Genomic DNA, 44,380 nt, shown 5'->3' on the forward strand with positions numbered 1-44,380 from the left:
GCGGTCGGCCTCGCCCCACTTCAGGGTGCGCAGCACGACACCGTCGTCACGGAACAGGCTCATGCGCTCCATTCTCCCGTACGCCGTCCTCTCCGCGGCCCTCAGGGCCGAACCCCGTGGGGTACCGGGCCCCGAGGTCCGCCGCCGGGCCGACGCGGGGCGCGCCGGGGGGAACGCTCGTACAGTGGAATCAGCCGGTTCCCCCGCCGCAGCGCCCGCCCCCTGGGCCCGCCTGCCGCCCCGGAGCCGACCGACACCCCTTCACCCCCGAGCAACGCCCATCCGGCGCTGATCCATCACGAAGGGCAGTGACATGCAACTCGCTTACGACTATCCCCTGCTGGGAGCCATGTGGACGATCCTCTGGATCTCCCTGTGGGTGCTCTGGTTCTTCCTGCTCTTCCGGATCATCGGCGACATCTTCCGGGACGACACGCTCAGCGGCGGGATGAAGACCGTCTGGCTCCTCTTCGTCATCCTGCTCCCCTTCCTCGGGGTCTTCGTCTACGTCGTCGCCCGCGGCCGCGGCATGGGCAAGCGTGAACAGAAGCACGCCGAGGAGCAGAAGCACGCCCTCGACGAGTACATCCGCAGCACCGCCGGTGGCCCGAGCGAGGTGGAGCAGCTCGCGAAGCTGTCCGAGATCCGCGCCCGCGGCGACATCTCGGACGCGGAGTTCAACCGCGCGAAGGAGAAGATCCTCCACTGAGGAGGCACACCGCCCGCCCCGGAGAGCGCCGGCTCACGCTTCCAGGCGCTCTTCGAGGCGCACGGTGACCGAGTCCCCCGCCTCCTTGCCGATCGCCTTTCGCACATCCGCCTTCACCGGCAGCTTGTGCGTGCCGTTCCCCAGCGCCATGAAGGAGCTGCGGAACGGATGTCCGTCGATCGTGCCGCGGACCTTCACCAGGCCCCGGGTGCCGAAGTACTCCACCGACTCCGGCCACACGAGATAGGTCCAGCCGCCCTTGCTCGGGCTCTTCACCAGGGTGGCGGTGAACTGCTTGTTCATGACGGCGCCCTCACAGTCCTGTCGTCGGCTACAGCAGGATGGACCGCCGCGGCGGCCGGAACTCATCGCAGCCGGCGGCCCTGCCGCTTGTCCCGGGAGTGGCCGGGCCGCAGCCGCGTCATCTCGGCGTCCTTGCCGATCGCCCGGGCCAGCACCACACCGAGGATGATGAGGGCGACCCCGAACCACGACGCCGACGCGTCGAAGACCAGGGCGAGGATGCCCATCGGGATGAGCAGGCCGGCCAGCGGGGTCAGCAGATGACGGACCGGCGGCGGGTGCCCGTCGGACCGGCGGCTGCGGACGACCTGCGGGTACCACTCGGTGAAGCTCACCGCCACGACGATCGCCGCGATCTGGATGACCCAGCCCGTCCAGAGGTTGTTCGGGTTGTGCAGCACCAGATCACCGAAGCCGCCCGCGATGGCCGCCACCAGGAAGGCGAGACCCCACGCGCCGGTGATCACCTGGTTGGCATGGCGGAACTCGGGCGAGTCCCAGTACTCCTTGCCGACGCGCTCGCGTGCGTACTGAAGGGTGAAGGGCATCCCGGCGGCCATGGAGCCGAACGCGATGACCACCAGCGCGAGGTTGGACAGCTCACCCGCGTAGGTCTCCAGCCAGTTCAGCGTGCCCTCGGAGGCCACGGCTCCGATCACGGCCAGCGCGGCGAAGAAGACGATGTCCGCCACTTCCAGCAGCTTGACCGACCTGCCACGGTGGAGCACCCGCCCGAGCACCACGAGCAGCAGCACCACCGCGAGGGCGAGGCCCACGGCCAGCTCGAACCGCCCGGGGCCGACCAGCACCGAGAAGATGATCCACGGGGACATGCCGACGACGGGGTTCTCCAGGGCGGCATCCAGCCGGCCACCGGGTGCCGAGCCTGCGGCAGCGTTCATGGGCGCGCCCCTTCGCCGGGCCGGTCTGCCCCGGCGCTCCTGTCCCGCTGTGGCCGGTTTCGGCGGCCGGCGGGGTTCCTGGTACCAGCGTGCAGCGGGATCCCGGTCGCTGCGACGTGAGGGCGTCCGGTTAGGGTGTCCTTACCTAGGCCGTGCCAGGCTTCAGGTCATAGATCAGGCTTATGGGCTCATAGGCATGTGACGGGTACCGCGGCAGCAGCGTCGTTGCCAGGGTGAACAGGCGAGACATCCCTGCCATCCCACGCCCGCACCGCTGTCCCGCCCCGTGGACCACGCTCGAAGGGAACATTCCATGCCCCGCCCTCTGCGGATCGCGATCGTCGGTGCCGGCCCGGCCGGAATCTACGCCGCCGACGCCCTGCTGAAGTCCGAGGCCGCGGTCGAGCCCGGCGTCTCCATCGACCTCTTCGAGCGGATGCCCGCGCCGTTCGGGCTGATCCGCTACGGCGTCGCGCCCGACCACCCGCGCATCAAGGGCATCATCACCGCCCTGCACCAGGTGCTCGACAAGCCGCAGATACGCCTCTTCGGCAACGTCGACTACCCGAGTGACATCGGCCTGGACGATCTGCACGAGTTCTACGACGCGGTGATCTTCTCCACCGGCGCCGAGGCGGACCGGGCGCTGGACATCCCGGGCATCGAGCTGGACGGCTCGTACGGCGCGGCCGACTTCGTCTCCTGGTACGACGGCCACCCGGAGGTGCCGCGCGAGTGGCCGCTGGAGGCCGAGAAGGTGGCCGTGCTCGGCGTCGGCAACGTGGCGCTGGACGTGGCCCGCATCCTGGCGAAGACCGCGGACGAGCTCCTGCCGACGGAGATCCCGCCGAACGTGCACGCCGGGCTCGCCGCCAACAAGGCCCTCGAGGTGCACGTCTTCGGCCGGCGCGGTCCCGCACAGGCCAAGTTCAGCCCGATGGAGCTGCGCGAGCTCGACCACTCGCCGAACATCGAGGTCATCGTCGACCCCGAGGACATCGACTACGACGAGGGCTCGATCGCCACCCGCCGTGCCAACAAGCAGGCCGACATGGTGGCGAAGACGCTGGAGAACTGGGCGATCCGCGATGTCGGCGACCGCCCCCACAAGCTGTTCCTGCACTTCTTCGAGTCGCCCGTCGAGGTCGTCGGCGAGGACGGCAAGGTCGTCGGCCTGCGGACCGAGCGCACGCAGCTCGACGGCACGGGCAACGTCACCGGCACGGGCGCCGTGCGCACCTGGGACATCCAGTCCGTGTACCGCGCGGTCGGCTATCTCTCCGAGGAACTGCCCAAGCTGCCCTTCGACTTCCTCACCGGCACGGTCCCCCACGAGGGCGGCCGCGTGATCGAGGCCGGCGAGCACCTCCGGTCGACGTATGTGACCGGCTGGATCAAGCGCGGCCCGGTCGGCCTCATCGGCCACACCAAGGGCGACGCGAACGAGACGGTCGCCAACCTCCTGGACGACCATGCGGGCGGCCGGCTGCTCACGCCCGTCGCGCCGGGCCCGGAGGCCGTCGTGGCGTTCCTGGAGGACCGCGGCGTCCGCTACACCACCTGGGACGGCTGGTACCGGCTGGACGAGGCCGAGCGGGCGCTGGGCGAGGCCGAGGGCCGCGAGCGCGTGAAGATCGTCGAGCGCGACGAGATGCTGAGGGCGAGCGGCGCCTGAGCGTCCGGCTCCTCATCCGCCGCCCGGGACCACCAGTCCCGACTCGTAGGCCACGATGACGAGTTGGGCACGGTCACGGGCGGCGAGCTTGCCCATGATCCGGCTGACGTGCGTCTTCGCCGTGAGCGGTGAGAGACCGAGCACCTCGCCGATCTCGCTGTTGTTCAGTCCTCGCGCGACGAGCGCGAGGACCTGGCGCTCCCGGTCGGTCAGATCCTCGGGCCCGCCGGCCGGCGGGGCCTGGGGGGCACTCAGCACCCGGGCGATCAGCCGGGAGGTGGGCCCCGGGGAGAGCAGCGCCTCCCCCGCCGCGACGGTCCTGATCGCGGCCAGCAGTTCCGCCGGCTTGGTGTCCTTCACCAGGAAGCCGGACGCGCCCGCGCGCAGTGCCTCGACGATGTGGTCGTCGGTGTCGTACGTCGTCAGCACGAGCACCTTCACCCCGGCGAGATCGTCGTCGGCGGCGATGAGCCGGGTGGCCTCGATGCCGTCGAGTTCGGGCATCCGGATGTCCATGACGACGACGTCCGCCCGTTCGGTGCGGGCGAGTTCGACCGCTTCGGCGCCGTTGCGCGCCTGCGCGACGACCTCCATGTCACGCGCCGACTCGACGAGCATCGCGAACGAGGCGCGCACGAGCGCCTGGTCGTCCGCGAGCAGCACACGGATCACGCTCATGCGGAGACCTCCGACTGCCGGAGCGGCAGGACCGCCGCCACTTCGAACCCGCCGCCGTCCCGCGGGCCTGCCGACAGTGTGCCGCCGACGCTGCGTGCCCGCTCGCGCATGCCGATGATTCCGTAGCCCGCGCCGTCCGCGGCCGTGGTCACGGGCCCGGCACCGCCTCCGTCGCCGTCGCCGTCGTCGGTGACGGTGACCGTCAACTCCCCTCCCCGGTCCAGGACCGTCACCGAGATGCCCGTGCCCGGGCCGCCGTGGCGTACGGCGTTGGTGAGCGACTCCTGCACGATCCGGTACGCGGCCGCCTGCACGGCCGACGGCAACGGCCCGTCGCCCGTGCGCAGGGTCAGCCGCGCCTCTGCGGCCCGTACGAGGTCGGGCAGGGCCGCGAGATCGGGCAGCGGGCCGTCCCAGTCCGGCCCGTCGGCCCTGAGCACCTCCAGCGTGGTGCGCAGTTCGCCGCGTGCCGTGCGGCAGGTCTCCGCGATGTCGTCGAGGGCTTTGGCGATCGCGGCCCGGTCGAGCCGGTCGGGATCGACGGTCAGGACGTGGGAGGCGACGGAGGTCTGGACGCCGATGAGCGTGATGGAGTGCGCGAGCAGGTCGTGCAGATCACGGGCGATGCGCAGCCGCTCCTCGGCGACCCGGCGGGCGGCCTCCTCCTCGCGGGTGCGTTCGGCGTGTTCGGCGCGGCGGACGACCGAGGCGACGTAGCGGCGGTAGACGCGCACGTCCACACCGAAGACGAGCACGGCGAAGATCCAGCCGGAGGTGCGCAGGGCCTCCAGTCCCTCGTCGGCGCCGACGCCGAACATCACCGTGAGAGTGAGCCCGATGACGCCGAGGCCGACGAGGAGGGTGACGCGCGGACGGGCGGTGGCCGCCAGCGTGTAGAGGGCGATCAGCGAGGCCGGGAGCGGTGCCGCATGGGTGTTGTCCATCGCGTGGTACGGAGCCACGCACAGCAGCACGAGGGCGAGGACGAGGCCGGGGTGCTCGCGTCGCCAGGCGAGCGGGACGACCGCCCCGCCCAGGAGCAGCCAGGCCAGCGCGTCCGGGTCGCGCCCGTCCTTCACGACCAGACCGAGAAGGAGGGCGAGGGCGGCGACGGCCACGGTGAGGACGGCGTCGTTGCGTCGGCGGTTCGGCGCGGTCAGGGGGTCACGGCTGACGGCCGTCAGCACCCGCTCGCCGAGCCTCGGGTGGGGCCGGGTGCTGGGCGGGCTGGTCACGGGTGGCGGGGACACGGCATCCATCCTGCGTGATGGTCGGAGAGTGGTGAGGGTGCGGGGTGCCCGCGTCCGGGCACCCCGCGTCCGGTCAGCCGCGACCGGCCGGTTCGGGCACGCTCTTCGGCGCGCGAACCGGATCCTCCGGGGACCGGGACAGCGCGCCCGGCCACCAGACCTTTCGCTTCAGCAGCACACTGGCGCTGGTGACGAGGTAGGTCCGGACCACGAAGGTGTCCAGCAGTACCCCGACCGCGATCACGAAGCCCAGTTCCACGAGTTGGACCATCGGCATGCTGGTCAGCACCGCGAAGGTCGCCGCGAGGACGAGCCCCGCCGAGGCGATCACCCCGCCCGTCGTGCGCAGCGCGGTGAGAGCGGCCGCCACCGGTTCGGCGCCGGCCAGCGACTCCTCGCGCATCCGGTGCATCAGGAAGATCCCGTAGTCGACCCCGAGCGCGACGAGGAAGACGAAGGACAGCAGCGGCAGGCCCGGGTCGGTGCCTTCGAGGCCGAGCGGTTCGAAGAGCAGCCCGCCGATGCCGAGGGCCGCTCCCCACACGGCGACGACCGCCACGACGAGCAGCAGCGGGGCGACCAGGCTGCGGAGCAGGGCGACGAGGATCAGCAGGACCGAGAGCAGCACCAGCGGGACCACGATGGTGGTGTCGCGGGCGTTGGTGTCCTCCAGGTCGATCTGCTGGGCGCTGGGGCCGCCGACGTAGGAGCCTTCGAGCGCGTCCCGGAGTGCCGTGATGGTGGCCGTCTCCCCCGGCGACTGAGGTGCGTCCTTCGCGACGACGGAGAGCTCCGTCCAGCCCCCGCCGCTGCGGCCGCGTTCGGCGCTCAGCACGCCCTCGGTGCCACGGGCCTCGGCCAGCGCCGCGTCCGCGCCGTCCGTCGGCGCGATCACGGCGATCGGCTGGGTGCCCGTGCCGGGGAACGCCTCGCCCAGCGTGCCCATCGCGGCGACCGCCTCCGGCGTGCTGGTGAACGAGTCCTCCTGCTTGAGATCCCCGGGCAGCGCGAACGAGCCGAGCGCGAGCGCCCCCAGCACCACGGCTCCGCTCACCAGCACACCGACCGGCCGCCTCCCCGCCGTACTGCCCATGGCCGCGAACAGGGAGCGGCGGGCCCTGGGTTCGCTGCCGTACGCCGGGATCAGCGGCCAGAAGACCCGGCGCCCCAGCAGCACGAGGATCGCGGGCAGCAGGGTCGTCATGGCGAGCAGGGCGCACAGCACTCCGACCGCCGCCGTGGGGCCCATGCCCCGGCTGCTGTTGAGGTCGGCCGCGAGCAGACAGAGCATGCCGGCCGCCACGGTCCCCGAGGACGCGACGATCGCGGGTCCGCAGCCGCGCAGCGCCGTGGTCATGGCGTCGTACGGGCGCGGGGTGCGGCGCAGTTCCTCCCGGTAGCGGGAGACGATCAGCAGCGCGTAGTCGGTGCCCGCGCCGAAGACCAGGATCGTCATCACACCGGAGCTCTGCCCGGAGACGGTGACGTCGAAGGCCTGGTTGAGGCCGTAGGTCACCGCCAGCGAGAGGACGTCGGCGACACCGGCGACGACCAGCGGCACCATCCACAGCAGCGGGCTGCGGTAGATGAGGATCAGCAGGATCGCGACGACGGCGACGGTGGTGTAGAGCAGCGGGCCGTCGAGGGAGTTGTAGACCTCGGAGGCGTCGGTGGCGAGCGCACCGGGCCCGCCGACCTCGGCGCTCAGTCCCTCCCCGCCGTCGACGGTGGCCCGGACGTCCCGGACGAAGGCGTCCCTGGCCTCCTCGTCCTGCCCCGGCTCGGTGCTGGAGACGGGGTACATCAGCGTCGTGCCGTCCTCGGAGGGCACGAGCTGCGGCTGCGCGGTCAGCCGGTGCCCGGCGGCGACCTCCCCGACCTGGCGGGCGGCGGACGCCCGGTCGGCGGCGGTGAGTCCGCCGTCGCGGTGGTAGACGAGCACGAGGTCGGTGGACTCTCCGCCGGGCAGACGGTCCTGGATCCGGGCGACCTGGGTCGAGTCGGCGTTGTTCGGCAGGTAGTCGACGGCACGGTCGCGCTGCACGTCCGCGAGCTTCCCGGCGAACGCTCCGGCGACGACGAGAACGACGAGCCACAGCCCGAGCACGGCCCAGGGCAGGGCGCGTCGTCGTCGGGTCGGCGGCGGTGCGGGCGGTGACAGCTCGGTGGTCGGTACGGGCCCCATGGGTGCTCCCCTTCGTCACGGGTGTCCGGTGGTCGGATCGGATCACCAGACTCCCGCCGCGAAGGGCGCGATACGTCGCGCGGCAGGGCGAGATGGGGAGTACTGCGACGGGTGGCGCGGAGGGCGGATTACTCCCCGGGGAGTACGCGCTCGGGCATGCCCCCGCGCTGGAGGCCGTGATCTGGTGCCGTTTCCGGCAAGCCTGCCGGGAGCGGCACTAGAACGGGGTGCGTGCGGTGGCGAGCAGTCGTGCCGTGTCGTCCGCGCACAGTTGCAGCGCGGCGCCCACCGTCGTGAGGACCTCGCGCTCCGCCGGGGTGTAGGGCCCGTCCGCGAGGGCGATGCGCGCGCCCTGGAGCAGGATCGACTCCCGTCCGGCGGCGGCCAGGTGCGGGGCGAGCGGTTCGAGGGCCTCGTGCAGCTCGATGGCGAGCGCCGCGCCGTAGGGCCCGGTGTCGGTGACGAACCGACCGGTGTCCGCGGCGAGCGCCTCGATCAGTCCGGTGAGCTGGTCCTCGGTGCAGTCGTCGAGGCCGGCCGCGCGCACGGTGGCGACGGCGGTCTCGCGCACCGGCCGGGAGGAGGTGCCGCCGGAGGCGAGGACGGCGAGCGTGACGGTGTGGACGGCGTCCCGGAGCATCGCGGAGAAACGCGCGGTGGTGGGGTGGTCGAGGGCGTCCATGCCGTAGTGCCCGTGGCAGGCGGCGCACTCGACGACGGGGCCCGCGGAGCCGCGGGACAGCAGCGGGACACCGAGCAGGGTGAACCGCCGACGGCCCGTGCGGCGCCGGTAGTTGCGGTCGCCTCCGCAGCCGGGACAGAAGAACTCGCCGTCGCCGACGGTGTTCCACGAAGTGTGAATGCCGCAGACCATCACTTTTCGGCCGAATACCCCACGGTCTGCCCGCACCTCACACCTCCGTAACCGTCCGGCAACATTGCCGCGTTGACGTGATGTTAGCCACACCGGTGTTGTGCCGTCAGCACCCCGGCGGCAGTACGCCAGGACATGGCCGATTTCCCCGCCCTTCACCACGGCGTACGACGGCGCGTACCGGACGCACCGCGCCCCCGGCCGTCCGTGACGGGAGGCCGGGGGCGCGGTGGAAAGTGAACCCGCTCAGCGAGCCGCGCGGTTGACGGCCGAGACGACCGCCTTCAGCGAGGCGCGCGTGGTGTTGGCGTCGATGCCGATGCCCCACAGCACCTTGCCGTCGATCGCGCACTCGATGTACGAGGCGGCCTGTGCGGACGCGCCCTCGCTCATCGTGTGCTCGGTGTAGTCCAGCAGCCGGGCGTCCACGCCCACCGCGTTCAGCGCGTCGAAGAACGCGGAGATCGGACCGTTGCCCGAACCGGTCAGCACGGTCTCGGTACCGTCCACGACCGCCTCGACGGTCAGGGTGTCGATCCCGTCGGTGTCGGTGGTGGTCTGACCGGACCGCAGCTGGATACGGCCCCAGCGAGCCGCGCCGTCCGCCGGGTTCGGCAGGTACTCGTCCTGGAAGACCGTCCAGATGTCCTTCGGGGTGACCTCGCCGCCCTCGGTGTCCGTCTTCGCCTGGATGATCTTCGAGAACTCGATCTGCATCCGGCGCGGCAGGTCCAGCTTGTGGTCGTTCTTCAGGACGTAGGCGATACCGCCCTTGCCGGACTGCGAGTTGACCCTGATGACCGCCTCGTAGGAACGGCCGACGTCCTTGGGGTCGATGGGCAGGTACGGCACGGCCCACTCGATCTCGTCGACGGACCTGCCCTGGGCGGCCGCGTCGGCCTCCCGCGCGTCGAAGCCCTTCTTGATGGCGTCCTGGTGGGAGCCGGAGAAGGCGGTGTAGACGAGGTCGCCCGCGTAGGGGTGGCGCGGGTGGATCTCCATCTGGTTGCAGTACTCGCTGGTCCGACGGATCTCGTCGATCTGCGAGAAGTCGATCTGCGGGTCGACGCCCTGCGAGAACAGGTTCATGCCCAGCGTCACCAGGTCGACGTTGCCGGTGCGCTCGCCCTGGCCGAACAGGCAGCCCTCGATCCGGTCCGCGCCGGCCATGATCGCCAGCTCGGCTGCGGCGACGGCGGTGCCGCGGTCGTTGTGCGGGTGCACGGACAGGCAGACGTGCTCGCGCCGGGTGAGGTTGCGCGACATCCACTCGAAGCGGTCGGCGTGCGTGGAGGGGGTCGAACGCTCGACCGTGGCGGGCAGGTTGAGGATGATCTCGCGGCCGGCCTCGGGCTGCCAGACGTCGCAGACGGCCTCACAGACCTCCAGCGCGAAGTCCAGCTCCGTGTCGGTGAAGATCTCCGGGCTGTACTGGTAGCCGAAGGTCGTCTCCGGGCCCAGGATCTTCTCGGCGTACTCCATCACCAGGCGGGTGCCGTCCACCGCGATCTGCTTGATGTCGTCCTTGGACCCGCGGAAGACGACCCGGCGGAAGGTGGGCGCGGTGGCGTTGTACAGGTGCACGGTCGCGCGGTGGGCGCCCTTCACGGACTCCACGGTGCGCTCGATCAGGTCCTCGCGCGCCTGCGTCAGGACGGAGATCGTCACGTCCTCGGGGACCGCGCCCTCTTCGATGATGGACCGCACGAACGCGAAGTCCGTCTCGCCGGAGGAGGGGAAACCGACCTCGATCTCCTTGTAGCCCATGCGTACCAGCAGGTCGAACATCTCCCGCTTACGAGCGGGCGACATGGGGTCGATCAGGGCCTGGTTGCCGTCGCGCAGATCGGTCGACAGCCAGCGCGGCGCCTTGGTGATCCGGTTCTCGGGCCAGGTGCGGTCGGGGATGTCCACGGCCTCGTACCGGCCGTACTTGTGGATCGGCATCCCGGACGGCTTCTGGGTGTGGGTCGCGTTGGTGACGGGCGTGGGGCGACCGACAGAAGTGTCAGACATGTGCGTGGGGCTCCTCGGTCCTCAAGGATCTGGCACCTCCCACGCCCGGAGGGCGGTGGGGGCGGGCCGACGGGGCGAAGCAGCACCAGATCCCGCGGGGAGGGGGTCGGCCTACGACTACAGGCCCTCGCCGCGGCAGCTAAGAAGGAGCAGCCCGAAACGCATGATGAGAGGCAGCCTAACCGAGTGGGGCGGGGACGGCGGTGCTGTCCCAGTATGCGGGACGACTCGTCGGTAACGGCCAAACGGTGATCCATCACTCCATTTCACTCATCATGGTGGCAACTAGTGACAAGCGCGTAACTCAGTGCCACATTGCCAGACATGGCTGACATCCATCCCGTCTTCTGCACGATCGTGCCGCCCCACGTCCTCGACAAGCTCGCCCGGGCGGATGACCCGGCGCTCGCCGGCCCCGCCCGCCGCACCCTGGAGGCGGACGCCGCACAGCGCACGCGCCGACGGCTGACCACCGTCATCGGCGCCGCCACCGCGCTCCCGGCGGCCGGGGCGCCCGCCGACCGCCCGCAACGCACCATCCACGACTGCGGCCACGGCACGGTGCTGCCGGGCGAGAAGGTACGCGGCGAGGGCGACGAGCCCGGCAGGGACGCGACCGTGAACCGCGTCTACGCGGGCCTCGGCGCCACGTTCGAGCTGCTGCTCTCCGCGTACGGGCGCAACTCCCTCGACGGCGAGGGACTGCCGCTGAGCGCGAGCGTCCACTACGACGAGAACTACGGGAACGCGTTCTGGGACGGCGAGCAGATGGTGTTCGGCGACGGGGACGGCGAGATCTTCCTCGACTTCTCGCTGCCGGTCGACGTGATCGCCCACGAGCTGGCGCACGGCCTGACCCAGTACACGGCGAACCTGAGCTACTTCGGCCAGCCCGGCGCGCTGAACGAGTCGATGTCGGACGTGATGGGCTCGCTGGTCAAGCAGTACACGCTCGACCAGACCGCGGACCAGGCGGACTGGCTGATCGGCGCGGGCCTCCTGGCCCCGCGGGTCACGGGCGTGGCCCTGCGCTCCATGAAGGAGCCGGGCACGGCGTACGACGACGACGTCCTGGGCAAGGACCCGCAGCCGGCGACGATGGACCAGTACGTCCGCACGGGCCGGGACAACGGCGGAGTGCACATCAACTCCGGCATCCCGAACCACGCGTTCTGCCTGCTGGCCACGCAGCTCGGCGGCAAGGCGTGGGAACGGGCGGGACAGATCTGGTTCGACACCCTGACGGGCGGCGCGCTGACGGTGGACGCGGACTTCGCGTCGTTCGCGCGGGCGACGGTGTCGGCGGCGACGGCGCGATTCGGTGAGGGGGAGGAACGGGACGCGCTGCTGAAGGCATGGTCGCAGGTGGGGGTCCCGACGACGACGCCCCGGGAGGTCTGACCTCCCGACCCACGAAATCAAGCCCCGCCGGCGATTGAGGCGCGGGGCCCGGGGCAGAGCCCCGCAACGAGCCCGCGCGTCGCAGGCCCCTGCGGCCCGGACCGTCCCGCACGCCCTACGGGCATGTCCTCAATCGCCGGACGGGCTGGAAGCGCGGCCCATTGAGGCGCGGGGTCGCAGGGGCTAGAACAGGACCCATGCGTATCCACGTCCACCGCACCGGCGGCTTCGCCGGGATCGAGCGCGTCGCCGAAGTCGACACCACCGGCCTGCCCGACGCCTCCACCTGGCACGACCTCGCCGAACAGGCCCTCGCCGGTGGCCGGACCGGCTTCCCCGGCGAGGTGGCCGACGGGTTCAGTTACCGCATCACCGTCGACGGTCGGCGCACCGTCCAGTGCGCCGACCCCCGGCTGTCCGAGGCCCAGCGCACGCTGATCTCACGCGTGCTCAAGGAAGGCGCCTGACCGGCTCAGAACCCCAGCTTGCGCAGTTGCTTGGGATCCCGCTGCCAGTCCTTCGCGACCTTGACGTGCAGGTCCAGGAAGACCGGCGTACCCAGCAGCGCCTCGATGTGCTTGCGGGACTTCGTGCCGACTTCCTTCAGGCGCTTGCCCTTCGGGCCGATGATGATGCCCTTCTGGCTGGGGCGCTCGATGTAGACGTTGGCGTGGATGTCGAGCAGCGGCTTGTCCGCCGGGCGGTCCTCGCGCGGCAGCATCTCCTCGACCACCACCGCGATCGAGTGCGGCAGCTCGTCCCGTACGCCTTCCAGCGCGGCCTCCCGGATCAGCTCCGCGACCATGACCTGCTCGGGCTCGTCGGTGAGGTCGCCCTCGGGATACAGCGGCGGGCCCTCGGGGAGCAGCGGGGTGAGCAGGTCGGCCACGAGCTGGACCTGCTTGCCGCCGACCGCCGAGACGGGGACGATCTCCGCCCACTCCATGCCCAGCTCCTTGCCGAGCTGGTCGATCGCGATCAGCTGCTCGGCGAGGGTCTTGGAGTCGACGAGGTCGGTCTTGGTGACGATCGCGACCTTCGGCGTCTTCTTGATCCCGGCCAGTTCCTTGGCGATGAACCGGTCGCCGGGGCCGAGCTTCTGGTCGGCGGGCAGGCAGAAGCCGATGACGTCGACCTCGGCCCAGGTGGTGCGGACGACGTCGTTGAGCCGCTCGCCCAGCAGGGTCCTCGGCTTGTGGAGGCCGGGGGTGTCCACCAGGATCAGCTGCGCGTCGGGCCGGTGCACGATGCCGCGCACGGTGTGCCGGGTCGTCTGCGGCCGGCTGGAGGTGATGGCCACCTTCTGGCCGACCAGAGCGTTCGTCAGGGTGGACTTGCCCGCGTTGGGACGGCCGACGAAGCAGGCGAAGCCGGCCCGATGGGGGGCCTCGGAGGACTGGGTAGGAACGCTCATGGCGCCCATTGTCCCTGATGTCAGGCGCCCCTGGGCACGCGCGCCCGACCGTGCCTGACTCTGGCCCATACGCCCGTGCCCGCGACGGCCGCGACGAGCACCACCGCGACGAGCCACGGGAGCGCGAAGAAGGTGACACCCGCGGACTCCCGGACGTCCCGCGCACTGGCCGTCAGCCGCACCTCGCCCCACTCCAGCCGGGGTGCGCCCGCCCACCGTTCGGTGAGCCGGATCTTCTGGCGCGGCAGGAGTTCGGAGGGGACTTTGGTCAGCTTCCGGCTGAGCAGGTCGCGTCCGAAGAGACCTTCCGCCTTGAGGGCGACCCGGGGGTTGAGGGTGACGTTGCCGCGGTTGTGGAGGGTGTACGAGATCACGGCGTTGCTCTCGCCGGCGCCGGGCACCAGCGACTGGTCGTGGCTGAGCCGGACGTCCTCGACGGACAGGGCGGGCACGGTCGGGCCGTGCACCCGCAGGTAGACGCGGGCGCCGACGGCCTGCCGGATGCCGACGGCGACCGAGCCCGTGGAGGGGCTGATCCGCTCGTCGAGTGCGACCAGCGCGCCGGGATGGTCGCCGGGCTCGGCGGTCTCCGGGACGGTGACGGTGTACGGCACGGTGACCGAGCCGCGGGCGGGGACGGTGACGCGGTCGTGTTCGGGCCTGGCCCAGGCGCCGACGCCGCGCTGCTTCTCGTTCGGCGCGCGTACGGCGAAGCCGCCGTCCCGCGCGGTGTTGTAGGCGTCCGCCGCGTACAGCCGGAAGGTGAGCGGGGCGGCGCTCTTGTTGGTGACGGTGACACGATCGGTGAGGGTGGTGCCGGGTTCGGCGGAGAGATAGAAGTACGGCCGCGCGCCCAGCTGCGACGAGGCGGGATAGACGGACCAGTTGCCGTTGTCCGCGGCGCGGGCCACCGGAGCGGGGCCGAACAGCAGCAGGGCCAGCAGGGGCAGGCCGAGCAGCGGCAGAACGGCGTACAGCTTGCGCATGAGCTCATCCCCCAGGGACGAGGCGGGCCGACCGGGTGCGCGCCCGGCCCGCCGTTCTTTTCGCCGGCTCAGGTGAGCGTGAGCGTCAGCACGCCGGAGTAGGTGCCGGGTGCGGTGAACGCCGGCACGTTCAGCGAGACCTTGGCGTCCACGGTGAACTCACCACCGGTGACGGCCCCGTTGGGCGTGGAGGCGAGCGTGGCACCCCCGCTGCCGACCGGTCCGGGGGATCCGGCCGCGCAGGTACTCGGGCTGCCCTGCTTGGTGGCACAGGCAGGCGTCCAGCCGAGCTCACCGGCGCCGATCCTGCCGCCGGGGCCCGTGAAGTCGGTGACCTTGCCCGTCAGGGACCAGCCCGCGGGGCCGCCGCGGAAGTCCTTGACCGTCACCGTCCGCAGATCGCCGCCCGCGGCCCCGCCCGTACCGAAGTCCACCGCCGAGAGTTCGACGGTGTCACCGGCCTGGGACATGGACAGCGTGCCTGCTGCGACCGAGGCGCTGAGCTTCTGGCTGTTCTCCGGGAGCGGTGTGTCGTCGACGACGGTGTACGCCGCCGGCCCCGCGCCCTTCTCCGCACTCCAGGCGCCGCCCTCGTACGCGACGATGCCCGTGGTCGCCAGGTCACTGACCTGGAGAGTGGCGGTGAATCCGCCGGCCGCGTCGGACGTGACCGTCGTTCTGTCGGCGGTCTCGGCCGCTCCGGCCCGTCCGACGACCGTGATGTCGGTGAGCGGACTGAACTTGGCACCGGTGACCGTGACATCGTCCCCCGGGTTCCCGGAGGCCGTGCCCAGCTGGACGGTGCGCTCATTGGCCCCCGGCTGGTCCGTCGCGACGACCGTCTCGGAGACGGGCGCGGGCGGATCGGTCACGGTGCAGGGGGTGTCCAGCTCCATGATGTAGCTGGTGTGGATGTTGTAGTCGCCGGGCGAGAGGGTGATCGAGCCGGCCGCGGTGACCGTGAACGTGCCGGTCATCGAGAACGGCGGGAACGCTCCCTTGCCGGGCACGGGCGGGTTCTTCTTGGGCCCGGTGACGGTGACGCTGCCCGTCTGGGCGCCGCCGAGCGTGACCTTGCCGCTGGGCGTCATGATGTCGGCCGGGAGGGCGAGGTCGACGGGGTTGCTGGCCGCGGGCTTGGTGACGGTGTAGGTGACCGTGACCGTGTCGCCGACCTTGGGAGCGGCCTTGTCGACGGTGATCTGGGCGGTCGTGGTGCCGTCGATCGGCGGGATGCCGGCGATGGGCGGCGGTACGCAGTGGGTCGGGAAGTCCACCGGTGCGGCGGCCGCGGTGAGCGCGTTCGCCGGTGCGGCGAGTGCCGCGGTGCCGGCGATCAGGGCGACCGCGCCCAGGGCGGCGGTCCAGCGCCGCCGTCGGGCGGATCTTCGGGCAACTGGTCTTCGAGCGGTTGGTTTTCGGGTGTCCGACGCCATGTGATGGCCCCCTTCGGGAGGGATGCAGGGGGCCATTGACGGGTCGCCGTCGCAAGAAGTCAATGCCGTCGAACAGCCCTGCCTGATGACCCATCAGATGCTGTCAAGATCCGGACCGGCCCTCGCGCCATGATCCGCGTATGCGCAGGCCGGAAGGGGAATCGCCGCCACCGGGAAGGTCCGTACCGGGCGGCACCCGTCGCGGGGCCCGGCCGGACCTACTCGAACAGAACCGGGGCCCGGCTCGTCCGCGGCAGGCCGGGCGCGGCCGTCTCAGCCCGCGGTGACCGTGGCCCTGAGGCCGCCGTCGGGGCCCGCGAGCAGCACCGGCGTCTGCGGTCCCGCGAGGTCGCGGACCGCCGCACGGTCCGCGTCCGCCACGGCGTCCGCCTCGCCGACGACCGCCGCGGCCTCCAGCGACGTCGCACCACTCGCGACCGCCATCGCGACCGCGGTCTGCAGCGCGCTCAGCTTCAGCGACTCCAGCGCCACCGTGCCCGCGGCGTACGTGCGGCCGGTCTCGTCCCGTACCGCCGCGCCCTCCGGCACACCGTTGCGGGCGCGTACGCTGCGCGCCAGAGTGATGATCTTGCGGTCCTCGGGGCCGAGGTCGGTGCTCTGCGTCATGTCCGCGAGCATAGATCCCGGACCGGCGCGGGGTCCCGCGGGGCTGCGCCCCGACCCGCGCCGACGGGCTCGGCGTCAGCCCTGGACGCCCCGGACGAACTTGTCGCCCGCGCGCTTGGCGAGATCGCCGAAGGCCGCGCCCGCGGCCTTGTCACCGGGGACGTACGCGAGACGCGCGACGCCGGTGCCCTGCTGCATGACCAGCATGTGCGAGGTGATGCCCTGGCCGAAGCCCGGGATCTCCATCGTCATCTTGAAGGTGTACGACGTCTCGCCGGCCGTGGCCCCGGCGAGCTTCTCGACCTTCACCGGGTAGCCGTCCTCACCCGTCACCTTGAAGCCGGTGCAACCGTCGAGCGCCGGGCCGAACGCCTTCACGAAGTCCGCGGCGCCGGTGCCGGGGAACGTCATGACCTGCTGGCTGAGGATGTTGAAGCCCTTGGCGTCGGTGAAGTCCTGGCCACCGCCCATGGTCGCCCCCGCGACCTTGTCGGCGAGCAGGTCGGCGACCGGCTGGCACACGGGCTTGTCCGCCTTCGGCGGCGCCTCGTCCGTGGCCGGAGCGGCGGCGTCGGCCTTCCAGCCGGCCGGCAGGTCCTTGACCGCCAGCGTGGCGGCCTTCATCTGCGCGGCCGTCAGCACGGTGGCCGGCTTGTCGGCGCCCTTGCCGGCGCCGTCCTTGGCCGTGTCCTGACCGGCCGATGAGGCCGGCTTCTTGTCGTCGTCCGACGAACCGCAGGCCGCCGCCGTGAGGCAGAGCGCGGAGGCAGTGAGAACTGCGGCCGTGGCGCGGCCGAAACGCGTACGCATGATGCGTGACTCCCCTGAATTTCCCGATCCGACGGGGAGCTTCCCCCCTCCCCTGTAACGCGCAGAGGATACACATTCGTCCAGGTCAGCCCGCGATGGGGTACATCGTGTGCATGCATGCGCCGGGCTGGTCGCTGAAGTGGACGCCCGGCAGGGGGACTTCGGTCTCCGGGAGTCGGGCCGCGGCTCGGTGGCCCCGGAGGCTCAGGCGCGGTCCAGCCGCAGCCGGACCGCCTTCGGCAGCCCGGCCACCACCAGGTCGTAACTGTCCTCGATCAGCTCCCGGACGAGCCGGTCCGGGAGCTCTCCCACCGTCACCGTGTTCCAGTGGCGCTTGTTCATGTGCCAGCCCGGCACGATCTCCGGGTGCTCCGCCCGCAGCTGCACGGCCATCTCCGGCTCGCACTTCAGGTTCACCGTCAGCGGCTCCCCGTCCAGCGCGGAGAGCGCGAACAGCTTTCCGGCGACCTTGAACACCGATGTCTCGGGTCCGAAGGGGAACTCCTCGGCCGCGTCGTTGAACTCCAGGCAGAACGCTCTCAGTTCGCTCGGCGTCATGCGGCGTTCTCCCCCTCGGGGCTCTGCGGCATCGGCTCCGCCAGCACCGTGACGATCTTGTTCCGACGGCCGGCCGGGGACTCGGCGGTCAGGCGCAGCGCACGCCCGTCCGGCAGGTCGACGGTCGCGGACGCACCGGCGATCGGCACCCTGCCGAGCGCCTTCGCCAGCAGACCGCCGACGGTCTCCACGTCCTCGTCGTCCAGTTCGTCGAGGCCGTACAGCTCGCCCAGATCGCCGATGTCGAGCCGTGCGGTGACGCGGAAGCGGCCGTCGCCCAGTTCCTCGATCGGCGGCAGTTCCCGGTCGTACTCGTCGGTGATCTCGCCGACGATCTCCTCCAGGATGTCCTCGATGGTGACGATGCCGGCGGTGCCGCCGTACTCGTCGATGACGACGGCGACGTGGTTGCGCTTCTGCTGCATCTCGCGCAGCAGGTCGCCGGCGTTCTTGGTGTCGGGCACGAAGACGGCGGGCCGCATCGCCGTGGAGACCAGATCGGCCTCCGCGTCGCGGTTGATGTGCGTCTTGCGCACCAGGTCCTTGAGGTAGACGACGCCCACGATGTCGTCCTCGTTCTCGCCCGTGACGGGGATGCGCGAGAAGCCGGAACGCAGCGCGAGGGTGAGGGCCTGGCGGACGGTCTTGTAGCGCTCGATGGAGACCAGGTCGGTGCGCGGCACCATCACTTCGCGGACGAGGGTGTCACCGAGCTCGAAGACGGAGTGCACCATCCGGCGCTCGTCGTCCTCGATGAGGGACTCCTGCTCGGCGAGGTCGACCATGGCCCGCAGTTCGGCCTCGCTCGCGAACGGGCCCTTGCGGAAGCCCTTGCCGGGCGTGAGCGCGTTGCCGATGAGGATCAGCAGCTGGGGCACCGGCCCCATGATCCGGGCCAGCGGCAGCAGGACGTACGCGGCGGCCGTCGCCGTGTTCAGCGGGTGCTGGCGGCCGATGGTGCGCGGCGAGACGCCCACGGCGACGTACGAGACGAGGACCATCACACCGATGGCGACGGTCAGCGCCTCCCAGGTCTCGGTGAACTCCTGGAGGCAGGCGTAGGTCACCAGGACGCCGGCCGCCATCTCGCAGGCCACCCGCACCAGCAGTGCGACGTTCAGATAGCGGGTGGGGTCGGCGGCGACCTGCTCCAGCTTGTCGGCGCCACGGCGGCCGGAGCGGACGGCCTCGGCGGCGCGGAAGCTGGAGGTGCGGGCGATGCCCGCTTCCGCGCACGCAGCGAGCCACGCGACGACGACCAGCAGGACCGCGCCGAAGACCAGGGGGGCGCTCATGAAACGGTCGGCGCCGGGGAGGGGCCGGTGTGGCCCTTCTCCGCCCGCCAGCCGTCGATGATCGCCGCCTGGAGGCCGAACATCTCGGCCTTCTCGTCCGGCTCCTCGTGGTCGTACCCCAGCAGGTGCAGCACACCATGGACGGTCAGGAGCTGGAGCTCCTCGTCCATGGAGTGCTGCGTCGGAGCTTCCTCGCCCTGCTTCTTGGCCACCTCGGGGCAGAGCACGATGTCACCGAGGAGCCCCTGCGGGGGCTCCTCGTCGTCCTTGACCGGCGGACGCAGCTCGTCCATCGGGAAGGACATGACATCCGTCGGACCCGGCAGGTCCATCCACTGGATGTGCAACTGCTCCATGGCTTCGGCGTCCACGACGATCACCGAGAGCTCGGAGAGCGGGTGGATTCGCATCCGCGCGAGGGCGTAGCGGGCGACATCGAGGACCGCCTGCTCGTCGACCTCGGTTCCGGACTCGTTGTTGACGTCGATCGACATGGTGCGCTGCTACTGCTTCCCGTTGCGGTCGTCGTACTTCTCGTACGCGTCGACGATACGGCCGACGAGCTTGTGCCGGACGACATCCTGGCTCGTGAGCCGGGAGAAGTGCACGTCCTCGACGCCGTCCAGGATGTCCTGGACCTGTCGCAGACCGCTCTTCGTCCCGTTCGGCAGGTCGACCTGGGTGACGTCACCGGTGATGACGATCTTCGAGTCGAAGCCGAGGCGGGTCAGGAACATCTTCATCTGCTCGGCGCTGGTGTTCTGCGCCTCGTCGAGGATGATGAACGCGTCATTCAGGGTGTTGTGCGTCAACAGGTAGTCCTCCGTGACGTACAGCGAGTCCTCGGCAGCAACCTGGATGCACACAGTCTCCTCGCTGCCCGCGGGCTCGATGGAATCGATGAAGCGCATCGGGCGGCCACCGCCTCCGGCCGCGTGGTAGCTGTCCCTCTTCCGGGCAAGACGGAATGGCTCGACGCCGACCGGCAGCCGAATGTTGACGATGTGCGCGTCATAGCGGTGATGGACGGCGCGCCCCTTGGCCCGGCCCGGCGTCCGGCCTTCGGCCTGCCGACGGCGCGTGTAAGCGACGCCGCCCAGCGACTGAACCAACGAGACCACATCGTCCCTGAGCAGGATCGAGGTGGTCGTGTACTGGATGCGGCACGTCCGGCCGGCCTGGACGACCGGACCACCGTCAGCGTCCAGCAGCCCCTGAAGTACGGCCAGACGGACGTCGGCGCAGTTGTCGACGTAGACGTCCGGGACGAACTTCGAGTGCGACCGGGTGCCGAGCAGATCCAGGGCACGCAGCACAGCAGTGACCGGGTTCTCCCGGGTCATCACGTCGCCCGGCTCCCGCACCCGGTTGAGGGTGTAGTTGACGGGATCCTTCCGTCGCACCGTGACGCCTGGCAGCGCCGCATCCAAAGCATCGGCGAGTGCCGTGTCCTCGGTGGAGAACGAAGGCGTCGCCCTACCTGTCAGGCAACCGTCGCCGAGAAGGAGGCCCAGGGCGTACGGATCCATGGGCACGGCTTGCTCGGGAAGGCTGACCGGTGCTGTCAGCATCGGCAGTTCGTACCTCCGTGCGTGCGCAGCGCGGAGGTTGCCGATCATCTCCTGCGTCTCCAGGACCCGCCACGGCTTGTCGCGACGGCGGTCAGCGGCGGTCCGGACCGTCCAGAGATGCTCTCCGCAGCACAGGGTCGAGGACCCATCCTGAGCGGTGACGCGGTAGATGTCCTTCTCACCCTGCGGATACACGCCGAGGACCGGAGTCGGCTCGCCGTTCGAGCCGATCACCAGGTCACCCACTTCGAGGTCCCCGATGGACCGGAATCCGTCCGGTGTCAGGACCTTGGTGAAGACTGGTTGAGCGCGCCCACGCATGTACGCCAGCGGCGCGACCTCGATCGTGCCCGCGGCCATCAGCCGGGGGATGGAGTTGGGGTCGAGCATGTCGTGCAACGCGTCGTACAGCGGGCGCAGATACGGGTCGATCTTCTCGTAGAGCGTGCCCGGCAGGAAGCCGAGCCGCTCGCCCGCCTCCACGGCCGGCCGGGTCAGGATGATCCGGTTGACCTGCTTGGACTGCAGGGCCTGGACCGCCTTCGCCATGGCGAGATACGTCTTGCCGGTACCGGCGGGGCCGATGCCGAACACGATCGTGTGCTTGTCGATGGCGTCGACGTACCGCTTCTGGTTGAGCGTCTTGGGGCGGATGGTCCGGCCGCGGCTGGAGAGGATGTTCTGGGTGAGCACCTCGGCGGGGGTCTCGGCCCCGTCGCCGTTGCCGTTCTCGCCCGCCCTGAGCATGGCGATCGAGCGTTCCACTGCGTCCTCCGTCATCGGCTGCCCGGTGCGGAGCACGAGCATCATCTCGTCGAACAGGCGCTGGATGAGGGCGACCTCCGTCGCGTCCCCGATCGCGCTGACCTGATTGCCCCGGACATGGATGTCGGCCGCCGGGAAGGCCTTCTCGATCACGCGCAGGAGGACATCACCCGAGCCGAGGACCGTCACCATCGGATGCTTGGCGGGAACGGTGAAGTGGGCTCGTGCCTGCCCCGGCGCCTGGGATTCCCCCGCGCCCCCAGGGCGCTGGGGACGGGTGTGGGCTTTGGGTGTCTGAGTCATGGGCCGGCTCTGTGGCCTGCACATACCTCCCGTTGCAGGGTTCTCGCTGCTCGACAACCTCTGGAACACAAGCGTACGACGCGGCACTGACAAGGCCGAGGGCTTTTCCGGGGGGATACCGCGCTCCCCCGCCGGGGGGTCAGGCCGGGCTGCGGAAACCGATCGTCGGCACGGCCCTGCGCAGCGGCCAGGGCCTGACCGGCGCGGGCAGCAGGTCGTCGAGGAAGGTGTACCGGCGCAGGGCGGCCGGGTCCTGGTCGGTGAGGGCCTGGACGCGCTGCCACCAGGCCGCGATCTCGGACCAGCCGGGGGCGGAGAGCGAGCCGCCGAACTCCTGCACCGACAGGGCCGCGGTCAGCCCGGCGAAGGCGAGCCGGTCGGCGAGCGGCCAGCCGGCGAGCGTCCCGGTGACGTATCCGGCCACGAACACGTCACCCGCCCCGGTCGGGTCGAGGGCCTCCACCGCGATGGCCGGAACCTGCGCGCTCTCGCCGGTCGCGCCGTCGACCGCGTACGCGCCCTCGGCACCGAGGGTGACGACGGCGAGCGGTACGTGCTCGGTGAGGGCGTGGGCGGCGGCGCGGGGGCAGTCGGTGCGGGTGTAGCGCATCGCCTCCTCCGCGTTCGGCAGGAAGGCCTCGCAGTGCCTCAGATCCGCGAGGTCGGCCGGGTCCCAGCGGCCCGTGTCGTCCCAGCCGCAGTCGGCGAAGACCCGGGTGCCCTTGCGGGCGGCCTGGGCGACCCACTCGTCCCCGCCGGGTGTGAGCGAGGCGATGGCGGCCCGGGCGGGTGGGGGGCAGTCGGGCGCGGGCTCGGGCGGCGGGGCCTCGTGCCCGTGGGAGACCATCGTGCGCTCGCCCTCGTACGCCATGGAGACGGTGACGGGTGAGTGCCAGCCGGGCACGGTCCGGGAGAGGGAGAGGTCGATGCCCTCGCCCTGTTCGAGGGCGTCCCAGCAGTACTCGCCGTAGTGGTCGTCCCCGAAGGCGGCGGCGAGCGAGGTGTGCAGTCCGAGCCGGGCGAGCGCGGTGGCCATGTTGGCGACCCCGCCCGGGCTGGAACCCATGCCGCGGGCCCAGGACTCGGTGCCGCGGACGGGGGCGGAGCCGAGGCCCGTGAAGATGATGTCGAGGAAGACGGTCCCCGTGAGGTAGACGTCGCAGGGCGGATCGGAGGGGGTCCTGAGGGCCTTGAGGGGGTCGAGGCAGGTGCCTCCGCCGTCCGTCTGGTGTGCGTGTCGACTGATCACCGTGCCGCTCCCGTACGTGGTGCAGATCTGGCCAGTCTGCCTGATCTGCACCGGTGACGAGGTGAGCCGTCGGCGGGAGCACGGGGGCACGGGTCCGGCGGAGTGCGGGGTCCACCGGCCCGGCCGGCCGGACGGGTCTACCAGCGCGGGACCGCCGGCGCCGACCAGTCCGGGTCCGCCACCCGCATCGCCGCCGCGTCGTCGCGGTCGCGCATCGTGCCGTCGTCGTCCTTCCAGCGCCGGTGGAGACGGGCGAGCCGGTCCTGGTCCAGTTCCACGCCGAGGCCGGGGAGGTCGCTGACGGCGAGGCGGCCGTCCTTGAACTCCGGGCGCTCGGTGACGACATCCTCGGTCTGCCAGGGGTAGTGGCTGTCGCAGGCGTAGTCGAGGTTGGGGACGACGGCCGCCACGTGCGTCATCGCGGCGAGGCTGATGCCCAGATGGGTGTTGGAGTGCATGGACAGTCCGACCCCGAACGTGCGGCAGATCGCGGCCAGTTCACGGGTGTTGCGCAGTCCGCCCCAGTAGTGGTGGTCGGAGAGGACGACCTGGACGGCGCCGCGCGAGAACGCCTCCGGGATCTCGGCGAAGGTCGTCACGCACATGTTCGTCGCGAGCGGCACCCCGGTCCCGGCCGCGACCCGCGCCATCCGGTCGGTCGTGGCGGCCGGGTCCTCCAGATACTCCAGGACGTCGCCGAGTTCGGCGGCGACCCTCAGCGAGGTCTCCACGGACCACGCGCCGTTGGGGTCCAGCCGCAGCGGCTGCCCGGGGAACGCCTCCGCGAGAGCCCGTACGGCGGCGATCTCCTCGTCCGGGTCGAAGACGCCGCCCTTCAGCTTGAAGGACCCGAAGCCGTACGCGCGCGCGAAGCGGCGGGCCTGGGCCACGATGCCGGCCGGGTCGAGAGCCGCTCCCCAGTCGTCGGACTCCCCCGCGCCGCCCGGGTGTTCGGCCCAGCGGTAGAAGAGATAGGCGCTGTAGTCGACGACGTCGCGGACCTTGCCGCCCAGCAGCGCGTGCACGGGCAGCCCGAGCGTCCTGCCGAGCGCGTCGAGGAGGGCGACCTCGAAGCCGGAGACGACCGAGAGCCGCAGTTTGTCGGCGGTCTGCACACCACGCAGGCCGCCGGCGTCCACCGCGTCGGCGCCGGTGGCCTCCGGCGAGTCCGCGCAGACCAGGTCGGCGAGCCGGTGCAGCCCGTTCACGTCGTCGATCCGGCAGCCGGGGAGGGCATCGGCGAGCGGGTCGGCCAGGTCGATGTACTTGGTGTCGCCGTACGTCTCGCCGACACCGGTCACCCCGTCCGCGGTGACGACCTCGATGATCAGCCGGGGCGTGTAGGGCTGGTGCACACCCTGGGTGTTGAGCAGCGGCGGGTCGGCGACGAGGATCGGGGTGAGGCGCACCTCGGTGATCGTCAGGTCGTGGGTCATGCCGTGGCTCCTGCCAGGTCGAGTCCGTCTGCGAGCAGTGCTTCGAGGGCGGCGAGATCGTCGGGTCCCGGCTCGGTCAGGGGCGCGCGTACCGGCCCGACGGGTTTTCCGCGCAGCCGGGCCGCCGCCTTGACCAGCGACACGGCGTATCCGGGTACCCGGTCGCGCAGTTCGACGAGCGGTACGTAGAAGCCGCGCAGCAGCCGTTCGACGGTACGGTCGTCGCCGTCGCGGTGCGCGGCGAAGAACGCGTCGGCGATCTCGGGCGCGAACGCGTGGACGGCGGAGGAGTAGGCGCCGACGCCGATGGAGGCGTACTGCCGGGCCTGGACCTCGGCGGTGGCGGCGCCGTTGAAGAACAGGAACTCCGCCGGTGCGGCGAGGCGTTGGCGCTGCACCAGGTCGAGGTCGCCGTGGCCGTCCTTGAGCCCGATGACGCCGGGGAGCGCGGCGATCCGGCGTACGGAGTCGGCGGTGTAGGCGACCTGACCGCGCTGGTAGGCGATCAGTGGCAGGCGGGTGGCGCGGGTGATCCGTCGCAGGTGCTCGACGAGCCCTTCCTGCGGGGCCCTCACCAGGTAGTGGGGCAGGGCCAGCGCGGCGTCCGCGCCCGCCTCCTCGGCGATACGGGCGAAACGCACGGCCTGGGCCCAGCCGTAGCCGATGCCCGCGACGACGGGCAGGCGTCCGGCGGCGGCCTCGACGGCGGCGGTCACGACCTGCCGGTACTCGTCCTCGTCGAGCGAGAAGAACTCGCCGGTGCCGCAGGCGGGGAAGAGCGCGCCCGGGCCTGTCGCGGCCTGTGCGGCGAGGTGCTCACGGCAGCCGTCGGGGTCCAGGCCGCCGTCCGCGCGGAAGCTGGTGAGCGGGAAGGAGAGCACCCCGCGCGCCATGCCGTCCCGCAGTCGGGCGGCCACCTCGGCGTCCGCCGTCCGCCGTTCGTCCAGGTCCGTGCCCTGCCCCATACCTGTCTCCCTATGTAGATGACATACACGGATGAGAATGGAGGTTAGATAGATGGACAGGGACCGTCAATGGGGCGGGCCCCGCCGCTTACGATCGGCGCATGTCGGAGACGGAATCCGGGGCGGGACCGTCCGCCGGGCCGGGAACGGGACCGCAGACCGGCGGGGTACGCGAGGTGAAGTCGGCGGCCCGCACGGTCGACCTGCTGGAGGTGCTCGCGGCGCGCGGCGAGCGCCCGGCGCGGCTGCGCGAACTCGCCGATGAGCTGGGCGTACCGCGCAGCAGCATGTACGCCCTGCTGAAGACGCTCATCGACCGCGGCTGGGTCCGCACCGACGCCACCGGCTCGCTGTACGGCATCGGCATCCGCGCCCTGCTCACCGGCACCAGCTATCTGGACAGCGACACGCGGGTCGGCGCCGTGCGCCCCTATCTGGACGAAGCCTCGGACGCGCTCGGCGAGACCATTCATCTGGCGCGGCTCGACGGCCCGGACGTCGTCTACCTCGCCACCCGCGAGTCGCACGAGTACCTGCGCACCTTCAGCCGGGTCGGCCGCCGGCTGCCCGCCCATGCGGGCGCCCTGGGCAAGGCGCTGCTCGCCGAGCGCCCCGACGCCGAACTGCCCCTGCCCGCAGGGGAACTGGCGCGCCTGACGCCCAACACCCGTACCGACCGCGCGGCTCTCGCCGCCGATCTGGCCGCCGTCCGGGAACGCGGCTACGCCGTCGACCGCGAGGAGGGCGTGCTCGGCATCAGCGGCTTCGGTTTCGCCCTGCGCTACGACTCCCCCGCACGGGACGCGATCAGCTGCTCGGTGCCCGTGGCCCGCCTCACCGAGGAGCACGAGCGGCGGATCGTGGCGGTGATGCGGGAGATCAGGGCGAAGATCGAGTCGCTCGCGCCCCGTACGAAGGGCGCACCGGACTGGCGCTGAGCGCTACGCCGCCGGGTCGGCCCCGAAGTCGTAGGCGTCGACCTCGGCGATCAGCCGGGCCCGGCGCTCCTCGTCGTCCTCCAGGAACGACGCCAGGAAGGAGTTGCGGGCCAGCGCCCGCAGCCGTTCCTCGCCGATCCCCAGAGCGCGCCGCACCGCGTCGAAGTTGTCACCCGCGTAACCGCCGAAGTAGGACGGGTCGTCGGAGTTGACCGTGCACATCAGACCGGCGTCCATCATGGCCGGCAGGGGGTGCTCCTCAAGGGTGCGCACGGCCCGCAGGCGTACGTTCGACAGCGGGCAGAGCGTCAGCGGGACCCGGTCCCGCACCAGGCGTTCGACCAGTTCCGGATCCTCCATGCAGCGCAGCCCGTGGTCGACGCGCTCCACGCCCAGCACGTCCAGCGCCTCGCTGATGTACGCGGGCGGGCCCTCCTCGCCCGCATGCGCCACCCGGCGCAGGCCGAGGTCGGCCGCCGCCTCGTACACCTCGCGGAACTTCGATGGAGGATGCCCCGCCTCGGCCGAGTCGAGGCCGACTCCCGCGATGCGGTGCAGATACGGCTTCGCGGCCAGCAGTGTCTCCATCGCCGACGCGGCCGACTCGTCCCGCAGGAAGCACATGATCAGACGGGTCGAGACGCCGTGGCGCTCCTCGCTCGTGTCGAGCGCCCGGCCCAGTCCCTCGACGACGGTCGCCAGCGGCACCCCCCGGGAGGTGTGCGCCTGCGGGTCGAAGAAGATCTCGGCGTGGCGCACGCCCTGGGCGGCGGCGCGGGCCAGATAGGCGTCGGCGAGCTCGGCGAAGTCGTCCTCGGTGTGCAGGACGGCCATCAGCCGGTAGTAGAGATCGAGGAAGGACTGGAGATCCTCGAAGCGATAGGCGTGGCGCAGCTCCTCGGTGTCCTTGAAGGGCAGTTCCACGCCGTTGCGCGCGGCGAGCGCGAAGGCGAGTCCGGGTTCCAGGGTGCCTTCGATGTGCAGGTGCAGTTCGGCCTTGGGGAGTGGCACGGGTCGAGCCTCGTTCATGGACGTCGTTTGGGGACAGGGACCCGCAACAGGTCGGTGGCGACGGTCAGTTCCGCCTCGAATCCGGCGGCGCGGGCCTGCCGCTCGAACTCCTCCGCGTCGGTGTAGCGCTGCGAGAAGTGCGTCAGCACGAGGTGCCGCACTCCCGCGTCGCGGGCCACCCGGGCAGCCTGACCTGCGGTCAGATGCCCGTGGTCGGAGGCGAGATGCTCGTCCTCGTCGAGGAAGGTCGACTCGATGACGAGCATGTCGCAGCTCTCTGCGAGCGCGTACACGCCCTCGCAGAGACGGGTGTCCATGACGAACGCGAACCGCTGACCCGGCCTCGCCTCGCTGACCTCCTCCAGCCGCACACCGCCGACCTCGCCCTCGCGTTGCAGCCGGCCGATGTCGGGTCCCGCGATGCCGCGCTCGGCGAGCGCCTCGGGCAGCATCCGCCGGCCGTCCGGCTCGGTGAGCCGGTAGCCGAACGACTCGACGGGGTGCGACAGTCGGCGCGCTTCCAGCGTGTAGGAGGGCTTCGTGGCCAGGACCCCGTCGGCGGCCACCGGCGCCTCGGTCAGCGAGACCGTCTCGCGGTACGCGGTCGCGTACCGCAGCCTCTCGAAGAACCTCTGTCCACTGGCCGGGTAGTGCGCGGACACCTCGTGCGGGACCCGGTCGAGGTTGATCCGCTGGATCACCCCGGCGAGGCCCAGGGAGTGGTCGCCGTGGAAGTGCGTGACGCAGATCCGGTTGATGTCGTGGGCGGCCACCCCGGCGCGCAGCATCTGGCGCTGGGTGCCCTCGCCGGGGTCGAAGAGGATGCCGTCGGCATCCCACCGCAGCAGATAGCCGTTGTGGTTGCGGTGCCGGGTGGGTACCTGGCTGGCGGTGCCGAGGACCACCAGTTCTCTGACGGACACGATGGACGACCCGTTATCCGGGAGGCCATTCGAGGCCGCGGCCGCCGAGCACATGGGCGTGCGCGTGGAAGACCGTCTGGCCCGCTCCGGCTCCCGTGTTGAAGACGATGCGGTACCCCGGCTCGACCGTCTTCTCCTGCGCGGCGATCTCGCCGGCCTCGCGCAGCACGTCGGCCGCCAGGCCGGGGGCGCCCACGGCGAGCGCGGCGGCGTCCGGGTAGTGGGCCTTGGGGATGACCAGGACGTGCGTCGGGGCCTGGGGATTGATGTCCCGGAAGGCCAGGACGGTCTCGGTGTCCCGTACGACGGTGGCCGGCACCTCCCCCGCGACGATCTTGCAGAACAGGCAGTCAGCCTGCGGTTCTCCCGCCATGCCGGGGTCCTCCTCGCGTGGGGTGGTTACCCGCCACATCGTATCGACCGCCCCGGCCTCCCCCCGGGCCCCACCCGCCCGCCCAGGAGGGCTTGCCGTCCGGTGGGGCTTCGGGGCGGACGGGACGACACCCGGGACGGCTTCCGTCCCGCTCAGTCCTCTCCCAGTACCGCGCGGATCACGTGCCGGGCGTTGCGCGCCATCGCCGGGTTGGTCGTGCGGTAGTACGGCAGCGCGATCACCGCCTGTGAGAGCGTCCGCGCGCGGCCGCGGCGCCAGGCCGCGTCGTCCACGCCGAGCACGTCGCGGAAGACGTCCCTGGCGCCGGCGGGGAGCAGATTCCACGCCGGGAACAGGTCGCAGGCGGGATCGCCCGCGCCCATGCACCCGAAGTCGATCACCGCGGTCAGCCTGCCCCCGTCCACCAGCAGGTTGCCCGGCATCAGGTCGGCGTGCAGCCACACCGGCGGCCCTTCGTGGTCCGGGGCCCGCAGCCCGTCCTCCCACACGGCGGCCAGGGCGTCGCAGTCGACGTCCTCCTGCGGAATCCCCCGCAGTTCCTCGATCGCCGCCCGGGTCTCGGCGTCGAGCGAGGCGAGCGGCCCGCCGCGGTGGGCCACCGGAGCGCCCGGCAGGGTGATGCTCCGCATCGCCGCCACGAAGCGCGCCAGATCCCCGGCCAGCAGCACGGGCTCGCTCAGCGCTCCCTCCTCGGGATGCCGCCCGGCAAGCCACCGGTGCACCGACCACGGCCACGGATACCCCTCGGCCGGCTTCCCTGCCCCGAGCACCTCGGGGATCGGCGTGGGCAGCAGCGGCGCGAGGCGCGGCAGCCACTCCTGCTCCCCCGACACGTCACCGGCTCCGCCCTCGATCAGTGGCAGCCGCACGGCCATGCGATCGCCCAGCCGGTACATGGCGTTGACGGTGCCACCGGAGGCGAACCGCTCCACCGGGAGGCCGGCCCACTGCGGGAACTGCCCGGCGACCAGGCGCCGTACGAGGTCGTCGTCGACGGGGTGCGGGTCCGGATGCATCTGCCCTGTGCTCATGGGGCGCCATCCGACCGCCCGCCCCCGCCGGTCGTCAAACAGCTTTCCGCACGCAGGCGCCGGCCTCGGGAGCAGGTGGAGAGCCCCCGAGGACCGGCCCTACCCATGTCAGTCCGGGACCGGGGGCGTCCTCGCCGGGTTCTCCGCCAGGACGGCGAGCGCCATCCGGATCGCCTCGTCGAGCTGCGGATCGCGACCCGCCGCATGGTCCTGCGGGGTCATCACCACTTCCACGTCCGGGTCGACGCCGTAGTTCTCCACGCCCCACCCGTAACCCTCCACCCAGAAGGCGTACTTGGGCTGGGTGACTCCGGTGCCGTCCACCAGGGAGTAGCGGTTGTCGATGCCGATGACCCCGCCCCAGGTGCGGGTGCCCACGACGGGGCCGATCCCCAGCGCCTTGATCGCCGCGTTGACGATGTCGCCGTCCGAGCCGGAGAACTCGTTCGCCACCGCCACGACCGGGCCGCGCGGCGCGTTCGCCGGATAGCTGTACGGCTCCATCCCGCGCGGCACGGCCCAGCCCACGACCCGGCGTGCCAGCTTCTCCACGACCAGCTGGGAGGTGTGCCCGCCGCGGTTCTCCCGCACATCCACGACCAGGCCGTCGCGCTCCACCTCGACGCGCAGATCGCGGTGGATCTGGGCCCAGCCCGGCGCCTGCATGTCGGGGACGTGCAGATAGCCCAGGCGTCCCGCGGAGTGCTCGTGGACGTAGGCGCGCCGGTCGGCGACCCATGCGTGGTAGCGCAGCGGTTCCTCGTCCTCGAGCGGGACGACGACCGCGTGGCGCGGCTCGCCGCCGTCCGCGGGCGCCACGGTGAGTTCGACCGGCTTGCCCGCCGTGCCGATCAGCAGCGGGCCCGGGCCGGCGATCCGGTCGACGGGCCGGCCGTCCACCGCGAGGATCGCGTCGCCGGCGTGCACCGCGGCTCCGGGGGCGGCGAGCGGGGAGTGGGCGCGCGGGTCGGACGTCTCGGACGGCAGGACGCGGTCGACGCGCCACGCGCCGTCCGCCGACCGGGAGATGTCCGCGCCGAGCAGGCCCTGGCGACGGGCGCTCGGCCCCTGCCCGCCGCGCGGGACGATGTACGCGTGCGAGGTGCCGAGTTCGCCCTGCACCTCCCACAGCAGATCCATCAGATCGTCGTGGGTGGCCACCCGGGACAGCACCGGCCGGTAGCGGTCCAGTACGCCGTCCCAGTCGACGCCGCCGAGGTCCGCGCGCCAGAAGTTGTCGCGCATCAGCCGTCCGGCCTCGTCGTACATCTGCCGCCACTCGGCCGCCGGGTCGACGGTGCGGCGGACGCGGGAGAGGTCGACGGAGACATTGGTGTCGCTGTCGTCGTCGCGCGACGCCCGCCGGTCGGCGGGGACGACCTTCAGCTTGTCGTCGGTCCGCAGCAGCACCCGCTTGCCGTCGCCACTGACGGAGAACCCGTCGGCGTCCGCGGCGAGTTCCTCGGTGCGCTGCTGGACGAGGTCGTAGCGCTCCAGAGCGGTCGTGGGTCCCTCGTCGTCGGGGGTGGCGCGGGTGGCTCCCAGCGTGCCGCGCAACGGGTGGCGCAGCCACAGCAGCCCGTCCTTCGCCGCGCGCAGGGTGGAGTAGCTGCCGGCCTCGACCGGGAAGGGCACGATCCGGTCGGCGAGCCCGTCGAGGTCGATCCGGGTCGCGGGCGCCTCGCCGTCGCCGTCCCGGCCCCGGTCCTTGTCATCGTCGAACGGCCGGCCGTGCCGCTGCGGTCCGAACGGCGACGGGGTGGTGGCCGCGAGCGTGATCAGATGCGGGCGGCAGCCGCCCACGAACGCGAGGTCGAAGACATGGGTGTCGTAGACCGGGTCGAAGGCGCGCTCGGACAGGAATGCCAGATGCCTGCCGTCGAGCGTGAACACGGGCTGCTCGTCCCGGAATCGGAGCGGTGTCGCCTCGACGACGGACAGGTCGCGCACATCGGCGAGCTTGAGCTGGCGCAGCGGGGAGGGTCCGGCGTGCGACCAGGCGAGCCACCGGGAGTCGGGCGAGAAGACCAGCCCGGTCGCTTCACGGTGCTCGCCGCGGTCGACCTCGCGGACCTCTCCCGTCTCGCGGTCGACGAGCAGGACCCGCCCGTCGTGGGCGGCGACGGCGGCCCGGCTGCCGTCCGGCGCGACCGCCAGACCGAGGACCCGGCCCAGTTGTCCCGCCGCCCACCTGCGCGGTGCGGCGCCGGGCGCGAGGCCGGTCGCCGGGGCGAATTCCAGTGCGTCCTCGCCCTCCGCGTCGGTGACCCAGACGACCTGCTCCTCGCCGTCGGCCCGGAAGACGCGGGGCAGCCGGGCCCTCACGCCCGGCTCCACGGCCAGCGCCCGCACGGGCCCGTCGCGGTGGGTGACCCAGTGGATGCCGCCGCGGATCTCCACGGCGCTGCCGCGTCCGGTGTGGTCGGGGGCCGCGGTGCCGAGGTGGCGTTCGGCCTTCACGGGACGGGGGCACAGATCGGTGCGCTGTCCGCCGAGCCGGATGTCGAGACGGCGGGGCGGAGATCCGTCGAGGTCGTCGAGGATCCACAGTTCACCGGCGGAGGCGTACACGACACGGGTGCCGTCGGTGGCCGCGTGCCGGGCGTAGAAGCCGTCGGCTGCGTCGCCGGTGCCGAGAGGGGTGTGCCGCCTCAGGTCCGATCCGTCCGGCCGGGACGAGTAGACGGCTCCGACGGCCTCGTGGTCCGAGAGGAAGGCGATCCTCTCGGCTCCTTCCGCGTGCGGACCCGCCACCCACAGCGGGTACTCGATGTTCCCGTCGATGTCCTCGTGGACGCGTACGAACTCCCCCGAGCCGTCCCGGTCGATCCACAACTTGCCCGCGGTGCCGCCCCGGTAGCGCTTCCAGGCCGCGGCCTCACGGCCCATCGTGGCGGAGAGCAGCAGGACACCGGAGCCGTACGCCAGGCCGCCGACCGGCCCGTAGGGCAGCTGCGTCGCGGGTCCGCCGTCGAGCGGCACCGCCCGTGCCCAGGTGCGGCGCAGTGAGGCCTGTCCCTGGGTGCTGATGGCGAGGACCTCGCCCTGCGGGGTCCAGCCGCGTACGGACGTCCTGGCGCTGCCCCAGTGGGTCAGCCGGTCGGCGGGCCCACCGTCGACGGGCGCGACGTGCACCTCGGGCGCGCCGTCGCGGCGTGAGGTCCAGGCTATGCGGGTGCCGTCGGGTGAGATACGGGGATGGTCGACGGGCACGTTGTCGGCGCTCACGCGCCAGGCGCGTCCGCCGTCGAGCGGGGCGACCCAGACGTCGTCCTCTGCGGTGAAGGCGATCAACTCGCCGTGGACATGCGGATACCGAAGGTAGGCAGGCTGCGTCACACCGTCACCCTAGGCAGGCCAGGGGCGCCGGGTCACGGCTTTGCCAGGGCCTGTCGGGTGGATCGGGCCGGGTCACTTCCCCGGCGGGCGGGCCGTCTCGGTGACGGTCACCGTGACGGTGACGGCAGGCCGTGGGTCGGAGCCGGGAGGAGTCGGACGGGGCGAACTGCTGGGCGGGGCCGAGCAGTTGCCGAGGACGGTCGCCTCGAAGACGACCTTGCCGTCCACCCTGGCCATGAGATCGCCTCGGACACACCGGCCCGAACGCTCCTCGGTCACCTTGCCCTTGAGCGTGATCTTCTGTCCTGCCTCGGTCTCGCCCTGGCAGTCGACGGTGGCGGCACCCGTCCTGCTGGGCGACGGCGAGGAGTTGCCCGCGTCGTCGAGGGTGGCGGTGCAGCTGAGCCAGCGCACGTCGAAGCCGATGCGCTCCAGGGTGCTGGTGCCCGTGCGGTCCGTGGTGACGGACACGGCGACGGAACTGAGTCCCCCGGTCGCCGGCTCACAGGCCACCAGGGCGCCGACCGCCGTGCCCGCGACGGCGATCGCGGCGAGCGTGCGCCGCAGGCGCGCCCGGCCGGTGCGGCCGGTGCGGCCGGGCTCCGCGCCTCCCGTCGGGCTAAGTGCCGTCCTGCGCCGTGTCGTTCCGTGCGGTCTGGTTCCGTGCGGTCGGGTTCTCCGCAGTGCCGTTTCCCGCAGTGCCGTTTCCCGCAGTGCCGTTTCCCGCAGTGTCATTCCCCGCATGAAGCGAGACTGGCACCGGCGGACGGGAAGCAACAGGGCGGTTGCGGTCAATCGCCGCTTTCGGGTACGGCGTCGGGATCTCTCCCGCCGCGCACGAGCGGCCGCCCCCACGACCCGCGCACCAGGGCGGTCAGCCCCAGCGCCCCGTCCGGCCCAGCAGCAGCGCCGTCGCCGCCGTGCCCGCCGTCGAGGTGCGCAGCACACTGCGCCCCAGCCGGTACGGCTTGGCCCCCGCCTCCGCGAACGCCGCGAGTTCCTCCGGGGACACCCCGCCCTCGGGGCCCACGACCAGCACGATCGACCCCTCGGCCGGCAGCTCGGCGGTGGCCAGCGGTTCCGCGCCCTCCTCGTGCAGCACGGCGGCGAAATCCGCTGTGGCCAGAAGTGCCGCAACCTGCTTGGTCGTTGCTGCGTCCGCGACCTCCGGGAAGCGGAGCCGGCGCGACTGCTTGCCCGCCTCGCGCGCGGTGGCCCGCCATTTCGCCTGCGACTTCGCGCCCCGCTCACCCTTCCACTGCGTGATGCAGCGGGCGGCCTGCCAGGGCACGACCTCGTCGACGCCGGTCTCCGTCATGGTCTCGACGGCGAGTTCGCCCCGATCGCCCTTGGGCAGCGCCTGGACAACGGTGATACGCGGCGCCGGCTCGTTCTCGACCGGGAGGTCCCGCACCTCCACCTCCAGCCGGTCCTTGCCCTCGGTCCGCACCACGACACCGGCCGCCCCGCGCCCGAGCCCGTCGGTGAGCACGATCTCCTCACCCTGCTGGAGCCGGCGTACGGACACGGCGTGCCGTCCCTCGGGACCGTCCAGCACGACGGCGGAGCCGGCCGCGACCCCCTCCAGGGAGTCCACCAGGAAAACGGGTGCGGTCATCAGGAGGCGTCCAGGGCGAGCGCGGCGCGCGCGGAGTCCAGCTCGGCGGCCAGCACCTCCACCAGCTGCGCGGCCGGCAGCTCACGGGCCAGCCGGTGCCCCTGCCCGGCCCACAGCGCCATGCCCTGGGCGTCGCCGGCCTTGGCCGCCGCCTTGCGCAGCCCGCTGGTCAGATGGTGCACCTGCGGATACGCGGCGGGGGCGTAGGGCCCGTGCTCGCGCATGAAGCGGTTGACGAGCCCGCGCGCCGGCCGCCCCGAGAAGGCACGGGTCAGTTCGGTACGGACGAAGAGGGGGTTGGTCATGGCCTGCTTGTGCAGGGCGTTCGCGCCGGACTCGGGGCATACCAGGAACGCGGTGCCGAGCTGCGCCGCCGCGGCACCGGCGGCGAGCACACCGGCGATCTGACCGCCGCGCATCAGTCCGCCGGCCGCGATCACCGGCAGCGGAACGGCCTCGCGGACCAGCGCGACGAGGGTGAGCAGTCCCACCCCGCTGCCGTCGGCCGCCGGGTCGTCGCGGTGCGTGCCCTGGTGACCGCCGGCCTCGACGCCCTGGACGCACACGGCGTCCGCGCCCGCCCGCTGCGCGGCCTGCGCCTCCTCGGGCGAGGTGACGGTGACGACGGTGAAGGTGCCGGCCTTGGCGAAGGACTGGAGCACGTCCCGCTTGGGGCAGCCGAAGGTGAAGGAGACGACCGGGACGGGGTCGTCGAGCAGGATCGCGAGCTTGGCCTCGTACCCGTCGTCCAGACCGGAGTCCGGGTCGCCGAGCGGTGTCTCGTACCAGGCCGCCTCACCGGCGAGCTGGTGCCGGTAGACCTCCACGGCGGCGGGGTCGGTCGCACCGGGCTGCGGCATGAACAGATTCACGCCGAAGGGCCGGCTCGTGAGCCCGCGGATCTGTTTGATCTGCTGGTACATGCCGTCCGCGGTCTTGTATCCGGCGGCCAGGAATCCGAGGCCGCCGGCCTCGGACACGGCTGCGGCCAACTGCGGGGACGACGCGCCGCCCGCCATGGGGGCCTGCACGATCGGATACCGGCAGAGATCGGTCAGTGCGGAGGACATGCACGCATGGTGCCACGTCGGCCCCGCCCCGCCGAATCGGACCGGACGCGGCCCCGGACACCGGGGCCGCGTGCGGTTCTACCGTCCGTTGAACGCGTCCTTCAGCCGCGAGAACAACCCCTGCTGCCCCGGCTGGAACTGACCGGTCGGCCGCTCCTCGCCGCGCAGCTTCGCCAGCTCCCGCAGGACCCGCTCCTGCTCCGGGTCCAGCTTCGAGGGCGTCATCACCTCGACGTGGACGATCAGGTCGCCCCGACCGCCGCCGCGCAGATGTGTGATGCCCCGGCCGTGCAGCGGGATCGACTGTCCGGACTGCGTGCCCGGGCGGATGTCGACCTCCTCCATGCCGTCGAGCGTCTCCAGCGGCACCTTGGTGCCGAGGGCCGCCGCCGTCATCGGAATGGTGACCGTGCAGTGCAGGTCGTCGCCGCGCCGCTGGAAGACACCGTGGGCCAGCTCGTGGATCTCCACGTACAGGTCGCCGGCGGGGCCGCCGCCGGGGCCGACCTCGCCCTCGCCCGCGAGCTGGATCCGGGTGCCGTTGTCGACACCGGCAGGGATCTTCACGGTCAGCGTGCGGCGCGAGCGGACCCGGCCGTCTCCGGCGCACTCCGGGCACGGGGTCGGGACGACGGTCCCGAAGCCCTGGCACTGGGGGCACGGCCGGGACGTCATGACCTGGCCCAGGAAGGACCGCGTGACCTGCGAGACCTCACCGCGGCCGCGGCACATGTCACATGTCTGCGCCGAGGTGCCCGGCGCCGCGCCCTCGCCCGAACACGTCGTACAGACGACGGCCGTGTCGACCTGGATGTCCTTCGTGGTGCCGAAGGCCGCCTCGTTGAGGTCGATCTCCAGCCGGATCATCGCGTCCTGGCCGCGCCGCGTGCGCGACCTCGGCCCTCGCTGCGACGCCGTCCCGAAGAAGGCGTCCATGATGTCCGAGAAGTTCCCGAAGCCACCGGCGCCGAAGCCTCCGGCGCCACCGCCGCCCGCCTGGGACAGCGGGTCGCCGCCGAGGTCGTAGACCTGCTTCTTCTGCGGATCCGAGAGGACCTCGTAGGCCGCGTTGATCTCCTTGAAGCGCTCCTGCGTCTTCGGGTCCGGATTCACATCCGGGTGGAGTTCACGCGCAAGCCGGCGGAAGGCCTTCTTGATCTCGTCCTGGGATGCGTCTCGGCGCACGCCGAGTACGGCGTAGTAGTCCGTGGCCACTTACGACTCCGCCAGGATCTGTCCGACGTAACGTGCCACTGCGCGTACCGCTCCCATCGTTCCGGGGTAGTCCATGCGGGTCGGTCCGACCACGCCGAGTTTGGCAACTGCCTCGTCGCCCGAACCGTAGCCGACCGAGACGACGGACGTGGAGTTGAGGCCCTCATGGGCGTTCTCGTGACCGATCCGTACGGTCATGCCCATCCCGCCCGACTCCTTGGCCTCGCCGAGCAGCTTGAGCAGCACGACGTGCTCCTCCAGCGCCTCCAGCACCGGCCGGATCGTGAGCGGGAAGTCGTGTCCGAAGCGGGTCAGATTGGCGGTGCCGCCGATCATCAGCCGCTCCTCGGTCTCCTCGACCAGGGTCTCGAGCAGAGTGGACAGCACCGTCGTGACCGTGCCGCGGTCCTCCGACTCGAAGGATTCCGGCAGGTCCTGCACCAGTTGCGGCACATCCGCGAAACGGCGCCCGACGACCCGGCTGTTGAGCCGGGCCCGCAGGTCCGCGAGCGAGGTGTCGCCGAAGGGCGCGGGGCAGTCGATCATCCGCTGCTCGACCCTGCCGGTGTCCGTGATCAGCACGAGCATCAGCCGGGCGGGCGCCAGGGAGAGGAGCTCCACGTGCCGGACGGTGGACCGGGTCAGCGACGGGTACTGCACCACGGCGACCTGCCGGGTCAGCTGCGCGAGCAGCCGTACCGTACGGCCCACGACGTCGTCGAGGTCGACGGCCCCGTCCAGGAAGTTCTGGATGGCGCGGCGCTCCGGCGACGACAGGGGCTTGACCCCGGCCAGCTTGTCGACGAAGAGCCGGTAGCCCTTGTCCGTCGGGATGCGGCCGGCACTGGTGTGCGGCTGGGCGATGAAGCCCTCGTCCTCCAGCACCGCCATGTCGTTCCGGACCGTGGCCGGCGAGACGCCGAGATTGTGACGCTCCGTGAGCGCCTTGGAACCCACAGGTTCCTCGGTGCCGACATAGTCCTGGACGATCGCGCGCAGCACCTCGAGTCTGCGTTCACTGAGCACCGCGCACACCTCCAGCTCTGGTTCCTCGGTGGCTGCTTGGCACTCCCCGGGTCCGAGTGCCAGCAATCCCCGTGCCAGTGTACGGCCGTGGGGTACGGCTCTAGCAAGGCGGCCGACCAGGCTACCGCGCGCCTTTGCTGGTCGTTGCCAGTAGCGTCGCGTTATGAACGTCCGTTGGGAAGACTTCGGCTGGGAGCATCTGGCCGACGGGGTGGGGCGACGCAGGTTGCCCGTCTGGGACGCGACCGTGGGGCTGGTCGCCGGTGACGAGGGCGTCCTGCTGTTCGACACGGGGTCCACGCTGCGTGAGGGCGTGGAGCTGCGCACCCAGGCGGAGGCGCTGCTGGGCGGCCGCAGAGTGACGCATGTCGCACTGAGTCATCCCCACTTCGACCATGTTCTGGGGACGGCCGCCTTCTCCGCGGTGGAGGTCTTCGGCGCGGTCGCCGTCGATGTCGTCCTGCGCCGGGACCGTGACGAGCTCCGGTCCGATGCCGTACGGCACGGCGTGGCGCCGGACGATGCCGCCGAGGCGACCGATCTGCTGGTCGCGCCGCAGCATGTGGTCACCGGAGAACGGACGCTGGACCTGGGCGGACGCCAGGTGCTGCTGGCCAATGTGGGCCCCGGGCACACGGGCCACGACCTGGCGCTCCTCGTGCCGGGCGACCGGGAGGTGGTGTTCTGCGGCGATCTGGTGGAGGAGTCCGGGGAGCCGCAGGCCGGCCCGGACGCGATGCCGTCGCGCTGGCCGGCGGCCCTGGACCGGCTGCTCGCGCTCGGCGGTGAAGACGCGCTGTACGTCCCCGGGCACGGCGCGGTGGTGGACGCGGCGTTCGTCCGCGCACAGCGTGACGTGCTGGCGGAGCGCTTCGGGGTGTCGTAGCGTCGCCGAATGCGCAGCTACAGCCCCGATCTGACGCCCCCTTGGAAGAAGCCCTCCGCCGTGCCGGAGGTCCCCGCCGACCGGGATCTGGTCGTGGAGGAGGTCACCACCGGTTTCTGCGGCGCGGTGATCGGCTGCGAGGCCGGGACGGTGACCCTGGAGGACCGCTTCGGCAAGCACCGGGTCTTCCCGCTGACCGCGCGGGGCTTTCTGCTGGAGGGCCGGGTGGTGACGCTGGTCCGTCCCGGCGCGGGCGCGCCGGCCGCTCCGGCCCGCACGGCCTCGGGATCCGTCGCCGTGCCCGGCGCGCGGGCCAGGGTGGCGCGGGCGGGCCGCATCTACGTCGAGGGCCGCCACGACGCCGAGCTGGTGGAGCGGGTGTGGGGCGACGACCTGCGCATCGAGGGCGTGGTGGTGGAGTACCTGGAGGGTGTCGACGACCTGCCCGCGATCGTCGCCGACTTCGCGCCCGGGCCCGACGCCTGCCTCGGCGTCCTGGTCGACCATCTGGTCCCGGGGTCCAAGGAGTCCCGCATCGCCGCGTCGGTCACGGACCCGCACGTGCTCGTGGTGGGCCATCCGTACATCGACATCTGGGAGGCGGTGAAGCCGTCGTCGGTGGGAATCGCGGCGTGGCCCGTCGTCCCTCGGGGCCAGGACTGGAAGACGGGCGTGTGCCGCGCGCTGGGCTGGCCCCCGAACACCGGCGCCGCCTGGCAGCACATCCTGTCCCGGGTGCGGTCCTACCGCGATCTCCAGCCGGAGCTGCTGGGCCGGGTCGAGGAGCTGATCGACTTCGTGACGCTGCCGCCGGAGTGAGCGGCGTGGCCGTCCACGGGGGCGGCGGGACAGGGGCGGGTCAGTCCACCAGGTCCCGGACGACTCCGTCCGCGAGCAGCCTTCCCCGCAGCGTCAGCACGGCGGAGCCAGCCTCGTAGGCCGCGGGCTCCAGCAGCCCGTCCGCCAGGGCTTTGCCCGCCGCCGCCAGCCCCGCCGGCTTCAGCAGCGACAGCGGTACGCCGTCCCTCAGCCGCAGCTCCAGCAGGATCCGCTCGACGCGCCGGTCCTCCGCCGACAGGAGTTCGCGGCCCGCTCCGGGCGAGCGCCCCTCGGCCAGCGCCGCCGCGTAGGCGCCGGGGTGCTTCACGTTCCACCAGCGCACCCCGCCCACATGGCTGTGCGCTCCGGGGCCCGCGCCCCACCAGTCGGCGCCGCGCCAGTACAGCTCGTTGTGCAGACAGCGGCCGGCCTCGGAGGTGGCCCAGTTGGAGACCTCGTACCAGGAGAAGCCCGCCTCGGACAGCACGGAGTCCGCGATGAGATAGCGGTCCGCGTGCACGTCGTCGTCGGTCATGGGCACCTCGCCGCGCCGGATGCGCCGGGCCAGCTGGGTGCCCTCCTCCACGATCAGCGCGTACGCCGAGACATGGTCGGGTCCCGCGCCCACCGCGGCCGCGAGCGACGCGCGCCAGTCGTCGTCGCTCTCGCCGGGCGTGCCGTAGATCAGGTCGAGGTTCACATGGTCGAAGCCGGCGGCGCGGGCCTCCGCGACGCAGGCCTCGGGGCGTCCGGGTGTGTGCGTGCGGTCCAGCACCTTCAGGACGTGCTGCCGGGCGCTCTGCATACCGAACGAGATCCGGTTGAATCCCCCGGCCCGCAGCTGCTCCAGATACTCCGGACCGACGGACTCGGGATTCGCCTCGGTGGTGATCTCCGCGTCGTCCCCGAGTCCGAACTCCTCCCTCACGGCGCCCAGCATGGACACCAGGTCGGCGGCGTCCAGCAGCGTCGGCGTACCGCCTCCGACGAACACCGTGCTGACCGGCCGCGGATCGTCGCCGAGCACCTTGCGGGCGAGGCGCACCTCGTCGGCGAGGGTGGCGGCGTAGTTGTCGCGGGAGGCCAGTACACCGCCCGAGCCGCGCAGCTCGGTGGCGGTGTAGGTGTTGAAGTCGCAGTAGCCGCAGCGCGTCGCGCAGTACGGCACATGCAGATAGAAGGCGAGTGGCCGGTCACCGGCGCCGTCGAGGGCGGACGCCGGGAGCGCCCCGTCCTCGGGCATGGGCTCACCATCGGGCAGTATGGAAGGCATGCCCCCCATTGTCCGTCACCGGTGCGAAAGCCCGGACCGCGCGCCGGGCGGGGGCTCCGGGGACAGGGGCCGTGCCGTCCAGGCAGGTCACCGCACCGGAGGCGTACGTCACCGCACCTGGAGCACGAGCAGCGCCAGATCGTCGCCCAGCGGGGTGTCCGAGAAGTCGTGCACGGCCTGCCTGATCCGCTCGCCGACCCCTTGCGCCGTCAGTCCCGCGCATCCGGCGAGAGCGGTGGCCAGTCCGTCACCGTCGTCGAACATCCGCGCCCCCGAGCGCCGCTCGGTCACCCCGTCCGTGACACAGAGCAGCGTGTCACCGGGCTCCAGGTCGAAGGTCTGGCTCTGGTACGCGACCTCCTCCACGACCCCGAGCAGGACCTGCGGCTCGGCGACCGTGTGCACCCGCCCGTCGGGCCGCAGCACCAGCGGCAGCGGATGCCCCGCACTCGCCAGCGTGCACCGCACGCCCCTGCCGGAGGGCAGCGGCACGAGCTCGCCGTACAGCAGGGACAGGAAGCGGGCCTGCGGCCCTTCCGGCACCGTCTGGCCGCCGGCCGCGGCGACGAGCAGCGCGGTCGCCTCCGCCGCTTCCATGGCGTCGTCGAGGAGGAGTCCGTTCAGCCGGTCGAGCACCTCGCCGACCTGGTAGCCCTCGCGGGCGAGCAGCCGCAGCCAGGGGCGGGCGAGTCCGGTGACGACGGCCGCCTCGGGGCCGCTGCCCTGGACGTCGCCGAGCATGAAGGACCAGCGGTCACCACTGCCGGCCGGGAAGATGTCGTAGAAGTCGCCCCCGGCGACGCCGTCGTCGCCGGGCTCATAGACGAGGAAGCGGTCCACGCCGGGGATCTGGCCCACCTTGCGGGGCTGGAGGCCGCGCTGGAGGACCTTGCTGATGGTGGCCTGCCGGGTGTACTGGCGGGCCGCGCCGATCGCGAGGGCCACACGCCGGGCGAAGTCCTCGGTGAGGGCCGTCACGTCGTCGGGGAGGCGCGAGAGGCCCTGCCGGGCGAGCAGCAGGGTGCCGAGGCCGCGTCCGCCCGCGACGAGACGGTAGGCGAGTGCGGCGCCACCGGCCGCGCCCGGCTCGCGCCCGCTGGGCCACGGGATCGGCACCGGCCCGCCGATCGTGCCCTCGGGCAGCATGGGCGGCTCCTCGACGAGCGCCGTGCGCAGCTGCTCGATCCGCGACTCGTCGGTGTGCCAGACGCGGGCGAGCCGCTGCACGGGGCCCGAGGGCCCCTCGCCGCCGGCGGCGGGGCGGCCGGACTCCCCGTCGAGCCAGATCGCGCACCAGTCGGCGAGCCGCGGCACCAGCAACTGGGCCGCGAGCGCGGCCACCATGTCCTCGTCGAGCTGCCCGGCCAGCAGGTCGGATGCCTCGGCGAGGAAGGACAGCGCGCCGCGCCCCGCCAGGCTCTGGTCCGCGCGGTCGTCACGGGCGAGGGACACGCGGGGCGCGGGCGCCAGGATCTCGGCGGCCCGCAGACCGCGGTCGATGGCCGCTTCGGCGCCGGCCAGCGCGAAGGTGTCCCAGCCGTCGACGGGCAGTCGCGCCCAGACGGTCTTCAGGGCGGAGAGATAGGTGATGCCCCAGCGTTCGGCGAGTGCGGCGACGAGGTGCAGACCGCGTCCGTACTCGGGGGTGCCCGAGCGGTCCGTACCGGCGTGGGGCTCGCTGCTCACGGCCCTGGCGGGGTGGTGGTCGGAGACCTCGATCACCAGGGCGGCGGCCTCTCCGTCGGCCGACGGGTCGAGGCGGCACAGGAGTTCGACGGCGGTGCCCGCGTGCACGACGGCGTTGGTGACGAGTTCACTGACGATCACGACGGCGTCGTCCGCGAGCCGGTCGGTGCTGTGCCCGCCGGGCGGGCAGCCGCCCGGCGTACCCCGGCAGTAGGCGCAGGTGGCCAGGAGGCCGAGGGTGGTCCAGTCGGCGAGGGCCGCCCGGACGAATCTGCGGGCGGCCGAGGGGGCATGGGGGTTCCCCGGCAGGCTGGTGCGCGTGACCGACCGCCCGTCATCCCTGAACGGGTAGAACGGAGTTGAGCGGTGGACGGTTTCGCGCTGCATCGGAATGGACCCCACAGTCCGGCTCCCGGTCGGTTCTCACAATGCGCCGCTTCTGACACCGACAGAGTGACAGACTGAGCCTGCCCATAAGCGCCGAGTCACCGAAGTGGGCGGATATGAACAGAGACCTCGTGCCGCCGCCCGCATCCCCGGCCACCCCGCCGCATGCCAGGGCGCCGGACGACGGCGGCTGGATCCGGGCGTCGGAACTGCGCCCGCTGCTGGCCGCGATGACGTCGCTGCGCGACGGCGACTTCCGCGTCCGGGTGGCCGAGACGCACGAAGGCATGTCGGCGGAACTGGCCGCGGTGTTCAACCAGATCGCCGTGCGCAATCAGCACTTCGCCGACGAGCTGACGCGGGTACGCAGGGAAGTCGTCCGTCACGGGCGGCTCGACGACCGGCTGGCGGCGAGCCCCGGCCAGGGAGCCTGGACCTCGGGGGTGACCTGGACGAACTCCCTGCTGGACGCCCTCGTCGTGCCGGCCGCGAACGCCACGCGTGTCCTGGACGCGGTGGCCGGCGGCGATCTCACCCAACGGGTCGATCTGCACGACGGGAACCGCCAGTTGCGGGGCGATCTGCGCCGGCTTGGCCGCGCGGTCAACAAGATGGTCGACCAGCTGTCGCTGTTCACCGGCGAGGTCACGCGGGTCGCGCGCGAGGTCGGCACCGAGGGCAGACTCGGCGGCCGCGCCAAGGTCCAGGGTCTCTCGGGGAGTTGGCGGGACGTCACGGAGGCCGTCAACGCGATGGCCTCCCGGCTCACCGCACAGGTGCGCGACATCGCCGCGGTGACCACGGCGGTGGCGCGCGGCGACCTGACCCGTACGGTGACCGTCGAGGCGACGGGCGAGCTGCTGGAACTGAAGCTCACCGTGAACACGATGGTCGACCAGCTGTCCGCCTTCGCGGACGAGGTGACCCGCGTGGCGCGCGAGGTGGGCACCGAGGGCCAGTTGGGCGGGCGGGCCCAGGTCCGGGGCGTGTCCGGGGTCTGGAAGGACCTCACGGACAACGTCAACTTCATGGCGTCCAACCTCACCAGCCAGGTCCGCAACATCGCCCAGGTCACCACCGCCGTCGCCAACGGCGATCTCTCCCAGAAGATCACCGTCGACGCCCAGGGCGAGATCCTCGAACTCAAGTCGACCATCAACACCATGGTCGACCAGCTGTCCGCCTTCGCCGACGAGGTCACCCGCGTCGCCCGCGAGGTCGGCACCGAGGGCAACCTCGGCGGGCGGGCCCAGGTCCGCGGCGTGTCCGGGGTCTGGAAGGACCTCACGGACAACGTCAACTTCATGGCGTCCAACCTCACCAGCCAGGTCCGCAACATCGCCCAGGTCACCACGG

At 71.9% G+C, this 44,380-nt stretch carries 39 protein-coding genes; 8 read left to right on the forward strand and 31 right to left on the reverse strand.

All coding sequences use genetic code 11. From position 1 onward, the window contains the following. Positions 1-313: 313 nt before the first annotated feature. The gene (locus ACFWU3_RS11410; RefSeq protein WP_384434614.1) at positions 314-709 is read left to right on the forward strand and encodes an SHOCT domain-containing protein; all 396 of its coding nucleotides are present in this window, start codon (positions 314-316) and stop codon (positions 707-709) included. A gap of 33 nt (positions 710-742) precedes the next feature. On the opposite strand, the gene ACFWU3_RS11415 is transcribed toward ACFWU3_RS11410, so the two are convergent. Together ACFWU3_RS11415 and ACFWU3_RS11420 are read right to left on the reverse strand one after the other, a co-directional pair. Continuing rightward, entirely contained in the window at positions 743-1,012 is a 270-nt protein-coding gene (locus tag ACFWU3_RS11415; RefSeq protein ID WP_313946412.1) for a DUF1905 domain-containing protein, read from the reverse strand. Between the two features lie 62 nt (positions 1,013-1,074). Beyond that, a complete protein-coding gene (locus ACFWU3_RS11420) occupies positions 1,075-1,914 on the reverse strand; it encodes a hypothetical protein (protein WP_384434618.1) in 840 nt (279 codons plus the stop codon). 313 nt (positions 1,915-2,227) lie between these two features. Here ACFWU3_RS11420 and ACFWU3_RS11425 point away from each other — a divergent pair, with 313 nt between their 5' ends. Then, positions 2,228-3,589: an FAD-dependent oxidoreductase gene (locus ACFWU3_RS11425; protein WP_384434621.1), complete on the forward strand. Its 1,362-nt coding sequence runs from the start codon at positions 2,228-2,230 to the stop codon at positions 3,587-3,589. A gap of 12 nt (positions 3,590-3,601) precedes the next feature. Here ACFWU3_RS11425 and ACFWU3_RS11430 read toward each other — a convergent pair whose 3' ends face one another. From ACFWU3_RS11430 to leuA, 5 genes are all read right to left on the reverse strand, one after another. Then, on the reverse strand, positions 3,602-4,267 hold the full coding sequence (locus ACFWU3_RS11430; protein WP_313946409.1) for a response regulator transcription factor: 666 nt from the start codon (positions 4,265-4,267) through the stop codon (positions 3,602-3,604). Beyond that, on the reverse strand, positions 4,264-5,526 hold the full coding sequence (locus ACFWU3_RS11435) for a sensor histidine kinase (protein ID WP_384434625.1): 1,263 nt from the start codon (positions 5,524-5,526) through the stop codon (positions 4,264-4,266). The genes ACFWU3_RS11430 and ACFWU3_RS11435 overlap by 4 nt, the downstream gene beginning before the upstream one ends. A 64-nt stretch (positions 5,527-5,590) precedes the next feature. Then, positions 5,591-7,702 (reverse strand): MMPL family transporter, encoded by a 2,112-nt coding sequence (locus ACFWU3_RS11440; RefSeq protein WP_384434628.1) that lies wholly within the window; start codon positions 7,700-7,702, stop codon positions 5,591-5,593. A 217-nt stretch (positions 7,703-7,919) separates the two neighbouring features. Beyond that, positions 7,920-8,576 (reverse strand): TerB family tellurite resistance protein, encoded by a 657-nt coding sequence (locus ACFWU3_RS11445; RefSeq protein ID WP_384434808.1) that lies wholly within the window; start codon positions 8,574-8,576, stop codon positions 7,920-7,922. 246 nt (positions 8,577-8,822) lie between these two features. Further along, positions 8,823-10,592: a 2-isopropylmalate synthase gene (leuA, locus tag ACFWU3_RS11450; protein ID WP_384434631.1), complete on the reverse strand. Its 1,770-nt coding sequence runs from the start codon at positions 10,590-10,592 to the stop codon at positions 8,823-8,825. A 324-nt stretch (positions 10,593-10,916) separates the two neighbouring features. Here leuA and ACFWU3_RS11455 point away from each other — a divergent pair, with 324 nt between their 5' ends. Together ACFWU3_RS11455 and ACFWU3_RS11460 are read left to right on the forward strand one after the other, a co-directional pair. Then, a complete protein-coding gene (locus ACFWU3_RS11455) occupies positions 10,917-11,993 on the forward strand; it encodes a M4 family metallopeptidase (RefSeq protein ID WP_384434634.1) in 1,077 nt (358 codons plus the stop codon). Between the two features lie 197 nt (positions 11,994-12,190). After that, positions 12,191-12,460: a protealysin inhibitor emfourin gene (locus ACFWU3_RS11460; protein ID WP_384434637.1), complete on the forward strand. Its 270-nt coding sequence runs from the start codon at positions 12,191-12,193 to the stop codon at positions 12,458-12,460. Between the two features lie 5 nt (positions 12,461-12,465). Here ACFWU3_RS11460 and era read toward each other — a convergent pair whose 3' ends face one another. The 12 genes from era to ACFWU3_RS11520 all read right to left on the reverse strand — a co-directional run bounded on the left by era (position 12,466) and on the right by ACFWU3_RS11520 (position 25,408). Further along, a complete protein-coding gene (era, locus tag ACFWU3_RS11465; RefSeq protein ID WP_327684334.1) occupies positions 12,466-13,416 on the reverse strand; it encodes a GTPase Era in 951 nt (316 codons plus the stop codon). 11 nt (positions 13,417-13,427) lie between these two features. Beyond that, a complete protein-coding gene (locus tag ACFWU3_RS11470; RefSeq protein WP_384434641.1) occupies positions 13,428-14,393 on the reverse strand; it encodes a WxL protein peptidoglycan domain-containing protein in 966 nt (321 codons plus the stop codon). Between the two features lie 68 nt (positions 14,394-14,461). Next, a complete protein-coding gene (locus ACFWU3_RS11475) occupies positions 14,462-15,829 on the reverse strand; it encodes a beta-xylosidase (protein ID WP_384434644.1) in 1,368 nt (455 codons plus the stop codon). A 273-nt stretch (positions 15,830-16,102) separates the two neighbouring features. After that, complete coding sequence (locus ACFWU3_RS11480) at positions 16,103-16,456, reverse strand: cytidine deaminase (RefSeq protein ID WP_384434647.1); 354 nt, start codon at positions 16,454-16,456, stop codon at positions 16,103-16,105. Between the two features lie 75 nt (positions 16,457-16,531). Next, positions 16,532-17,266 carry a hypothetical protein gene (locus tag ACFWU3_RS11485; protein ID WP_384434650.1) on the reverse strand — a complete coding sequence of 245 codons (735 nt, stop codon included), beginning with the start codon at positions 17,264-17,266 and terminating at the stop codon, positions 16,532-16,534. Between the two features lie 204 nt (positions 17,267-17,470). Further along, positions 17,471-17,824 (reverse strand): MmcQ/YjbR family DNA-binding protein, encoded by a 354-nt coding sequence (locus ACFWU3_RS11490; RefSeq protein WP_384434653.1) that lies wholly within the window; start codon positions 17,822-17,824, stop codon positions 17,471-17,473. Beyond that, the gene (locus ACFWU3_RS11495) at positions 17,821-19,119 is read right to left on the reverse strand and encodes a hemolysin family protein (protein WP_384434656.1); all 1,299 of its coding nucleotides are present in this window, start codon (positions 19,117-19,119) and stop codon (positions 17,821-17,823) included. Before ACFWU3_RS11495 ends, ACFWU3_RS11490 begins: the two co-directional genes overlap by 4 nt. Beyond that, positions 19,116-19,613 carry an rRNA maturation RNase YbeY gene (ybeY, locus tag ACFWU3_RS11500; RefSeq protein WP_313946396.1) on the reverse strand — a complete coding sequence of 166 codons (498 nt, stop codon included), beginning with the start codon at positions 19,611-19,613 and terminating at the stop codon, positions 19,116-19,118. The genes ACFWU3_RS11495 and ybeY overlap by 4 nt, the downstream gene beginning before the upstream one ends. 9 nt (positions 19,614-19,622) lie before the next feature. Next, a complete protein-coding gene (locus tag ACFWU3_RS11505) occupies positions 19,623-21,758 on the reverse strand; it encodes a PhoH family protein (RefSeq protein ID WP_384434659.1) in 2,136 nt (711 codons plus the stop codon). A gap of 139 nt (positions 21,759-21,897) precedes the next feature. After that, positions 21,898-23,007, reverse strand: a complete 1,110-nt coding sequence (locus tag ACFWU3_RS11510; RefSeq protein ID WP_384434663.1) for a carbohydrate kinase family protein — start codon at positions 23,005-23,007, stop codon at positions 21,898-21,900. A 137-nt stretch (positions 23,008-23,144) separates the two neighbouring features. Next, positions 23,145-24,443 carry a glucarate dehydratase family protein gene (locus ACFWU3_RS11515; RefSeq protein ID WP_384434666.1) on the reverse strand — a complete coding sequence of 433 codons (1,299 nt, stop codon included), beginning with the start codon at positions 24,441-24,443 and terminating at the stop codon, positions 23,145-23,147. Next, positions 24,440-25,408: a 5-dehydro-4-deoxyglucarate dehydratase gene (locus ACFWU3_RS11520; protein WP_384434669.1), complete on the reverse strand. Its 969-nt coding sequence runs from the start codon at positions 25,406-25,408 to the stop codon at positions 24,440-24,442. The genes ACFWU3_RS11515 and ACFWU3_RS11520 overlap by 4 nt, the downstream gene beginning before the upstream one ends. A 101-nt stretch (positions 25,409-25,509) precedes the next feature. Here ACFWU3_RS11520 and ACFWU3_RS11525 point away from each other — a divergent pair, with 101 nt between their 5' ends. After that, entirely contained in the window at positions 25,510-26,346 is an 837-nt protein-coding gene (locus ACFWU3_RS11525) for an IclR family transcriptional regulator (RefSeq protein WP_384434672.1), read from the forward strand. A gap of 3 nt (positions 26,347-26,349) precedes the next feature. Here the strand turns inward: ACFWU3_RS11525 and ACFWU3_RS11530 are convergent, their stop codons facing one another. From ACFWU3_RS11530 to hrcA, 10 genes are all read right to left on the reverse strand, one after another. Beyond that, on the reverse strand, positions 26,350-27,357 hold the full coding sequence (locus ACFWU3_RS11530) for an adenosine deaminase (RefSeq protein ID WP_384434675.1): 1,008 nt from the start codon (positions 27,355-27,357) through the stop codon (positions 26,350-26,352). Between the two features lie 14 nt (positions 27,358-27,371). Then, positions 27,372-28,280, reverse strand: a complete 909-nt coding sequence (locus ACFWU3_RS11535) for a ribonuclease Z (protein WP_384434678.1) — start codon at positions 28,278-28,280, stop codon at positions 27,372-27,374. 13 nt (positions 28,281-28,293) lie between these two features. Then, complete coding sequence (locus ACFWU3_RS11540) at positions 28,294-28,653, reverse strand: histidine triad nucleotide-binding protein (RefSeq protein ID WP_384434681.1); 360 nt, start codon at positions 28,651-28,653, stop codon at positions 28,294-28,296. Between the two features lie 152 nt (positions 28,654-28,805). Beyond that, on the reverse strand, positions 28,806-29,705 hold the full coding sequence (locus ACFWU3_RS11545; RefSeq protein WP_384434684.1) for an aminoglycoside phosphotransferase family protein: 900 nt from the start codon (positions 29,703-29,705) through the stop codon (positions 28,806-28,808). A gap of 108 nt (positions 29,706-29,813) precedes the next feature. Beyond that, positions 29,814-33,044 (reverse strand): S41 family peptidase, encoded by a 3,231-nt coding sequence (locus ACFWU3_RS11550; protein ID WP_384434687.1) that lies wholly within the window; start codon positions 33,042-33,044, stop codon positions 29,814-29,816. 72 nt (positions 33,045-33,116) lie between these two features. Beyond that, positions 33,117-33,788, reverse strand: coding sequence for a hypothetical protein (locus tag ACFWU3_RS11555; protein ID WP_384434690.1), 672 nt, complete (start codon positions 33,786-33,788; stop codon positions 33,117-33,119). 130 nt (positions 33,789-33,918) lie between these two features. Next, positions 33,919-34,662, reverse strand: coding sequence for a 16S rRNA (uracil(1498)-N(3))-methyltransferase (locus ACFWU3_RS11560; protein WP_384434693.1), 744 nt, complete (start codon positions 34,660-34,662; stop codon positions 33,919-33,921). Continuing rightward, complete coding sequence (locus ACFWU3_RS11565) at positions 34,662-35,732, reverse strand: nitronate monooxygenase (protein ID WP_384434696.1); 1,071 nt, start codon at positions 35,730-35,732, stop codon at positions 34,662-34,664. The genes ACFWU3_RS11560 and ACFWU3_RS11565 overlap by 1 nt, the downstream gene beginning before the upstream one ends. Before the next feature lie 78 nt (positions 35,733-35,810). Continuing rightward, positions 35,811-36,947 carry a molecular chaperone DnaJ gene (dnaJ, locus tag ACFWU3_RS11570; RefSeq protein WP_313946382.1) on the reverse strand — a complete coding sequence of 379 codons (1,137 nt, stop codon included), beginning with the start codon at positions 36,945-36,947 and terminating at the stop codon, positions 35,811-35,813. After that, entirely contained in the window at positions 36,948-37,973 is a 1,026-nt protein-coding gene (gene hrcA, locus ACFWU3_RS11575; RefSeq protein ID WP_384434699.1) for a heat-inducible transcriptional repressor HrcA, read from the reverse strand. It lies immediately after the preceding gene. A gap of 163 nt (positions 37,974-38,136) precedes the next feature. Between hrcA and ACFWU3_RS11580 the strand changes: the two genes are divergently transcribed. Continuing rightward, on the forward strand, positions 38,137-38,859 hold the full coding sequence (locus ACFWU3_RS11580; RefSeq protein ID WP_384434702.1) for an MBL fold metallo-hydrolase: 723 nt from the start codon (positions 38,137-38,139) through the stop codon (positions 38,857-38,859). 9 nt (positions 38,860-38,868) lie between these two features. Continuing rightward, entirely contained in the window at positions 38,869-39,678 is an 810-nt protein-coding gene (locus tag ACFWU3_RS11585; RefSeq protein ID WP_384434705.1) for a DUF3097 domain-containing protein, read from the forward strand. Between the two features lie 40 nt (positions 39,679-39,718). On the opposite strand, the gene hemW is transcribed toward ACFWU3_RS11585, so the two are convergent. Continuing rightward, positions 39,719-40,960, reverse strand: coding sequence for a radical SAM family heme chaperone HemW (gene hemW, locus ACFWU3_RS11590; RefSeq protein WP_384434708.1), 1,242 nt, complete (start codon positions 40,958-40,960; stop codon positions 39,719-39,721). Between the two features lie 99 nt (positions 40,961-41,059). Next, complete coding sequence (locus ACFWU3_RS11595; RefSeq protein ID WP_384434711.1) at positions 41,060-43,024, reverse strand: SpoIIE family protein phosphatase; 1,965 nt, start codon at positions 43,022-43,024, stop codon at positions 41,060-41,062. 116 nt (positions 43,025-43,140) lie between these two features. On the opposite strand from ACFWU3_RS11595, the gene ACFWU3_RS11600 reads away from it, so the two are divergent. Then, the coding region (locus ACFWU3_RS11600) for a HAMP domain-containing protein (RefSeq protein WP_384434811.1) at positions 43,141-44,380 on the forward strand (1,240 nt) is incomplete at its 3' end.

This window comes from Streptomyces sp. NPDC058685 (assembly GCF_042714725.1).
GTDB lineage: Bacteria > Actinomycetota > Actinomycetes > Streptomycetales > Streptomycetaceae > Streptomyces.

Excerpts from the sequence above, each read along its gene's own strand:
- ACFWU3_RS11410 (WP_384434614.1), top strand. The coding sequence starts at position 314 with ATGCAACTCGCTTACGACTATCCCCTGCTGGGAGCCATGTGGACGATC.
- ACFWU3_RS11415 (WP_313946412.1), bottom strand. The coding sequence starts at position 1,012 with ATGAACAAGCAGTTCACCGCCACCCTGGTGAAGAGCCCGAGCAAGGGC.
- ACFWU3_RS11420 (WP_384434618.1), bottom strand. The coding sequence starts at position 1,914 with ATGAACGCTGCCGCAGGCTCGGCACCCGGTGGCCGGCTGGATGCCGCC.
- ACFWU3_RS11425 (WP_384434621.1), top strand. The coding sequence starts at position 2,228 with ATGCCCCGCCCTCTGCGGATCGCGATCGTCGGTGCCGGCCCGGCCGGA.
- ACFWU3_RS11430 (WP_313946409.1), bottom strand. The coding sequence starts at position 4,267 with ATGAGCGTGATCCGTGTGCTGCTCGCGGACGACCAGGCGCTCGTGCGC.
- ACFWU3_RS11435 (WP_384434625.1), bottom strand. The coding sequence starts at position 5,526 with ATGGATGCCGTGTCCCCGCCACCCGTGACCAGCCCGCCCAGCACCCGG.
- ACFWU3_RS11440 (WP_384434628.1), bottom strand. The coding sequence starts at position 7,702 with ATGGGGCCCGTACCGACCACCGAGCTGTCACCGCCCGCACCGCCGCCG.
- ACFWU3_RS11445 (WP_384434808.1), bottom strand. The coding sequence starts at position 8,576 with ATGGTCTGCGGCATTCACACTTCGTGGAACACCGTCGGCGACGGCGAG.
- leuA (WP_384434631.1), bottom strand. The coding sequence starts at position 10,592 with ATGTCTGACACTTCTGTCGGTCGCCCCACGCCCGTCACCAACGCGACC.
- ACFWU3_RS11455 (WP_384434634.1), top strand. The coding sequence starts at position 10,917 with ATGGCTGACATCCATCCCGTCTTCTGCACGATCGTGCCGCCCCACGTC.
- ACFWU3_RS11460 (WP_384434637.1), top strand. The coding sequence starts at position 12,191 with ATGCGTATCCACGTCCACCGCACCGGCGGCTTCGCCGGGATCGAGCGC.
- era (WP_327684334.1), bottom strand. The coding sequence starts at position 13,416 with ATGGGCGCCATGAGCGTTCCTACCCAGTCCTCCGAGGCCCCCCATCGG.
- ACFWU3_RS11470 (WP_384434641.1), bottom strand. The coding sequence starts at position 14,393 with ATGCGCAAGCTGTACGCCGTTCTGCCGCTGCTCGGCCTGCCCCTGCTG.
- ACFWU3_RS11475 (WP_384434644.1), bottom strand. The coding sequence starts at position 15,829 with ATGGCGTCGGACACCCGAAAACCAACCGCTCGAAGACCAGTTGCCCGA.
- ACFWU3_RS11480 (WP_384434647.1), bottom strand. The coding sequence starts at position 16,456 with ATGACGCAGAGCACCGACCTCGGCCCCGAGGACCGCAAGATCATCACT.
- ACFWU3_RS11485 (WP_384434650.1), bottom strand. The coding sequence starts at position 17,266 with ATGCGTACGCGTTTCGGCCGCGCCACGGCCGCAGTTCTCACTGCCTCC.
- ACFWU3_RS11490 (WP_384434653.1), bottom strand. The coding sequence starts at position 17,824 with ATGACGCCGAGCGAACTGAGAGCGTTCTGCCTGGAGTTCAACGACGCG.
- ACFWU3_RS11495 (WP_384434656.1), bottom strand. The coding sequence starts at position 19,119 with ATGAGCGCCCCCCTGGTCTTCGGCGCGGTCCTGCTGGTCGTCGTCGCG.
- ybeY (WP_313946396.1), bottom strand. The coding sequence starts at position 19,613 with ATGTCGATCGACGTCAACAACGAGTCCGGAACCGAGGTCGACGAGCAG.
- ACFWU3_RS11505 (WP_384434659.1), bottom strand. The coding sequence starts at position 21,758 with ATGACTCAGACACCCAAAGCCCACACCCGTCCCCAGCGCCCTGGGGGC.
- ACFWU3_RS11515 (WP_384434666.1), bottom strand. The coding sequence starts at position 24,443 with ATGACCCACGACCTGACGATCACCGAGGTGCGCCTCACCCCGATCCTC.
- ACFWU3_RS11520 (WP_384434669.1), bottom strand. The coding sequence starts at position 25,408 with ATGGGGCAGGGCACGGACCTGGACGAACGGCGGACGGCGGACGCCGAG.
- ACFWU3_RS11525 (WP_384434672.1), top strand. The coding sequence starts at position 25,510 with ATGTCGGAGACGGAATCCGGGGCGGGACCGTCCGCCGGGCCGGGAACG.
- ACFWU3_RS11540 (WP_384434681.1), bottom strand. The coding sequence starts at position 28,653 with ATGGCGGGAGAACCGCAGGCTGACTGCCTGTTCTGCAAGATCGTCGCG.
- ACFWU3_RS11545 (WP_384434684.1), bottom strand. The coding sequence starts at position 29,705 with ATGAGCACAGGGCAGATGCATCCGGACCCGCACCCCGTCGACGACGAC.
- ACFWU3_RS11555 (WP_384434690.1), bottom strand. The coding sequence starts at position 33,788 with ATGCGGGGAATGACACTGCGGGAAACGGCACTGCGGGAAACGGCACTG.
- ACFWU3_RS11560 (WP_384434693.1), bottom strand. The coding sequence starts at position 34,662 with ATGACCGCACCCGTTTTCCTGGTGGACTCCCTGGAGGGGGTCGCGGCC.
- ACFWU3_RS11565 (WP_384434696.1), bottom strand. The coding sequence starts at position 35,732 with ATGTCCTCCGCACTGACCGATCTCTGCCGGTATCCGATCGTGCAGGCC.
- ACFWU3_RS11580 (WP_384434702.1), top strand. The coding sequence starts at position 38,137 with ATGAACGTCCGTTGGGAAGACTTCGGCTGGGAGCATCTGGCCGACGGG.
- ACFWU3_RS11585 (WP_384434705.1), top strand. The coding sequence starts at position 38,869 with ATGCGCAGCTACAGCCCCGATCTGACGCCCCCTTGGAAGAAGCCCTCC.
- hemW (WP_384434708.1), bottom strand. The coding sequence starts at position 40,960 with ATGGGGGGCATGCCTTCCATACTGCCCGATGGTGAGCCCATGCCCGAG.
- ACFWU3_RS11595 (WP_384434711.1), bottom strand. The coding sequence starts at position 43,024 with ATGCAGCGCGAAACCGTCCACCGCTCAACTCCGTTCTACCCGTTCAGG.